Raw genomic sequence first — 57,671 nt, forward strand, 5'->3', positions numbered from 1 at the left:
TAACAATCCTGCTAGGAATCGCTTCAGTCAAAAAAAATTACGGCATTGCCTTATATTCGGCAGTCTTTTCCGGAATCGGATTTTGCCTTTCCTTTTATCATTATTTAATCCAGAAAGTACCTTTTTTCACCTCCGGAGCGCCGGCGTGCGGCCGTGTTCCATGCACAGGACAATACATAAACTGGTTTGGCTTTGTCACCATACCTTTTTTGGCCCTTATTGCTTTTATTCTGATTCTTGCTATTAGTTTGTTGTTATTGAGAATGACCAAGGGAGTGGATCGTAGATGAAGAAATTAATTATTTTTTTAGTAGTCATTATTGCTTTATTCGCCGGTATAGCAGGTCTGACCAAATGGCAGCAGACAAAGCAATCGGAAGGAAATGTATATCAGAAAGAGGAGCTCAAACCTTCAACTATAGCGTTGCTGGATGATCCTTTATATCAGAACATTATTCTACCTGATGAATTGAAGAAAAAACTGGATAAAAAAGAAGACGTGACTGTTTATTTCTTCAGTCCTGAGTGCTCACACTGTATGAATACAACACCTGAATTAATTCCTGCTGCCAAAAAGGTCGGTGTCGACGTATATCAATTTAATCTGCTTGAATTTGATGTTGAAGGTGCACCTTACAAAATCAAATCCACCCCTACACTAATGCACTTCAAAGCCGGTGAAGAGTATGCACGACTTGTTGGTGCGCATACACAGGATGATATTGAAGCTTGGTTAAAAGAAAACGTAAAATAGGACCGGCATTTTTTGCCGGTCCTTTTTATATCAAATATTCATTTGCAGCTCTAGAAAACATGGAAAACGCCATTTCAGGTCTATGTAGTACAGAAAACTGGTAATAGGTAAATGGAAAAGAAATATCAAAACGCTCCAAAATACGTTTATTTCGAGTGAAAATTCTCTTATACTCTGAGTGATCAATGGGGAGCGAGTTCAATTCAAGTAAAGAAATAATCACCTGAAGTGCGGCAATAATTTGAAATGCATCGTTTGCAGTCTCCAGCCATTCCTCCCGCTCACCAGGAGTTTTCAATACCTCCCCACGGACGAATTCGTTTATCGCCGCTTCTTCAAAATATAAAGGAAATATGGAATGATAAAGATGGTCAATCAGATTGCTGATCATCTCTTTCTGTTCTAAGCTTGCCGCAAAAACCACTCTCATTACCTGACCCTGCCTTTAAAATTAATAATAGGTTCTTTAAGGATAACACACGTTAAATCCTTGTTTTCATGGTAATGGCAGGAAATAAAATGGAGTTTTTTTCAAATCAAATGCGCCTTGGCGTATTTGCGCCCAGATTTTATCGAGCTCCGCTCGATAAATTTCCTCTAAAAATCTGTGGCATCCGCCGGAGGCTTTGACTTTATTCAGCCGGGGTTTGAACCCACACTGAATGGAATACCAATAGGCATTCATCTCACCACCTACGGAAGTGGGAGACTTCTGCTGAATGAATTTAAAAAGGAGGCCTTTTCGCCCCCTTTTATTAGTGCGTGTTCAAAAAGTTACCAGACTAGAAGCAAAAAGGTCGAAGCGGCTTGTTTTACGCAGCGGAATGTATGCTTTTAGATACATGAGCAGCACAGAAACAAGCCGATGAAGAGATTTTCCGCTTATTATTTGATGACTTTTTGAACCTCCTCTAGAAATTAAAGTTGTCAGGATCTGGTCCAAACCTCTCATCCATATTTAACGCGTTGATTTCATTCATGTCACTCATCGATAGTTCAAAATCGAACAAGTCGGTATTTTCACGAATCCGCTCTTCATGTACTGATTTTGGAATAATAATGTGGCCGTTTTGTAAATGCCAGCGCAAAATGATTTGTGCTGTAGTTTTTCCGTGCTTATCAGCAAGGTGCTTCAATGATGGTTCTTCCAAGAGACGGCCGCGCGCAATTGGAGACCATGCCTCAATCGCAATCTCATGCTGCTGGCAATACTCCCTCAATGGCTCCTGTGTTAGCCGCGGATGTAGCTCCACTTGATTCACAACCGGCTTTTCATTACTGTTAGCTGCAAGGTCTTCCAAGTGATGAATTTGGAAATTACACACCCCAATGGCTTTCACCACTTTTTCATCATACAGCCTTTCTAGAGCGCGCCATGTTTCCTTGTATTTATCTTTTACAGACCAATGAACAAGATACAGGTCTAGATATTCCATATCCAGCTTTTTCATGCTCTGCTCAAATGCTTTCATCGTGGAATCATACCCCTGGTCGGTATTCCAGACCTTTGTGGTGATAAAAAGTTCTTCCCTGGGAACTCCTGATTCTTTGACTGCTCTTCCGACTGTTTGCTCATTCCCATAAATATGGGCAGTATCAATGGATCTGTAACCGTGCTCAATGGCAAACTTTACGGCTTCTGCCGTTTCTTCCTCCTCAGTCATCTGATAAACACCGAGTCCTATGTATGGCATTTTTACACCATTATGCAGGTTTTTTACATCTTGCAAAGTCTTGATCATTCGCAGTCCCTCCTCCATTTTCTATCATTGTATCCGTTTTCCATACTTAAAACGAATAATTTGTTCACAATATTTATTCGACAGAAACTTTTAACTTTCTTCAAAATGAGCTAAAATAAAATCGTTTGGTATAATAACCTTGGAAAAGGGTGGGAATTTAAAAATGGTCTTTAACAGGAAAAAAGACAAATTTGCTACATTATTGGAGAAAATTGCGGCAAACTTGAAAGTGAGTGCTGATTATTTCGCCGACTATAAACTTGGCAATGCTGATGATACAAAAATCTTCGCAGAAAAAATGAAGGAATACGAAAACATCGGGGATTCACTTGTTCACGAAATGATCACAGAATTGAACAACTCCTTCATTACCCCGATAGAGCGCGAAGATCTTTGGGACCTGTCCATGATCATGGATGATGTGCTTGATGGCATGGAGCATACAGCCGGACTGTTTGAAATGTACCACATTGTTAAAGCTGATGAATATATGGTCAAATTTGTGGAAACTATCCGCAATTGTGCAATTGAAATTGAGATTTCCATCGGTTTGCTATTTAGTAAAAAGCTTCCGGAAGTCCGTCCGCACGCAATCAAGATCAAAGAATATGAATCAATATGCGACGATGTGCTCCGCGAGTCCATGACACACTTATTTGCTACAGAGACCAATCCTATTCAGTTAATTAAATATAAAGAAGTGTATGAGCATATGGAACAGATTGCGGACGACTGCCAAAGCGTCGCAAACACACTTGAGAGCATTGTGATGAAAAACGCTTAAGGGAGTCTTAACTTATGGATTCATTATTACTGATTACTATATTGATCGTTATTCTCGCTCTTTCTTTTGACTTTATTAACGGTTTTCATGATACAGCAAATGCTATTGCAACGGCTGTTTCTACCAAGGCCTTAAGACCGCGTGTAGCCATTGTCCTTGCTGCTGTAATGAACTTTTTGGGAGCGATGACTTTTACAGGGGTTGCTCAGACTATCACTAAAGATATAGTAGATCCTTTCACTTTACAAAATGGTTCGATCGTTATCATGGCTGCTTTGATCTCGGCAATCGCCTGGAATTTGATTACCTGGTATTTTGGTATTCCGAGCAGTTCTTCACATGCGTTGATAGGATCGATTGCCGGAGCAGCAATTGCATCAGCGGGATTGGCTTCGATTAACTTCAAAGGATTTACCAAAATTCTTGAGGCATTAATTTTTTCACCTATTATCGCGTTTGTCGTAGGCTTTATCATTTATTCGATTTTCAAAACCAGCTTCAAAAATTTGAATCTGGCGAAAACCAATAAACGATTCCGCTACTTTCAAATAATGACCGCTTCTTTGCAGGCCTATACCCACGGCATGAACGATGCCCAAAAAGCGATGGGGATTATCACAATGGCCCTTATTGCCAACAACCTTCATACGACGACAGACATTCCATTGTGGGTTCAGATTTCCTGTGCAACCGCAATGGGTCTGGGTACCTCCGTCGGCGGGTGGAAGATCATCAAAACTGTTGGCGGTAAAATTATGAAGATTCGTCCAGTAAATGGGGTTGCAGCAGATTTGAGTTCAGCCTTGATCATATTTGGTGCGACATACATTCACTTACCAGTAAGTACCACCCATGTCATTTCGTCGTCCATCCTAGGGGTTGGTTCGTCTCACCGTGTAAGAGGCGTCAAATGGGACACAGCCAAAACGATGATCGTTACATGGTTCATCACACTGCCGATTACCATTTTGCTGTCGGCACTTACGTATTACCTTTTAAATATTTTTATATAAATGCCGGGCAATCCTTTTTCCAGGATTGCCTTTTGACTGTTAATCCCTAATCGGAGGTTTCATATGTTCAAATTAAAAGAGAACCAAACAGATGTTAAAACAGAAATTTTGGCAGGGTTCACAACTTTTTTGACAATGGTTTACATAGTGGTTGTCAACCCGATCATTTTAAAAGAAGCTGGCGTTCCTTTCGAGCAGGTTTTTACAGCTACCATCATTGCCACTGTTATTGGAACACTATGGATGGCACTCGCCGCCAATTATCCGATTGCCATAGCGCCGGGCATGGGATTGAATGCTTACTTTGCCTACTCTGTTGTAGGAGCACATAATATATCTTATACGATTGCATTCGCCGCTGTATTTGTCGCAGGTGTAATCTTTATCATTTTATCTTTGACACCTTTCCGCAAAATCTTGATTGAAGCGATACCGGCCAATTTGAAGCACGGAATTACAGCGGGCATAGGGTTGTTCATAGCATTTATCGGTATGAGACTAACCGGAATCATTGTCGCGCACCCAACAAATCTTGTGGCTTTGGGCGATCTTCACTCTCCTGGAGTATTGCTCGCTTTGCTAGGTCTCGCGGTTACCCTTATTTTGATGGCACTTAATGTACATGGAGCATTATTTATTGGTATGATCATTACGGCAGTCGTTGCTTATTTCACTGGCCAATTGTCATTTGAGCATGGTTTTATCGAAAAACCGTCCTTGCCGGAAGGCCTGCTTGTTACAAATCCAATAGCTGCATTTGGTGATGTCTTCGAACACTTTCTTTTCGCCGTCGTCTTCTCGTTCTTACTGGTTACCATTTTTGACACAACAGGTACGATGATCGGGGTTGCTCAACAAGCGGGATTGATGAAAGGGAACTCTTTTCCACGTGCACGTCAGGCCCTGCTTGCAGATTCAGTTGCTACAACAGTGGGAGCCATGTTCGGGACAAGTCCGACAAGCGCTTATATCGAATCGTCTTCAGGGGTCGCCGCCGGCGGCCGGACAGGTTTAACAACTTTGACGGTCTCTGCCCTGTTTATCATCGCCGCTTTCTTCGGACCGCTTGTCAGTGCGGTTTCAGGACTATCTGCCATTACGGCCCCTGCTCTAATCATAGTCGGAAGCCTCATGATGGGAGCGATCTCCGAAATTAATTGGAAAAAAATCGACGAAGGATTCCCTGCGTTTTTAATTATTTTAAGCATGCCGCTGACGTCAAGTATTGCTACAGGCATTGCCCTTGGATTTATTTCCTACCCTTTGTTGAAAATCGCCAAAGGGAAATGGCGTGAGGTGCATCCGCTTGTCTATATTTTTGCGGTATTGTTTTTCTATCAATTGGCGTTTATCCCACATTAGAAAAAAGTGCTAAGATACATGAAGAAAGAAGTGGAGCATGCCAAAAAGATCATCATTAGGTTGATGATCTTTTTTTTGTGTGCTCATCTTTTTTGGGAGATTGGTGGTGATGGTTAGAGACCTGGTCTTTGAGTTACATCAATTTCATATCTGCTTATAGACTTTCCTTTTCCCGATACACCTTTTGGGGGATCAAATGCGCCTTGGCGTATTTGCGTCCAGATTTTATCGAGCTCCGCTCGATAAATTTCCTCTGAAAATCTGTGGCATCCGCCGGAGGCTTTGACTTTATTCAGCCGGGGTTTGAACCCCCACTGAATGGAATACCAATATGCTTTCATCTCACCACTTACAGATGTGTGAGACTTCTGCTGAATGAAGTTAAAAAAATCTGAATACAAAAAGTCTAATCTTCGGCGATTAGACTTTTTCATTATGATTATTAATTTAAAAGTGGAGTGTTTTCTCAATTGCTTTCACTACACGATTAACTGTCGGCAAATAGTGCTGTTCTAATGAATAGAGCGGAACCGGTACATCAAAACCAGTAACCCTTTCGACCGGAGATTTTAAATAGAGAAAGGAAGTATCATTGATTAATGCGATAATTTCCGCGCCCAATCCACTTGTTGCATGGGCTTCATGTACGATGACCGCCCTTCCGGTTTTTTGTACCGACTCTGCAATCACATCACGGTCAAGCGGATACAGTGTCCGTAAATCCAATACATCACAGGAAATCCCCTTTTCTTTCACTTGTTCCGCAGCCTGAACTGCAACCGGAACCATTGCTCCCCATGCGATTACGGTTACATCATCTCCAGACGATAGTTTCTTTGCTTTACCGATTTCCACAGTATATTTCTCTTTCGGTACATCTTCCCTGAATGCTCTGTAGACCCTCATTGACTCGAGGAAAAGAACTGGGTCGGGATCTTCAATACTGGCAATAAGCAATCCTTTTGCATCATAGGGGTTTGCCGGACAAACCACTTTGATTCCCGGCATGTGAGTAAACAATGCTTCGACACTATCGGAATGGATTTCTGGGGCACGGATGCCTGCTCCATAGGGTGCACGGATAACAAGTGGAACATGAAAATAACCGTTCGTTCTCATTCTGAGTCTCGTTGCGTGAGTCATAATCTGTTCAAAAGCGGGATAAATGAATCCGAGAAACTGCATTTCTATCACTGGAATTAGGCCATTGACCGCCATACCGATAGCGGTTCCCGCAATTCCAGATTCACTGATGGGGGTATCTATGACCCTTCGCTCTCCAAATTCTTCAATCAATCCGTCGGTTGCCCGGAACACACCACCGTTGACCCCGATGTCTTCCCCCATCAAAATGATTTCTTCCCGTTCCTTCATCATTGTCCTTAACCCATCGGTCACCGCTTGGACCAATGTTAGCTTTTGAGAAGCAGGTGCTGAAATGGTCATGATTGGACACCTCGCAAATAGTCAAGATATTGTTCTTTCTGCTCCTGGATCGTCCACGTGTGCTCCTCGAATACATGATCAAATAAATCATTCACATCAGCTTCCGGATACGCCTCCATTGTTTTGACAGCCTCTTCAATCGTCTCATTCGCCTCTTCTTGGATCGATTCACTCCATTTCTCATCCCAAATACCCTCAATTTTCATAAACCTCTCCAGCCTTAAAATGGGATCTCCCTCTTCCCTTTTTTGCTCGCTCAATGACTGATCCCGGTATTTTGTCGGATCATCTGCTGTTGTATGGGCGCCGTATCTCCAAGTAACTGCTTCGATCAGAGTCGGCCCTTCCCCCGCTCGTGCCCTTTCTAAAGCCTTCTTCGTCTCAAAATAGGCGGCAAACACATCATTTCCGTCAATCCGAACACCCGGTATACCATAGGCTACACTTTTTTGGGCAATTGTCCGGGAGTTCATCTGGCGCTCGATTGGGACTGAGATTGCATATTTATTATTTTGGTTAAAAAAGATGACCGGAGCCTTGAAAATGCTTGCGAAATTCATCCCTTCATGGAAATCCCCTTCAGAAGTAGAGCCCTCTCCAAAATAAACAATAGCTGCATTGTCGGTTCCTTTGTATTGCTCTGCCATAGCGGCTCCTGCTGCATGCGGTAGTTGGGTGGCGAGAGGTACAGCCGGTGGAAAAATCTTTTTTCCTTCTGGAGGAATGCATCCCTCCGCTCTACCGTTCCAATAAAGCAGCACCTTATCAAGCGGCATTCCGAATGTTATCGTAGCTGCATGATCCCTGTATGTCGGAAATATCCAATCATCAGGGCTCAAAGCATACGCACTGCCGACCTGGGCTGCTTCCTGCCCCTCAAACGGAGGATAAGTTCCGAGTCGTCCTTGCCTTTGCATATTGATCGCTTTCCTGTCAAACGTCCTCATTATAACCATTTGGCGATAGAATTTTTTTGTAAGCTCCTCAGTCAAATCGCTTTTCAATTCATTATTTACAAGAGTCCCATCTCCGTTTATACAAACGACCTTAGCAAATTTTTCCTCCATGCTACTCCTCCTTTAGGTAGAATGATCACACGGATTTAATGCTTGATCTGCCTTTTCAGTGGGATGATTTTGCAAAGAAACTGTTTTTTCTCGGTTGGATTTTTTGCTCACAGAAGCAGTTGGCCACTTTACAGTAAAAAAGGAATCATAAATGGAATTATCTTTCGTCACACACCGTTCATTAACTCCGTGCAATCCCATCCCCGTACTGAATTGGACAAAGCGAATACGTCTTCTTACTAATATTTAAATCAAATGCGCCTTGGCGTATTTGCGCTCAGATTTTATCGAGCTCCGCTCGATAAATTTCCTCTGAAAATCTGTGGCATCCGCCGGAGGATTTAACTTTATTCAGCCGGGGTTTGAACCCCCACTGAATGGAATATCAATATACATTCATCTCACCACTTACAGAAGTGGGAGACTTCTGCTGAATGAAGTTAATCGCTTTCCTTTCTCACTCTTGAAAAAGGGTTTCGTCATCTCAAACAGAAGTGAAGCGCTTTCATTTCGTCAACCCGGCGTATTCGGGGCAATATAATCCAACTAATCACACAGCCCCGCCGGCTTTCCGGTACAGCATATCAAGAATAATCCGATATTAGAACCGCAATTATTCATTTCAACATCAACTTGTTAACAAAGCTTTATCACTTGCAAATTGCTCTCCGCGGATTCTCTGGAATTCAGCAAGCAATTTCTCAATCGTCAATTCCTTCTTCTCTTTTTCATCCACTTCGAGGATGACTTGGCCTTTGTCCATCATAATGAGCCTGTTCCCAAGATCAAGTGCCTGCTGCATGTTATGCGTAACCATTAGGGTTGTCAGGTTATCCTTTTCAACAAGCTCTTTCGTCAGGTTCGTGATCAATTCGGCTCTTGCAGGGTCAAGTGCAGCTGTATGCTCATCAAGCAGTAAAATGGAAGGCTGGGTGAAAGTCGCCATCAACAGGGACAATGCCTGCCTTTCCCCTCCAGACAGAAGCCCCACTTTGGCATTTAAACGGTTTTCCAGATTTAAATGAAGAGTTTCCAAGGAAGTGCGGAAAAAGTCCTTTCTTTTCCTATCCACTCCTTTTTTCAAGGTTCGCTTCTTATTTCTGGAATAGGCCATTGCCAAATTTTCTTCAATTGTCATCGTAGGCGCAGTACCTGCCATGGGATCCTGAAACACTCTACCAATAAAGTGAGAACGTTTATACTCAGGGAGTCTTGTCACATTCTTAGAATCAATTTTCACTGCACCGACATCCGGAGTAAGAACACCTGAAATCATATTCATCAAAGTGGACTTGCCGGCACCGTTACTTCCGATCACTGTGACAAAATCGCCTTCTTTCAAAGAATAGGTTACTTGATCCAAGGCGATTTTTTCATCCGGTGTGCCTTCATTGAAGATTTTGCTAATCTGTTCGAGCTTCAGCAACGGTTTCTACCTCCTTGTTTTTGGCTGCTTCCAAAGCTGCCAATCTTTCGGCATGCCACTTGACCTTTCTTTTGCTTTCTCTTCTCTTCTCAATCAATTGAGGCATTACAAGGGCGGCAATGACGATTATGGCTGTAATCAGTTTCATATCACCTGTATCAAGCAACTTGATTCTCAAAGCCAATCCAAGAACAATACGGTAAATAATTGCTCCGGCTACAACGGCCAGTGTAGTCCTTACAATGGTCTTTGTACCAAAAATGGCTTCACCGATAATAACCGATGCAAGTCCGATGATAATCATCCCGATCCCCATACCGATATCTGAGAATTTTGCATATTGGGCAATCAATGCTCCGGAAAAGGCAACCAAGGCGTTGGAAATTCCAAGCCCTATTATGACCAAATTATCAGTATTTGCTGAAAAACTTCTAATCATCCGCTTGTTATCCCCGGTCGCTCTAATAGCAAGACCCACTTCCGTTTGCAGGAACCAATCTGCTGCAAACTTGATAATCAGAGTCAGAATTGCCATGAGAATCAGCGTACCCCAAGTGGACGGAAGATGCTGGATGCCAATAGCTCCCAACATATTGTTCAATGCAGCGTCAATCCCGAGGTCCCCCCAAAACGCCTGAAACTTCGAAAAGATTGTCTCTGAATTTAACAGTGGGATGTTCGGTCTGCCAACAGAATTATCAGAGGTCAATCCCATAATCCGTAAATTTATGGAATATAGGGCAATCATCATTAATATCCCGGATAAAAGGGGATTAATCTTTCCTTTTGTATGCAATAATCCTGTAGTACAGCCAGCAAGGAATCCAACGACGAGTGCAACAGCCGTAGCTGCCGCCGGATGATATCCGAAGAATATCATCGTAGCGGCAACTGCAGCACCTGTTACAAAACTTCCATCGACGGTAAGATCCGGAAAATCAAGAACCCGGAAAGAAAGGTACACCCCAAGGGCCATAATCGCATAGATGATTCCTTGCTCAACGGAGCCAAACAAAGCTGCAAACATGTAGAATCATCTCCTTATTTTTCTGAATCGTTAACGTCTTCCGCTTTCCACTCATCCTTGACTTTCACTCCAATGGCTTCAGCAGTTTCTTTATTAATGACAAATTTCAGATTTTGCGGATATTGGACAGGCATTTCTGCAGGTTCGCCTTCACCTTTTAAAATTTTTACAGCCATTTCACCAGCTTCATATCCAATATCATAATATTCAAATCCGTAAGCAGCCAATCCGCCTCTTTTGACAGAATCGAATTCACCGACCATCATCGGCAGCTTATTTTCATTTGCAACAGATACAACTGACTCGAGGGCAGAAACGACAGTGTTGTCAGTAATGGTATACATGGAGTCCACTTTTCCGACCAGCGATTCAGCCGCCTGCTTTACATCTGCGGATGTTGCTACAGAAGCTTCTTCAATTTCAAGACCAAGTCCTTCGTCTTTAATCAGCTTTTTAATAGAGTCTACTTGCGCACGTGAGTTTTGCTCGCCAGAATTGAATACCATACCAACTTTCTTGGCTTTCAGTTCCTCTTTCAAAAACTTCAATGTATTCGGAATCGCATCCGGATGTGTATCGACTGTACCCGTCACATTACCGCCGGGCTTTTCATTGGATTCCACCAATTCGGCACCTTCGGCATCCGTAACGGAGGTAAACACGATCGGAATATCACTTGTAGCACTGGCCGCTGCTTGCGCACTCGGTGTGGAGTTGGCAAAAATAAGGTCCACGCCCTCGCTGACAAGGTTGTTGGCAATCGAAGTGTTAGCACTGTTATCACCTTGTGCAATCTGCGAGTCATATTCAACATCGATCCCCGCATCCTTAAGCGCCGCTTTGAAGCCGTCAGAGGCTGCATTCAAGGAATCATGCTCAACAATCTGGGTAATTCCGATTTTGTATTTTTTTGATTCTTCCTGCTTCGCCGCATCATCCGGCTTCTCCTCTTTTTTTTCAGGAGCTGAAGTATTATTTCCGCAGGCTGCAAGCATCAGGACTGTTCCGCTGAATAAAGCCATTGCACTTCTTTTCCACTTTCTTTTCATTCATTTTCCCCCTCTTTGTTTTTTATCGCCTTTTGGTAAAGGACAATAATTACCGTAATGGTACAATGGTTGGACTTGTTAGTCAATAAGTTTCAAAGGTTAGTAGATTGGGGGCCTATCAGTCCCCTGTAAACAGAGGCTGCCTTTTTTCCAAAAAGGCTTGCACTCCTTCTTGATGGTCAGTGGAAAGTCCCGCAAGGCTTTGCGCATGAGCCTCACCTTCCAATACATTCTCCAAAGTCGAATTCCAAGACCGTATTACTCCTTCTTTCATTAGACCGATTGCCTTTGTTGGCATAGAAGCCAATCTTCCCGCAAACGCTGAAACATCACTTTCCCAGTCCTCTACTGTTATGACTTTGGTCGCAAGTCCAAGCCTCTCAGCTTCCGCGGCACTCACCTTTTCTCCAAGCACCATCAGTTCCAATGCTTTTGCATGACCGACTATCCGCGGCAAATAATATGTATTGCCGGAGTCAGGAACAAGACCAATATGAACGAACGCATTTAAAAAACTCGCTTTTTCAGATACCAGCCTGAAATCTGCAGCCAGCGCAAGGCTAAATCCCGCTCCGGCAGCGGTTCCGTTTACTGCGGCAATGATTGGCTTGCCAATTTCGGACATTTTTTGGATAATCGGATTATATCGACTTCTCAACAATCCCCCGTAGTCCGTGGAATTGTCCACTTCGGATAAATCCTGCCCGGCGGAAAAAGCTCTTCCTGCCCCAGTCAATACAATTGCCCTGATATTTTTGTCATTCTCTGCTGACTGAAGTGCCTCCTGCAACTCGGTGTGCATAGCTTCATTAAATGAATTCAGCTTCTCAGGACGGTTTAACGTAATCCATGCTACAGAGTCTTTTATTTCATATAAAATAGTATTAAACATCCAATCCCCCTCTTTAACGCCCTTTAAAATCAGGCTTTCTTTTTTCAACGAATGCTTTCATGCCTTCTTTTTGATCTTCCGAGGAAAACAGCAGGTAAAAGTTCTTTCTCTCAAAGAACATCCCTTCTTGCAACGGGTAATCAACTGCTTTGTTAACAGCCTCTTTAATCAGACGAACTGAAAGTGGAGGCTTTTCAGCCAGTTCTTTTGCAAATTTGAGTGTTTCTTCTACCAAATCGTCATTCGGATACAGCCGGTTGACAATTCCCAATTCATGAGCTTCCTTCGCAGTTCTCATATCACCGCTCCATATCCATTCAAGTGCTTTCGTCTTTCCGATCAGCTTGGTCAACCTCTGGGTTCCACCAGCTCCTGGCATTACTGCAAGATTGATTTCCGGAAAAGCGAATTTGGCATCGTTTGCTGCAAACAAAAGGTCGCAGACCAAAGCAAGCTCAAAGCCTCCGCCAAGACAAAAACCTTGGACCGCCCCAATTACAGGCTTTTTTACAAGGCTCAGCCGATCCCAGTCAGCAAATTGGTTCATCAGTTCCATTGAAACCGAGTCATCTTCTGCCATTTCATCGATATCTGCTCCAGCTGCAAAGGCTCTTCCTCTTCCCGCCAAAAATATCACACGTATTTCATCATCGCGGTCATATTCCTCGAAAGCCGAGAGAATTTCATTCACCATTGTTCGGTTTAATGCATTCAAAACTTCCGGCCTGTTCAGCCAGACGATTCCGACTTGACCATCGGACTCCGTCTGAATAAATTGATAATCACTCATCTACTTGCTCACCCAACATGAAAGTAACAATGTCACCGGCAAATTTCATGACATCTTTTCCTGATGCTTTGGATTCCTCCGTCTTTGAAGCTTCTTTAAAAGCATCAAAGCTGTCATAATACATTTCGCACATCAAATAATACGGGCTATCTCCCATTGGAGATCCTGTGATTTTTGTAATCTCTACCTTCCTCAATCCTGGAATTTTTTTCGTTAACGGGATGTGCGTCTCGAAATAATATTGGTCAAATTCCTCCGTATTTTCAGGTTTCTTGAATAACGCGATCATTTTAAACATTCATCATTCCCCTTTTCTCTACATGACTGTTTATGATACATATTGCAAAAAAATTATTGTGTCTTCTTTGATGCCTTGTCGTCATCTCCCCAAGACATAATCTCTTTTTCATCCAGCATTTGCTGTTCATATTGGCGCCACTTCTTACGCAAATAACCGTAGCCTTTCGTCGTACGATAATCTTTGTTATCAAGCCTGTTCACGATTTGTCGTTCTTCAGGCTGCATCATGCGGATGTCATCCCGCTTCACTATCCAAATATCAATAACGGGCTCCCGTCGCATGAAATTTTCCTGAGCCATGATAAAGGCCATTTCCTTGTTGGGAGCCAGCAAACTGAATTGGTGCTGAAAATCTCCTTTATGACTTCTCTTGCTAAATACTTCATATATTTGATAAAATCCATCATCTTTTTCTTTCCCCATCGCAGTCCTCCTCCCTTCCGTCAATACTTTAGCCTAGCGCCCTTCTCACCCATTCGTGTTCCTTGAAGGCTGTTCTTCTTAAATGGAGCCTGCTTTCAGATTTTGGTCCTTTATTGGAAATAATTTTTTTGAATTCACTCCAGTCAGGCTGTTGATAGGTCCACTCCTGTTTGTCCTCATCAAACCTCAGGGTATCATCCGGGAGTGTAAGACCAAGTGAGCGTACTCTTGGAATATATTTCGAGAGAAAATCTTGCCGAAGCTGCTCATTCGTTTTTGTCCTGATTTTATATTTGATAGTGATATCCTGCTTGGATGATCCAGTTGTTGCAGCTGAAGCGGGTCCGAAAAACATGAGCAGCGATGGCCACCACCTGTTAATGGCATCCTGAATCATAGCTCTTTGTTCCTCTGATCCTTCCGCAAGAGCCAAAATGATGGACTCCCCATGTTGAGCATGAAACACCTCTTCTGCGCAAATTCTCTGAAGAGCCCTCGCATAAGGACCGTAGGAGGCACCCAGCATATTGGTCTGAGTAATAATAGCCGCTCCATCAACAAGCCAGCCGACCAATCCGGCATCTGCCCATGTGGGAGCTTCCATATGGAAGACATTATGAAACTTCAAATCTCCATTTAGAAGATCATTCATCATATCTTCCCTGCCTTTTCCAAACGGAGCCATCAAATCTTCAGCTACACGCAATAGAAGCTGACCGTGTCCCATTTCATCCTGGACTTTCGCCATGATTCCGAGCTTCCTGCGAAGTGAAGGCGCCTTAGGCACCCACTCCTTTTCCGGGAGCGCCCCCATGATCTCACTCATTCCATGCATAGAGATCAACTTGATTAGAGCCATTCGATAATCATCCGGCATCCAGTCATTGGCCTCGATTTTTTCTCCGGCATTGATCCTCTCCATAAAACGGTTAAGCCTTTCTTCGTTAGAGAGCTCTGTTGCCACATCCATCAAACGCACTCCTTTCAAAAGTAACGTTTTGTAGGCGCTTTCAATCTGTCTTTTATCAAATGCGCCTTGGCGTATTTGTGCCCAGAATTTATCGAGCTCCGCTCGATAAATTTCTTCTGAAAATCTGTGGCATCCGCCAGAGGCTTTAACTTTATTCAGCCGGGATTTGAAAGCCCACGGAATGGAATACCAATATGCATTCATCTCACCACTTATAAAAGTGGGGGACTTCTGCTGAATGAAGTTAAAACTATAACGAAAAATTGCCCGCATGATAAATTTCCGTTATATTTAACTAAAGAATACTTTTAATTTGATAGACTGTCAACCATAAAATCAGAAAATTTTCTTAAAAGGAAATACGACAAACACGGGATCACTGGAAGTAAGATTATTCTTCAGCCAAATTGATGACCACACCTCTTATCTGAGGCCATTCACAGGTGAACACAAAAATAATTGCAGAAGGCGTCACTCTTATGTTGAGCTCTCCTCCTGCAATCATTTCCGTGAAATCATACCGTCATTGTTTCAGCTTCCTTTTTAAAAAAGCTTTTCATAGCATGATACACATCAGCTTTCTGCTTTAAAATATAGTAATGGAATTTTTCATCTTTGATATTTTTATAAGCCGACATCAAAGTGGAATTTCTTTGATACTGATTAACCTCTCCATAGCCGAACATATTTGATTTCTCCATCAACTCGCCAACAAGCTTAATACATCTGGCATTATCTGATGTAAGGTTATCTCCATCAGAAAAGTGGAACGGATAAATATTGTAGCGGGCGGGATCATATTTGTCTCCAATGATTTCCAAAGCTTTTCTGTACACCGATGAACAGATCGTTCCACCGCTTTCTCCTTTTGAAAAAAAGTCCTCTTCTGATACAACTCTGGCCTCCGTATGATGAGCAATGAATTCAATAACTACTTTTTCATATTTTGTCCGTAAAAATCGGGTCATCCAGAAGAAGAAGCTTCGCGCCATATACTTTTCCCATACCCCCATCGACCCACTTGTGTCCATCATCGCAATGACAACAGCGTTGGATTCAGGCTTCTGAACCTCGTTCCACGTGCGAAACTTCAAATCTTCAGGAAAAATGGGATAGAAATTAGGATCACCATTCATTGCATTCCTTTTAAATGCGCTCATCATCGTCCTTTTCTTATCAATATTGCCCATTAAACCAGTTTTCCGTACATCATTATACTCAATATGCGTTATTTGGTTGGCATCCTGCTCTTTTCTTTTTAAATTTGGCAGCTCCAATTCCTTGAACAATGCTTCTTCCAAATCAAGCATGGAAACTTCTGCTTCATAAAAGTCTTCGCCCGGCTGATCGCCTGCACCCTGCCCTTTACCTGGACCCGCCTGCTGGGAACCGTCCCTGGCTACTACATCTCCCACTTGACTGTCCCCATCGCCTTGGCCGACATGTTTATTTTTATCATAATTATATCTGATTTTATATTCATCTAAAGATCTGATCGGAATTTTAACAACATCACGGCCATCTGACATAATGATGCTTTCTTCAGTGATCAAGTCCGGCAGATTGTTTCGAATGGCCTCCTGTACCTTCTCCTGATGTCGTTGTTGATCGTCATAACCTTTTCGATGGAGGGACCAATCTTCTTGAGAGACAGCAAACTGATGTGACTGCGAGTTTGACATATTTACGACGCCCCCCTTGCATTTTTTAAAACTATGGTGAGAGCAAAAGCACAAGAACTGTTTATCTACGCTCCGTTCAATTCGACATGTGGAAAAACAGCCGAATAAAGAGTGACAAACTGGTCTGATTAACATTGTGGCATCGGCGGCTTAGAAGCGATATCCTGTCGCTGCGTTTACACTCGTATTACCTATACGCCGGTGCCACCTTAGCTAAGCCCTATAAGCCTTACCTTTCTCTGATTGTATAGTAGTAATTCTCACCATTTGTTACTCTATCTTATGCAGGATAACAGATTTATTTACAGAAGTTTGCGAGAATGGGACAAATATAAACCAGCATCCTTACTTGTTCTTAATATAGTTTTTTAGAATTTCTTATCGGTTAAAACTGCCTCTTTACTGATTTGCTACTTGAATGAAACAGTGATCCCGATCCTTTTACCAATTTCTTTTCTTATTAAAAATAAAAACCCCTTCCTCCGCCGAGAACATGTTGTTCACTCTTTTGGAAGGGGGTCTCACATTATCTATTCAACAGGCTTCCGACGTAGCGAAGAAGTTCATTCGCAGATGTCGAGTTATAACCGTGCTCATCAATCAGGCGCGCCACTACTTCGTTAATCTTTTTCAATTGCTGCTCATCAGGCGTTTTTGCCGATGTCGTGATTTTCACAACATCCTTTAAGTCAGCAAACAATTTCTTCTGGATGGCTTCCCTCAGGCGTGCATGGGATCTGTAGTCAAACCGTTTCCCCTTGCGTGCGAGAGCCGAGATGCGAATTAAAATTTCTTCCCTGAATGCTTTTTTGGCATTTTCAGAAATGCCGATTTGTTCCTCGATGGAGCGCATCAATTTTTCGTCCGGATTAATTTCCTCTCCTGTCAAAGGATCACGAAGTTTCGATTTGTTGCAGAACGCTTCAACATTATCAAGATAATTGTCCATCAACGTTTTTGCAGATTCTTCATATGAATACACAAATGCCTTCTGAACTTCCTTTTTCGCCATTTCATCGTACTCTTTCCGTGCAACTGAAATGAAATTCAAGTATTTTTCACGGAGATCCTGAGTAATGGACGGATGCTGGTCGAGGCCTTCTTTCAAGGATCTCAGCACATCCAATGCGTTGATGGATGGCACTTTTTTACGGATGATTGTAGATGAAATCCGGTTGATCACGTATCTAGGATCAATACCGCTCATTCCTTCATCCTGATATTCTTTTTTCAGTTCGTTCAGATCCGATGAATTATAGCCCTCCACATTTTCACCGTCATAAAGCCGCATCTTTTTCAAGAGGTCAATATCTCCGCGTTTTGGTTCTCTTAATCTTGTTAAGACAGTAAACATCGCTGCAACCTTCAATGTATGCGGAGCAATATGGACATCTGCTACATCACTATCGCGGATCATTTTTTCATATATCCGTTCTTCCTGGGAAACCTTCAAATTATACGGGACAGGCATAACAATGATCCGAGAATGAAGTGCTTCATTCTTTTTGTTGGAAATGAAGGACCGATACTCGGTTTCGTTCGTGTGCGCCACAATCAATTCATCTGCGGAAATAAGTGCAAATCTGCCAGCTTTAAAATTCCCTTCCTGTGTCAACGAGAGCAAATGCCAGAGGAATTTTTCATCACACTTCAACATTTCCTGAAACTCCATCAAACCGCGGTTGGCTTTGTTTAGCTCACCGTCAAACCGGTAAGCTCTAGGGTCCGACTCCGACCCATATTCTGCAATCGTTGAGAAATCAATACTTCCGGTCAAGTCCGCAATATCCTGGGATTTCGGATCGGAGGGACTGAATGTTCCAATTCCCACCCGTTTATCTTCGGAAAGAAATATGCGCTCTATCAATACGTCTTCGATCCTGCCTCCGTACTCCTCTTCCAGCCTCATTGTATTTAATGGTGAAAGGTTCCCTTCCACCCTAATTCCATATTCTTTATAGAAGTCATCTCGTAAATGCTGGGGAATTAAATGAAGCGGATCTTCATGCATTGGACAGCCTTTGATGGCGTATACTGCACCCCTATCACCTCTAGAATAGGCTTCAAGACCTCTTTTTAACATCGTGACAAGGGTTGATTTCCCGCCGCTGACAGGCCCCATTAGCAACAGTATTCTCTTTCTTACATCAAGTCGTTTTGCCGCCGGATGGAAGTATTCTTCAACAAGCTTTTCCAGTGCTTCCTCCAAACCAAACATCTCATGGCTGAAAAAGCTATAGACTTTATTGCCATTTTCTTCTTCAACACCCGCATCCCTGATCATATTGTATATACGGGAGTGTGCCGACTGTGCTACCCACGGCTTTTCTTTGACTAATTTCAAATAATCGGCGAAAGTTCCTTCCCACCTCAACTTCTCCTCTTGAGACCTGTATTGTTCAATCTTTTTTAGAATATCCATATAGACCTCCCTATGTGCTTGATGAGGAATGTTTAATTAACCATATGCATTCGCTCGCTTGAACATGTCTCAATTAAGCATAAGCCCCTTTTTGCGCCGGAGTATTTTTTCAAAGGTTCGCCATATTTATAATATGAGTGCTCCATTCACATAATACAAAAAATGGGCTATAATAAGCTTCAGTGACAACTATGTTTGAAAAAGGAGGCTTACATAAGGATGAGAACGATCTTAATGTTGGGTGTAGCTATTGCATTCTTGACTGCAATTTTCACATCCGGCCGCGAAGATAAGCCAGGAGTATTCAAGAAGTAATCACGTATTTTACGAATGAAAAAAAGCCGTCCAGAAAGTCAATCAAAATTGACTTCTTGTGGCGGCCTTTTTCTTTTGGCTAGGAATAAGCAATGAATGCCAGAAATTGGGTACTTTAACAAACTAAAGGGGGTCTGATCCCACCAATCCGGGATAGCCCTGCTGACGCAGCGCCTCATACACAAGAATGGCTGCTGTGTTGGATAAATTCAGAGACCTTACATTTTCGGTCATCGGAATTCTCAAGCATCTGTCAAGATTATCCTTCAGCAGCTCCTTTGGCAGCCCTGTCGTTTCCCTGCCGAATATGAAATAATAATCTGTTTCAGGATCATCATATGCGAATGATGTATGCGGCTTCTTACCGTATTTCGTCAAAAAGAAATATTTACCTCCTTGGCTAGAGGCAAAAAAATCATTCAAAGAATCATGATAAACAATGTTAACATATTGCCAATAATCAAGCCCTGCTCTTTTCAGCATTTTATCATCCGTAGAAAAGCCGAGGGGACGGATAAGGTGAAGCCATGTATCCGTGGCTGCACAGGTCCTTGCAATATTCCCCGTATTGGCAGGGATTTCAGGTTGATATAATACTACATGTATGGCCAATTAGAGTCACCTCATTCATCAAAATACCGTGATATTATAACACCTTGATGAATGAAAAGGAACCGGTTTAACCCTATCTACGAACTATCGTCAACAATATGGAACATTTTATATTGGATGTTTGACGTGTAAGCAGAAGAATCTTCATATGCCCAGTACCTCATTCGGCTATTATACGTATGAGCGTTTACAAGCGGCATGCCGTAGGCATCTTTCCCAGTCACTACTGTATTATGGTCGAACCGCCCGTCCCCTTGGAAATCATAGCAAATAACATCTCCTAGTTGAAGCTCCTGAGGATCCTGAACTTCCCTTGCCTGCAGCCCAGCGGTTGAATGTTGCAGATATGTTTTCAGCGCATTTGCAACTGCCCAACTGAAGCTCCAATTTTTATTCCGGTACCACCATCCCTTGCTTCGATTGGGATAGCCTCTCATGGGAGCCCCTCCAGCATGAAGGCATTGTGAGACATAGTTTGTACAGTCCACGTCAAATTTCTGGTAAGCAGGATTGTATTCGTCCCACCATCTCTCAGCGTATTGAACGACCTTCAGGCGGTCATATGTGTATCTCTCCATCACCGGATTCTGATCTTCTTCGACTGTAACATCTTCTGTTGTTTTGATTGTAAAATCTACTGGAAGTTCCACATCTTCATGTAATCCCTTTTTTCCGAAAGATGCTTTTCTTCTTTCCAGCTCCTCTTCTACATATAAAAAATCCTCTTGCTTTATCAGATATTTTAGATGTACATGATAATAAAGTTGATGATACCCATCCTTCATTTCAGCCTTAGAGATTTTTCCAACTGCAAGAGTCTTCACGATATCCGCATTCCTTTTGGACATAACTTCCCTTTTGCGGATGACTTTTTCATCCTTTGCTTTTTTCTCCCCCACAAATTCACTTGCTTTTTTTTCCAGCATCTTCTGAAGCTGTTCTTTCACTTCATCCCTCCTCGCCGATATATATACATTCAGAGAGGCAATTATATGCGTAAAAACAAAAAGCAGAAGACGTCTTCTGCTTTTCCACATAGGAGGTTTATTTGTAAAAAACGTGCGGCTCCACCTTTTTCAGTGATAAATCTTGATAAAACATTGGTCACGAATTTCGGCTGCGGCTTTACTGCCTTTCGATCAGTCACTCTCATGGGTACCGCTATCAAAAAGCTTTTATTAAATGCGCCTTGGCGTATTTACGCCCAGATTTTATCGAGCTTAAGCTCGATAAATTTCCTCTGAAAATCTGTGGCATCCGCCGGAGGCTTTAACTTTATTCAACCGGGGTTTGAACCCCACTGAATGGAATACCAATATGCTTTCATCTCACCACTTACAGGAGTGGGAGACTTCTGCTGAATGAAGTTAAAAAAAGACGGACAACCTCATGTTGTCCGCATAAAACTCTATTCTAAAAGCTGAAGACCTTTATCAATTTCCTCTAAAACAAGAGAATCGCTTTCTCTGGCTTGTGCACGTATCAACGCTTCTTTAGCCTGCTCTCCTCCAATTTTTCCGAGTGACCAGGCGGCTGTTCCCCTGATTTCGGGCCTTACATCTTCATTTAGAACTTTGATCAAATCGCTAACGGCAGATCGCTCCTTAAAATGCCCCAAAGCTAAGATCGCATTGCGCTGAATCGGCTTTTTGCCCCTCCACGATCCCGAGACCTCTCCATATTTTTCCTTGAATTCACGATTTGATATGTCAAGGAGAGGCTGAAGCAGAGGTTTTGCAATCTGAGAATCAGGTTCCATGTCAGGATTCAGATGGAAATCAACCCCTTTATTCTTGGGACAGATAGTTTGGCATGTGTCGCATCCATATAGACGGTTTCCAATTTTATCACGGAATTCATCCGGAAGGACGCCTTTCGTCTGAGTAAGGAAAGCTATGCATCTTTGAGCATCAAGCTGTCCCGGCTGAACTAGCGCCCCCGTCGGACATGCATCAAGACATTTCGTACATTCGCCACATTGATCCTGCATCGGCTCATCCGGAGCAAAAGGAAGGTTTGTTATCATTTCACCAAGATATACATACGACCCAAATTCAGGAGTGATGATAGAGCAGTTTTTTCCACTCCAACCAATTCCTGCCCGTTCTGCCACAGCCCTGTCAACCAGCTCACCAGTGTCTACCATCAGCTTGAACCTGGCATGATCAGCTTTACTATCAATGAAAGAAGCCAATTGCTCAAGTTTTTCACGAACTAATACATGATAGTCCACTCCCCACGATGCTTTGCAGAAAATGCCTCTTCTTGCTCCACGTTCACCGCGTGGAGCATCTTTCATTTTTGAAGGATAGGCAAGGGCAATAGCGATAATGGAACGGGGCTCGTCAAAAATTAGCTCGGGATGTGTCCGCTCTTCAATGTTTTTATGTTCAAAACCTGATTGATACCCCAGTTCTTCCTGCCTAATTAGCCGATTCTTCATTTCAATGAAAGGATCACCACTTGTAAAACCGATTTTGTCAATTCCGATTTTCTTGCTGTACGCAATAACCTCATCCTTCAGAGCTTCATAATTCATAACAAAATCTGCCTCCTTTCCTTTAAAAATGAATGTTTCGTTTTTGATGACCGTTTTTTCGGGGTACCCGCTATTTCGGGTATCTTCCGGACGCTTTGATTACCACTTTCCTCGGTTTCTCACTTTTTTCGGGCATCATGGGCCGGATTTTCATCAAGATGAAGCTTGGCTCTTTCTTATTTGGAGGGCTGGTGGAATTTGTGACAATTCCATCTATACTATAGTGTAAAAACGATTTGGCTTAACTGTCATAACCACAACTATATGATAAACTAATTGAAACAGAAATTGGAGGTGAAAACGTTGGAAGTAACCATAGATCCACCACTATACGAAATCATCCCAGACCTGAAGATCGGCGTTATTCAATATGAGAATATTACAATTGCAGATTCGCCGCAAATGTTAAAAGGCAGGCTGCGACTTTTTCAGGAAAATGCCTATTTCGAGCTTGAAGATAAGAACGTAACCGACTATGAAGAGATCAGGGAGTGGAGGGCTATCTTCAAAAAGCTTGGCAAAGATCCCAACCGCTACAGACATTCAGCAGAAGCGCTTTATAGAAGAGTGAAAAAGCAAACCTTTCTTCCATCCTTGAACTCAGCAACAGACCTTAATAATTTCTTTTCGCTTGAATACAGAATTCCTTTGGGCATTTATGACAAAGATCAAATTCAAGGTGATGTCGAACTTCGAAAAGGTAGACCAGAAGAACAGTATGAGGGTTTGAACGGGAGAATAAACAATGCGGAGAACTTGCTTGTCTCAGCCGATGATGCCGGGCCATTCGGCAGCCCATTTGTGGATTCAACCAGGACAGCCGTGACAACAAACACAACAAATGCTCTTCAAATCGTCTATCTTTCACCGAAGATTAATTTACATAATGCGAGGAAACTTGTAGAATCACTTGCCTCCATGTTCACCCATATCAACGGCGGCGAAGCTCAAAACTATATCCTGACATCTAAATAATAGAAAAACGCAGTGCTTCGTCCTTCATTGGAACGAAACACTGCGTTAGTAAAAGGTTATGTATGGAGCAACATCTAGCTGCTCAAGCATACATTTCGTTGCATGCAAAATTTATTATACAAAACTCGACACATTCCGGCAACCATTGTCACAAACTGTTCATATTTTCCGGTATAAGACTGTGAATCACTTAATCAGCATTTCATAAGGGTTTTCCAACAGCCCTTTGATGGTTGTCAAAAATTCGCTTGCTGGAACTCCATCGGTTGCGCGATGATCGAAGGTCAAGCTCAACGGAAGCATCGACTGCCGTTTCAATTCCTCTCCTACAAATACAGGCGTATCCACTATTAAACCGACACCCAGTATCCCGACCTCCGGCGGATTTAAAATGGGGGTAAAAAACTCAACCCCTGACGCTCCAAGACTTGTGATCGTAAAAGTGGAGCCCTTCATCTCGGCACTCTCAAGCAACCCTTCCTTCGCCTTCTGGCTTACCTGTTTAATCTGATTGGAAATTTCCTCCATAGAATACTGTTCCGCTTGGTGAATGACAGGAACCACTAATCCACTTTCCAATGCCACTGCCATACCTAAATGAATAGAATCATAGAAATGAATCATATTATCTTCGAAGGTGCTGTTCATATTTTTATGTTTTTGAAGGGCAAGCACAACAGCCCGGGCAATAAAATCAGTCACTGTCAATTGAGTGCTTTCCCGTCCATTATTAATCTTTTTACGCAATGCGAGCATTTCCGTCACATCCGCACGCATATGGATTGTCAACTGGGCACTTTGTTGAATACTGGATATCATTCTTTCAGCGATTACTTTCCTCATTCCTGTAACCTGCTTGGTCGTCACAGCCTCACTTTGTTTCACTTCAGCGGATTTTGTTTCGATAGATACTTTCTCTTGTTTTCGAGTTGCTTTTTCGATATCCTCTTTAGTCACTCTTCCTTGCGGTCCCGTTCCCTTGACAGTGTTCACATCAATCCCCGCTGCTTTTGCCAGTTTTTTAGCTGCTGGTGAAACCCTTACTTTAAGCTGCATGTTAATTGGCGGACGCTCAGCAGTCATTTCCGCAGCAATAGCCGTCTCCTTGACAGTGGTAATTGGTTGTTTTTCACTTATTGAAGTTGAGTTGATCTGTTCGTCCGACTCACCAATATAAGCAATCGCTTCCCCCACCGAGATCGTTTCATCTTCTTCTGCTGCAACTTTTAAAAGTACCCCGCTATCCGGGGCTTCTATGTCTTTTTCAATTTTATCCGAACTGATGACAACGATGCTTTCCCCTTTTTCCACCTTGTCACCTTTCTTTTTAAGCCATTCAACAACAGTTCCTTCATTCATACCCATTCCAAGCTTTGGCATGATGATTTTTACAGCCATATTCCGCCCTCCTCTTATTTATATAGAAAGAGGCGCGCTGTTTTCCCAATAACACAGCACGCACTGCTTTAAGATTCATTTGCAAGCTTCTACGGACTGATTTTTCAACTATTGGACTGCAACTGTTTCGTCACCGATCATCTCAGCTACAACTTGCAAAACCTTTTCTGCAGATGGTAAGTATAGGTCTTCCAACACTGGTGAAAACGGTACAGGGCTATGAGGAGCCGTAATCATTTTGATCGGGGCATCCAAATAATCGAACCCTTTATCCGCCACAAGCGCGGAAATATCTGTTGCAGCGTTACACCTTGGATTTGCTTCGTCAATAATGATCAAACGGTTTGTTTTGGCTACCGAGTTTAAAATCGTTTCTTCATCAAGTGGTGACAAGCTTCGCGGATCAACCACTTCAGTTTCAATTCCTCTTTCCGCAAGCTTCTCCGCCGCTTCCAATGCCGTATGAACCTGTTTTCCAATGGCGACAATTGTGAGGTCTTCCCCTTCACGTTTAATATCAGCTTTTCCAAGCGGGATGGTGAAGAAGTCCTCTTCCACTTCCCCCTTCATATTGTAGAGTGTTTTGTCTTCAAAGAAGATGACAGGATCATCATCGAAAACGGAGGCCAGCAACAGTCCCTTGGCATCTCTTGGAGTTGATGGGACGACCACCTTTAATCCTGGTATATGAGTGAAAAGAGCATAAAGGCTTTGTGAATGTTGGGCCGCCGCTCTAAACCCGGCTCCATGCATCGTCCGGATCGTCAGAGGGACCTTTGCTTTTCCTCCAAACATATAGCGCAGCTTAGCTCCCTGGTTCATCACTTCATCCAAGCAGCTTCCAATAAAATCATTGAACATCAATTCTGCGATTGGACGAAGCCCTGTGGCTGCAGCCGTTACAGAGGCACCGACATATCCTGCCTCAGCAATAGGTGTATCCAATACCCTGTTTCTTCCAAATTCGGTCACAAGGTCCTTCGTGACACCCATGACCCCACCCCATGCATCTTCATCCTGTAAATGGTCAACATCCGCGCCGCCTGCTACATCTTCTCCCATCAAAATAACTGTTTCATCCCGTCTCATTGCCAGCTTCATCGCTTCATTAATCGCTTCAGAGTATGAAATCATTCTTGTCATCTTTATCGGCCTCCATCATTTTTAATAAGAAACATAAACATCTTTTAGTAGATCTTCTTTTGACGGAAAAGGGCTCTCTTCAGAAAATTTAACTGCTGTTTCCATAGCTTCTTTCACTTGAATGTCAATATTGTCCAATTCATTTTTGCTGATCAGCTGGTTTGCTTGAACATACTCACGGAACATGGCAATGGCATCCAACTCATTTAAATGCTTCTCCTTGTCCTCAGCAGCTTTATATGTCTGGGCATCCCCTTCAAAGTGACCATAGTTCCGATAAGTGACACACTCAATTAATGTAGGTCCTTCTCCATTCCTGGCACGTTTAACTGCACGCTCCGCAGCTGCAAAAACAGCCATTATATCCTTTCCATCCACTTTTTCTCCCGGAATATTATAAGCAGCAGCTCTATCTACAATGTTTGTACAACTGGAGGCATAATGAAAAGGTGTCGCTTCTGCATAGCCGTTATTTTCCGCAACAAAAATAACAGGCAGTTTCCAAATGGCAGCCATGTTGATCCCTTCATGAAAAGTCCCGTGGTTATTGGCCCCATCTCCAAAAAAGCAGACAGCCACTGCATCAGTGTTTAGCGTCTTTGCCGTTAAGGCAGCACCGACAGCCAATGGAAAACCGCCACCGACAATCCCATTTGCTCCAAGCATTCCTTTTTCCACATCCGCAATATGCATGGACCCGCCTTTTCCTTTACATAAGCCGGTTACTTTTCCATAAATTTCAGCCATCATCCCATCCAGGTCACATCCCTTAGCGATGCAGTGTCCATGTCCCCTATGGGTGCTCGTGATGCTGTCCTTATCATTCAGGTGGGCACATACTCCGACTGCCACAGCTTCCTGCCCCGCATATAAATGGACAAATCCCGGAAGTACACCCGTTTGAAAAATATCGTGGACTTTGTCTTCAAACTGGCGAATCTCACACATTTTTTCATACATCCACTTAGCTTTTTGCTCTGTTAAACTGACTGTTGCTGAAAGCGTCATTTCCTCTCCTCCTATCATTTTATATATTTCAATTATTGCAAATTTTATACCAACTGTTGTTGTTTTAAAAAAAGGCGATAACGCTAAGCTGAATGGAAAAAATCAGATACCTGATGGTATCCGATTTTCATAGAAAATGAGACGATATGACACATCGTTTCATTTTGTCTCACTTATTCTCATGATTACAAATTGAATTTCTTTATCTTTCGATAAAGAGTGCTTCTCGAAATGCTCAGCCTTTCTGCAGCTTTTGTAACATTTCCTTCAGTAGCGAGTAAAGCATTCATCATTTTCTCTTTTTCAATGTGCTCCCTATATGTCAACGGCTCCGAATGACTGATAGGCTTGATGGCAGGGTGAAGGAGCTTTTTTATATCCGTTACTGTTGGAAGACCAGGTTCACATTCAAGCCGCAGACGGTCAAGAAAATTTTGCAGCTCTCGTATGTTCCCTGGCCATTCGTAGGTTTGCAGACACTCCAGCAAATCATGTGGAAAAGTCACCGCCCAATTATTTGTGCGACAATAGTGCTCAATGAAATACTGGATGTCTTCAACCCTGGCACGCAGAGGAGGCAAGTAAATGGGATAGACAAATATCCTATAAAAGAAATCCTCTCTCACGTCTCCCTTTCTAGCCAATTCAGCCAAATCGCAGTGAGTAGCTGTAATAATTCTTACATCAACAGGTATCGCTTTCGTACCACCAACAGGCACAACCTTTTTCTCCTCCAGGACTCTTAGCAGCGCTACCTGCATCTCCTGGGTTATTTCGGCGACCTCATCCAAAAATAATGTTCCGCCATTTGCCTGCTGAAACTTTCCCTTATGCCCCTCACGTTTTGCTCCAGTGAAAGCCCCGCCGACATATCCAAACAATTCGCTGGCAATCAATTCTTTTGGAAGAGTACCGCAATTTACTGCTATAAAAGGAGCGTGTTTTCTTGTACTGTTCAGGTGGATGGAACGGGCCATGATCTCTTTCCCTGTTCCTGTCTCTCCATTTATGTGGACGGTGATATTGGAGTTGGCAGCTCTTCTGGCCTGGAGCAGGACCGACCGGAATTTTTCACTTTCACCGCAAACGCCGCCAAATGTAAATTCCGGCTTCACGAGAAGCTTTTTTCCTTCCTCCATTGGCGCTTTTTTCAATGTTATTTTATATCCAATCAGATCATATTGGATCTGTGAGTAGACAGGCTGTTTTTGACACACGATATAGCCCTTATTTAAGAATTCAGATAAATATGCCGTAGCTTGATTAGTAGAACGTTCTTTTTTTATCTGAGAGCTTGACCAAATGATTTTTTCTTTCTCATTGCAAATAAGTGAAAGGGCATCTTGAGATTCTGTGAAGAAGACATTTTGCATCAATTCGAGTTCTTTATCTTTTGCCATGTTCATTAGCTTCTGCTCAATGGCATAAGCTGCGGATACGACAGCTGGCAGCATTCGTTCATGGACACCATATTCCAGTGGGTATGAAATGTTTAATACCCCTTCAACACATCTATCTACACCAAGGATTGGCGAAGATGCGCACCCCCATGAATGGGAAGCGACTGCATAATGCTCTGCTCCGATGACGGTGATCGGCTCCCTTGTCCGGAGTGCGGTTCCTACAGCATTCGTTCCCACCTCTTTTTCCGTCCACTTCGCCCCCTCAATAAAATTGATGGCACCTGCCTTCTCCAATGCCAATTGGTCACCATCCATATAAAGCACATATCCTTCGGAATCAACAAGCAAGAACAAGGACTTTGTCTGAGCAAAAATTTTTTGCAGATTCTTAATTAATGGAAGAGCAGCGTACAACAAATCATTTCGATCATTCTTGCGCTGGACAAATTGTTTTTGTTGGAGTATCTTTTCACCTTTGCCATTGTACGGATTAACCCCGTCCTTACGGCAAATATACCAAGACTCAGAAATTCTTTTATTAATCCTGCTTTCATCCAAAACACCTTCCCGTACAAACCGGCTCCAAACAGAATTTTTCAAAGGATCCTGCACCTCCAGCACTCTCGCACCCCGCCTTTCTAGATTTATCTATTAAAAATGATTTCGCTATAAATAGCGAAATTCCTGTCACCCTAAAAAAAACGGTTGAAAGGTCTTCATCATATAAGTCTCTCAACAAAACAATCCTATCACGTCCATACAATTCACCGTTGACATTTTCACGAGTGATATGGATGATAGAGTATGGTATAAAAAAATAGAAATGAGGTTAAGTCATGGTGACTAATGCTGTTATAATCAGTGTCATAGTTATGGTTGCATTAAGTCTTCTTCGTGTGAACGTCTTATTTGCAATCCTCATCGCCTCCCTGACTGCCGGTCTTGTATCAGGATTGAATTTCTCTGACTCTGTGAATCTGATGATTTCAGGGATGGGTGGCCAGGCCAATACAGCGCTCAGCTATATTTTGCTGGGGATTTTTGCTGTTATGATCGGTCTTTCAGGCATTACGACACTGTTGGTCAATCAAATGCTTAAAGTCTTTAGCGGTAAAAAAACGATACTTGTGCTGACCATTGCAGGGATTGCCTGTTTGTCCCAAAATGCGGTTCCTGTCCATATCGCATTTATTCCTATTTTAATCCCACCGCTTCTTGGTTTATTTGATCGGCTCAAACTAGATAGAAGAGCCGTCGCTGCCGCATTAACCTTCGGTTTAAAGGCTCCATACATCATGATTCCTGCCGGGTTTGGATTGATTTTCCATGGAATCATCCGCGATGAAATGATTTCCAACGGTATGAAGATTTCAATGAATGATGTAAGCTTATCCATGCTGATTCCGGGATTAGGCATGATTGTTGGCCTATTGATTGCCATTTTTATTTCTTACAGAAAAGATCGTGTCTCCAAACCAGCCATGCAGACGTCTCCCGCGGAACTCGACAAGGCTGAAGGCATTACGGACAAACCAACTTCAGCTTCTTGGAGCATGGGGCATACCTTTACCATACTTGCTATCATTGCTGCGTTAGTTGTTCAAGTAGTTTCTAAATCTCTCGTCCTCGGTGCATTGACAGGTATCATTATTCTATTCATCACGAGAGTCGTTAAATTCCATGATGGAGATAAAGTTGTCCAGGAAGGGATCGGCATGATGGGAATGATCGCGTTCGTTATGCTCGTAGCTTCAGGCTATGCGAAAGTATTGAAAGAAACAGGTTCTGTTACTGAACTTGTGGAGAAAACGACCGGCATCGTAGGAGATTCTCCAATGTTGCTTGCCTTTTTCATGCTGCTCGTAGGGTTAGTCATTACAATGGGAATTGGTTCATCCTTCGGCACAATTCCAATTTTAGCTGCCCTTTATGTTCCCCTCTGTGCAGCAGCTGGTCTTTCCCCGCTTGCAACAGCTGCCTTGATCGGAACCGCCGGAGCACTCGGTGATGCTGGTTCCCCTGCCTCTGACAGTACACTCGGGCCAACTGCAGGCTTGAATGCCGACGGGCGCCACCATCACATTTGGGAGACTTGCGTACCTACATTCCTTCATTATAATATTCCGCTTTTCATATTCGGAATGATTGCAGCTTTCGTTTTATAAGTTACTGGCCGCCAGACAAACTGGTGGCTATTTTCTTTTTTAAAAACCGAAAAAAACTTATTGACTTTTCCCTCCGTGTATTGTTATATTAAGGAGCTGTGTTTTTATTAGAACAAGAAAAGAGGGGATTATGGTGCAGCCTGATCAAAAAAGAAAATTGTTTATTTTGATGATCAACATGTTTATTGCTATTGGGAGTTTCGGGATCATCATTCCGATTCTGCCTGCCTATTTAGTGTCCATCGGCCAGGGCGGAACGGCTGCCGGTTTGATGATTGCGATTTTTGCAGGCGCGCAATTTATCATGTCCCCGATTGCCGGTAAATGGACGGACCAATACGGAAGGAGAAAGATGATCATTTATGGATTGAGCGGATTGGCACTTTCCATGTTCATCTTTTATTTTTCCAATTCAGTTGGCATTTTGTACCTTTCGCGCGTTATCGGAGGAATTGGTGCTGCCCTGTTGATTCCGGCTATATTTGCTTATGTAGCTGATATCACCACTATCGAGCAGCGTGCAAAAGGAAATAGTTATATTTCTGCTGCGATGTCACTCGGGATTGTGGTTGGTCCTGGTGTCGGAGGCTTTTTAGCAGACTACGGGCTGAAAATGCCACTTCTTGTATCAGCGATTGTGGGAGTGGTAGCTACTGTTTTTTCTATTATTGTCCTCAAAGAGAGTAAAGAGGTAAGTGTTCAGGGCGAAAGTAACGTGGCGGATCCCATGGTAAAAAAACTTGTGCAGTCAGTTCACAAGCCCTATTTTATTCCGCTCATCATCGTACTGGTTATGAGCTTCGGTCTGATGGCTTACGAATCGATTATCGGTCTTTATCTCGATAATGCCTTTAAAGCCACGCCACAGAAAATAGCGTTCATGGTAACTGTCTCGGGTATTATCAGTGTCATCGTCCAGCTTTTTGTGGTCAATCGCCTTGTTTCCCTTTTGGGCGAGGGTAAAGTGATGAATATCTTCTTGGCGGTTTCAGCTGTCGGATTTTTATTTTCAATCTTTGCATCAAGCTATGTTTTCTTTTTCGTTGTTACACTGATCATTTTCATGGCAACGTCCATTTTAAGGCCTGTCCTGAATACGCTGATTTCGAAATTAGCTGGGAATGAGCAAGGCTTCGCGATGGGAATGAACAATGCCTATATGAGTATCGGGAATGTCCTCGGACCGCTCATTGCAGGGATGATTTTTGATATCCATATGATCTATCCGTTTTTACTCGGTTTAATTGTCCTTGGTGTGACATTGCTTGTCTCGGCGATATGGCAAAGAAGATTAAAATTGTCGAAAAAAGCAGCTCCAGCATTAAAATAGACTTTCAAGCTGAATCGGCAGAGATTAAGATTCTCTAGTCGATTCAGCTTTTTTTATAAGTTGTCTCCTTTTTGACTCAAAGCTTAAAAAAGAGCATTTGTGCGATACAGTCTTTTAGCTTTATTGTTTGACTCCCCTTCTTCACTAATATCCCCTGCTCTTTTTCTGCCTTTTTCATCCCAGATAACAAGTGATGTTTTTTACCATTCGTTCCTTATGGCTACCTATTATTAAAAATCCCCTGAAATATATGATTTTTTTATAATAAGTTATTGAAAAAATAGGTAGGGAAGTGAGAAATAACAATGCAGTATCTTGTCGATGATTATTCTAGGCCATTCAGATCTCTCACTAAGAACTTGAACTTGTCTATACATACAAATTATAATAAGCATATTATAATTTTCCAAGAAAAGGTAGGGGGACTAAAATGAATTACTATGACTTACACAGCATAGAAAGCGCCATTCCCGGGTACTGGTATCGAACTCCTGAAAAAGGATGGTTTGTTAATACCGTTACAATTTCAGAAGGACAAGTAAATGTAGAGAAGAATAAAAATATATTGTTCATTGCTATAGATTCTGAAACTTGGCACAAAGGGTCTAAAAACACCTCTATTTATGCAGGTTGGGAAGATACTCATCTTACTGTTAAACGTTTTGCAAAAAATATACAAGGCATTATTGTTCAACGCCACATACCTGAATTAGATGAAAGCATTCCTCAATATATTACTCCAAATTCTTATGATGCAATAAAGTTACTAGCAAACTATTCCTTTCAAAGATTTAAAGGACAAATGATTGCGGTTACAGGAACTGCTGGCAAATCTACATCGAAGAACCTCTTGGAGTTTCTACTTTCTAAAAATGCAGAAGTGATAGCGACGAGAGGAAATCATAATACAAGAACAGGTGTACCATTGACGATTTCATGTGCCATCACTCAACCAGATTATTTAGTTGTGGAAAGCGCAATTTCGGGGCTTTGGACAATTCCGAACGGTATTATGAAAGATTATCCCCCATCAATTGCTATGATTACATCTATTGACGGCGGGCAAAATAAGAATGCTTTTGAAACAGCAGTGATTAAATCAAAAATTGCAGAAGGCATGAATCATCAGGGAACAGTCATCTTAAACCGTGATATGAATGAATATGAAACAGTATACGAACAAGTAGAAAAATATAATTCTAATATTATTACATATGGATTTCATGCAGATGCAGACAGTTCAATCATTGACTACCAAGAATTAAAAGTTGGTTCCTTTGTTACGGCATCCATTTTAGGGGAAATAGTCACATTTAAAACAAATTTAAATGGTGAAGGCATGATCCAAAACATTGTTGGAGTTTTAACTGTCACCAAAACCATGAATATCCCCTTATCTTTAGTTATAGATTTTATCGTTGAATATAGTCCTGGTAAAGGTGTACATAGTTTTGAGCAACATCAAAAGTATGATAAAGCAAATTTCACAATTTTGGATGATGGCTGGAATGCTACTGGTATTGCCATGATTGAAGCTATTAAACTCTTTAGTAGAAAAGCAAAGTATTATAAAGGGAAGAAAATTGCGATACTTGGGAGAATAGAAAATCTTGGTTCAGAAGAAGCTGTGCGCCAACACGAAGCTTTAGTCCAGCCTTTAATAGACTCCAATATTGATCTTGTTTTTGCACATGGTCCAGAAATGAAACATGCATTGAGACTATTGCCTGAACCACTGATAGGTGGATATTTTGAAAAAAGTAAGGAACTAGCACAACATGTTTCAAATATCATTGAAGATGACGATTTTATCCTGATAAAAGGTTCACCTCGCTCAAGTGATTTTAAATTTGTAAAAAAACATTTATTGAATTTTTCCGGCGTAGATAGAACAAGTAAATGGTATTCCCACCACCACCCGTTTGCAACAGGAGGCGGAGCAGCTACGTTTGATCTTTCCACTCATTGCAAAGTAGGCTCTGCTGGAAATCAGCAGGTCATACAGAATCAGGGATTGGGAGGTGTACTGTTACTTAACTATGTATTGGATAATATTTTTTCAGCAAAATTGAAGCTATCTGACCGGTACTTGCCAGGTAAGCAGGAAATCAAAGAAAATCAAGCACTAAACGCAATAAAGCTTGTGAAGGATCAAGAGGTCAGCCTGGACAACCTGCTTTCTGCCGCTGTCGTTAATCACTCCCCAAATGCGTTATTAATGATAGCAAATCAAGTGGTAGGCTCCAATAGGAAGACGATGTTAATGCTGGAAGAAATCGCAAAAGAGATTGGACTAAACGACAAAGCGATTTTAAATATTACAGGTCGAAGAATTAGCAATAAACAACAGAAAATAACACTAGATGATTTACATACTGTAGGGAAATTACTATTTAATAAATATCCTTTTATCCTTGACTTGATTTCACAAAAGGTATTTACCTTCAAGGAAGACACATACAAAGTAAATTCAAATCTATATCATTATGGTTTGATTACTCATGGGTTGTTTTTTGGTTATTTAGACTCTTTAGCTATAGTGCTCTCTCAATTTGATGGTCATAAATATATCACCGTAGTGGCAGGGGCAAACGATACTTTCCATCGAGATCAACTCATCATCGATTCTCTTCATTCAATAAATCAAGCAAAACTTAACGATCAATTGATGATTCATGAAGAAAATGTAACGGATACATATACCATAAATATCTTGGGAGATACTTATTTTGGAGAATTTTATTCCGATAAAAGGAAGAGAAACAATCGTACAGACGCTCTAACTACGAAAGGAAGATCATATTCTTTTGATAAATTAAGACCGTTTATTTCCACCGGTGATTTTAATATATTTAATTTTGAAGCAGCGTTATCTCATCATAAAGATCATTACTTGAAGAAAAGAAAACCATTTGTTTTATACAGTGACCCGCAGAACACAGTTGAGCCATTGAAAGAGGAAGGGTTTCATTTAGCTACATTAGCAAATAATCATCTAATGGACTGTGGAGTCGAAGGTTTAGAGCAGACTATTCGCACATTTGAGCAAGCAAAAATAGATGTTATTGGAGCAGGATTTAATCAAACGGATGCTGAAAAACCAATTATTAAAGTTATAAATAAAACTCGTATTGCTATTTTCAATGCTTATTGGTACAGAAATCCAATGTATCGTGAGTTTGATTTTTATGCAATTGGAGATCAGCCTGGTGTAGCCTGCTTAAGTGGGCATATATTAGAGCAAGTTAAAAAAGAAAAATCAGCCTATCCAAATGGAAAGGTTTTGGTGATTGCACATTGGGGCGTCGATTTTAAAACTGTACATCCCAAGCAAAGAGAGTATGCACATTCCTTAGTAAATGCTGGAGCAGATATCATTATCGGACATGGTGCACATATGATTCAAGAAATCGAACAAATAGATTCAAGTATCATTGCGTATAGTATTGGAAATGGTGTTTTTAATAGTGATGGAGAATATGGCCGTAGATTTGTTGCGCCTTATAGTATGATTGCACAAATACAGTTAGATCAAAGTGAAATGGAATTACGCCTTTACCCCATTTACTCCAATAATTTAGAAACATTTTGGCAGCCGCGATTTGTCACAGAAAGTGAATTTCAACATTGTACATATATGTTAAAATCTTTCGGCACAACCGATTTGATTCCAGCAAAAGATCTGGATCATTATTATTACTCTTTTACTATTCTTTAAAAAGAGTTCTTGATGCAGCGTCGGACTTGGTCATATTCTGCGCTGATCACGATAGCAACCGTACACTGTTTCTTAATCTTTCAACACAAGCTCAGGCACAGGAAATACATAACGTTTTCCTGTGCCTGAGCTGTTTTAGAATTAATCTTAACTTGCCTCTAATAGTATAAGGCATTCACTTTGCCGCACTTTTTGCAGGTTTCGTAATACTCATTCCCATCATATTGATGATGACAGGATTGCTGGATCTTTTTTACCCGGATATTCAGATTTTTGATGCGCAGTTCCAACTGTTGGATTTCTTCTTTCATTTTTTGTACGCTCATCATGCACCTCCGAGAGAACTAAAGATAAATATTACTTCCGGCTGCCTTGAATTCGGCCGCTTTGTTCTTCATCCCCTTTTCAATGGCTTCCTGTGTATCGAGGTCATTTTCTGCTGCATATTTACGAATATCATGCGAGATTCTCATACTGCAAAATTTCGGGCCGCACATAGAACAAAAATGGGCTGTTTTTGCCGCATCTGCAGGCAATGTTTCATCGTGATACTCCACGGCTCGCTCCGGATCCAGGGATAAATTGAACTGGTCCTCCCAGCGGAATTCAAAACGAGCTTTTGAAATTGCGTCATCCCTAATCTGAGCGCCCGGGTGCCCCTTCGCCAAATCTGCAGCATGGGCAGCTATCTTATAAGTAATGACCCCTTCACGTACATCATCCTTATTGGGCAGTCCCAAATGTTCTTTTGGAGTTACATAACACAACATCGCTGTTCCGTACCATCCAATCATTGCCGCGCCAATCGCGGAAGTGATATGGTCATAGCCAGGGGCAATATCAGTTGTAAGCGGTCCAAGCGTATAGAACGGCGCTTCATGACATGCTTCAAGCTGTCTGTCCATATTCTCCTTGATCAGGTGCATTGGAACATGTCCGGGACCTTCAACCATCACTTGGACATCATGCTCCCATGCGATCTTTGTGAGCTCTCCGAGTGTTTCCAGCTCCGCAAACTGCGCTTCATCATTCGCATCCGCAATGGATCCAGGGCGCAATCCATCACCCAAAGAAAATGCAATATCGTATGCTTTCATAATTTCACAGATGTCCTCAAAATGAGTATATAAAAAGTTTTCTTTATGATGATATAGGCACCATTGCGCCATAATTGAGCCGCCCCGCGAAACAATGCCTGTTACACGGCTTGCCGTTAATGGAACATATCTTAAGAGTACTCCAGCATGAATCGTAAAATAATCGACACCCTGTTCTGCCTGTTCAATTAGTGTATCACGGTAAACCTCCCAAGTGAGGTCCTCAGCAACCCCCTTCACCTTTTCCAAGGCCTGATAAATAGGAACGGTGCCGATCGGAACCGGAGAATTTCGGATGATCCACTCCCGGGTCGTATGTATGTTTTTCCCTGTCGATAAATCCATGATTGTATCGGCGCCCCATCGAGTGGCCCAAGTCATTTTTTCCACCTCTTCCCCAATGGAGGAGCTCACTGCAGAATTCCCAATATTTGCATTTATCTTAACGTGGAAATTCCTTCCAATGATCATCGGTTCCGCCTCTGGGTGATTGATATTCGTTGGAATGATGGCACGGCCTTTTGCTACTTCATCACGGACAAACTCAGGCGTTAGATTTTCTCTTATTGCAATGAATTCCATTTCGGGCGTAATGACCCCATTTTTTGCATAATGAAGTTGGGTAACAATTTTTCCCTTCTGTGCCCGGATAGGTCTTCGTTTTAATCCCGGAAACACATTCCGCTCCGCTTTTGGATCATCGTTTGATTTAAAACCATTGTCTTCGGGCTTAATCTTACGTCCCTCATATTCCTCTACATCACCGCGCTCCCAAATCCATTGGCTTTTAAGCGGAGGCAGCCCCTTTGTAATATCAACTGCATATTCCGGATCTGTATAAGGCCCGCTTGTATCATATACCCGAACGGGAGCATTAGCCTTCTCTATTGCTTCCGTCTTTGTAGGATTCAATTCAATCTCCCTCATGGGTACTTTGATATCTGGCCTGGCTCCTTCCATATACACCTTTTTGCTCTTTGGAAAATTGGACATGATGGCGATACTTTTCTCATCTGATAGCGACATAGACATTAGATACTCTCCCCTTCATTTTTTGGTTAAAGGACGAGATCTGATTGGCAGGATTCCGTGCAGACAATACAAAAAAGCCGGGACCATAAAAAAATGGCTGGACCCGGCCTAAAATGTATAGACTTCAATTAAGATGCACTACTCATTAACTTCCCTACGCTGGCATTAACCAGATCAGGTCCAAAGGGTCAGGAAACTTCATCGCGTTTCTTCTCTCAGCCCAGCTCTTTGGGCACCCCCAGTTATTGCTATTCGATTTGTCTCCACTATATTAGACTCTTCATGAAAATTCAAGGGCGAATTTCAAAAATAAGCCTTTATTCACAGAAAGAAACATCAGCCTTCCTAATCAAATGCGCCTTGGCGTATTTGCGCCCAGATTTTATCGAGCTTCGCTCGATAAATTTCCTTTGAAAATATGAGGCATCCGCCAGAGGCTTTAACTTTATTCAGCGGGGGTTTGACCCCCCACTGAATGGAATACCAATAGGCATTCATCTCACCACTTATAGAAGTGGGAGACTTCTGCTGAATGAAGTTAAATGATATCTACCCAAATTTTAACAGCCGTTGCCAATATCAATACAGCCAATATGACTTGTAAAATTTTGGTGTTCATTTTTTTACCTGTCATTGCACCAAGGGGAGAAGCAATCAGGCTGGCAATAATCATGATCAATGCCGGAACATAGTCCACTTGCCCTGTAGTAATCTTCCCTACCGTTGTTCCAATGGATGAAATGAAAGTAATGGCCAAAGATGAGGCGATTGTCATGCGGGTTGGAATTTTTAATACGACAAGCATGATAGGCACTAATAAAAATGCACCGGCCGCCCCGACTATCCCGGCACCCAAACCGACAACGAAAGCAAGGAGGGCTGCAAGCCATTTATTAAATTTCACCTGCTCAAACGGGATATGATCAATTCCCTTTTTCGGAACAAACATCATCACCGCAGCTATCAATGCCAGAATCCCATAAATTAGGTTAATGCCTCCCTCTGACATAAGTTTGGAGCCAAATCCCCCTATAAAACTTCCGATTAAAATGCTGCTTCCCATATATCCAATCAATGTTTTATTCAAATAGCCGCCTTTTCTGTAGGCCCAAACTCCACCAATCGTCGCAAAGAATACCTGGACGGCGCTGATTCCGGATACTTCATGTGCGCTAAATGCTGCTAAACCGAACAGCGGTGGGATATATAAAAGCATCGGGTATTTAATAATGGAGCCGCCAATCCCAAGCATGCCCGAAATATAAGAGCCGATAAAACCTATTAAAAAAATGACGAGGATAAATGTAAAATCCATCGCTTAACCTCCTTAAACAATGTGGAAGCGTCGGATATAAGAAAAGCGCAAGCGCCTTGGTCAGCGCGGGCAAACAAGACGATTCCCGAGGAGGCGGTTGTTCAGCCTCCACAGGGAAGCGGCTTGATGGGCTAGGCGCTGGCCGCCGCCACATCCTGTGGCTTCGGTGGTACTAGTATTTCCTGTACGTCGCACTAGACAGATAAAATCTTAATTCGAACAAAATATTTCATCTAATTTTTTACTTTCTTACTCTTGGAAAAAGGGGAACCCTTACGTCCCCCTTTATGATCAGGCTTTTTTAATCCAAAATTTGAAAACACCGTTTTCTTCGTCTATTTTCAACAGTTCATGTCCGCCTGATTTAGTCCATGCTGTCAAATCGCTTTTAGACCCTTTATCAGTTGCATGTACTTCCAATATTTGTCCAGACTCCATTTCATTGATCACTTTTTTCACTCTTACGATCGGCATTGGACATGCCAATCCTTTCGCATCTAAAAACTTTACAGCTTCCATTTCATATTCCTCCTATTTTTTATCTTACCGCGCAGCGGTTCGGACCAATTTCCATTTCACGTTGCTTTTCCAAATCAGGATTTATTTTTCCCATGTTTGTTTCTCGTATTTCCTGATAAGCGTTTGGCTGGGGAGGCAGATTTTCAGTTACTAATCTTCTAAACTCTTCATCACTATCAATATTCAAGCCATGATTGTTTTCAAAAAGAGTTCCCAACTTTTCAGAAACGCTCCCGTCTTCATTTAATTCATCTATAATCATGAAATGGGCCGGCAGAACAAGAAGTTCTTCGGATAGCTCTTTATAACGGGAATATAATGTCTCCCGCAAGTCACCCACCCAATCTTGTGCCAATCCAGCAAGATCCGGTCTTCCAATCGAATCAACAAACAAGATATCTCCTGTCAATAAATATTTTCCATCTACAATAAATGATGTAGATCCAATTGTATGCCCCGGTGAGTAGAGCGCATGAATATCAATCGCTGTATTGCCGATTGTAATCACATCTCCGTCTTCAAGAGGTTCATAAACATAAGTGACCTCCGCTGCATCCTTTGGAGGAAGCCAATAGGTTGCATTTGTCTGCGCGGCGATCTCTCTGCCTCCCGAAATATGGTCGGCATGAAGGTGAGTATCAAGCACATGGGTAATATTCGCATTTTTGCTTTTGGCAAACTCTGTAAAAACATCGATCATACGAGTCGCATCAATCACTGCAGCTTCTTTCCCCGAAATGATCATGTAAGATAAACAGCCTTTTCCCATTCGGACAAACTGGTACATTTCTCCGCCGTCTTTCAAATCTCCGATTTTTACAGGCTCCAAATGTTCACTCCAGGCCTTCATGCCACCTTCCAAATATGCTACATCCAATTCTTGCTCGGCCAGCATTTCAGCCACCATTACTGACGATCCTTCCTTTGCACAAACAACGAGAACCTCTTTGCCGATAGGAATTTTTCCTAAAATGTCTTCCACACCATCAAGCAGCTCGAAATATGGAATATTTAAGTACTCCACATTTCTCCCTTCAATTTTCCAGTCCTGAAAGTCACTTTCATTCCGAACATCCAAGATAAACAGCTCTTCATTGTTCACGATTTTTCTTGCAACATCTTTAGATGTCCAAACTGATACTGTCATCACTTTACCCCCATAGGTATATTTTTAATTAAAAAAATTTACTTTTGTATAGCCTCCATAATACTGTTTGGATCAAAACCGATAATCCACTGGCCGTTGATTTCAGTTTGCGGCACACCCATTTGTCCAGTTGTCCTTATCAATTGCTGCATTTTTTCAGGGTGGCTTTCTACATTTACTTCTTGAAAAGCTATTTCATTTTCCTTCAAAAAGTTCTTCAACATGACGCAGTACGGACATCTCGTTGTTGTATAAACAGTCACTGGCATCTATTGCTGACCTCCTTTATGATTGACACCCTCTAATTGCCCGGTCCATTCACTCATGCCCGGGATAACATTGAACACTTTGTCAAACCCTTTTTCTTTCAGCTTTTGCGCTGCCATATCGCTCCGGTTCCCTGTACGGCACACGACGAAAATTTCCTTTTCTTTCTGCAGTTCATCTGCCCTTTCATCGAGCTCTCCTAAAGGAATGGAGATGGCTTCTGGAATATGGTTAAAGGCATATTCAGCAGCTTCTCTTACATCCAGCACAATGATACTCTCATTTGATTCGATTTTCTTTTGCAACTCATCGTTTTGAACAACATAGGGGTACTCTTTCACTTCTGTTTCCTCACTGGCGGACTTTCTGAGGAAATGCTTCAATATTTCACCGTCCTCCAAAGTGCCCAAGTATTGATGACCAACGCTTTCCGCCCAAGCCCTGATATCGGCCTTTGATCCTTTATCAGTCGCTTGAACTTCCAGGACTTTACCTGGGGCTAGCTCATTCATTTCCTTCTTTGTCTTGACGATCGGCATTGGACACGCCAACCCTTTTGCATCCAAAATGACATCGGCATTTATCTTACTCATCCTATAGCCTCCAGTTGATTATTTTATTTTTCCTTCCCAATCAAGCATACCGCCAACCATGTTCATAGCTTTGTATCCATGGCTCTCCAAAAGTTGCGTTGCCCGGCCACTTCTTCCGCCAGAACGGCAGACCATAATATATTCTTTAGATTTGTCGAGCTCACTTATTTTTAATTCAACCAATCCTAATGGAATGTGAATAGCTTCAGGAATTTTTCCCGCTGCTACTTCGTCGGCTTCGCGGACATCTATGATATTTAATTTTTCTCCTTGATCCAGTTTCTGTTCCACTTCTTTTGCACTTATTTCCTTCATTTTTACTTCCTCCTTATCAAATGCGCCTTGGCGTATTTGCGCCCAGATTTTATCGAGCTCCGCTCGATCAATTTCCTCTGAAAATCTGTGGCATCCGCCGGAGGCTTTAACTTTATTCAGTCGGGGTTTGAACTCCCGCTGAATGAAATACCAATTTGCATTCATCTCACCACTTACAGAAGTGGGAGACTTCTGCTGAATGAAGTTAAAACCAGGCATTCATCCCGCCACGGACATTTGCCAATTTCATGTATCCTTTTTTCTTCAGGATCCGGCACGCTTGTAGGCTCCTCATTCCACTTTGGCAAATTAAGATGATTTCTTTTTCCTTTAAAATCCTTTGATTTGCTTGGCTTTCCAACATATGAAGAGGGATGTTTTGAAAGCCTGGAATATGGTTTCTTTGATACTCGGCTGGTGTCCTTACATCAACAAATTGCTTGTTTTTATCCTGCAACATTGTCTTTAATTCATCCACTTTAATCTGCCGTATTCCTCTGGGCGGCAGCATCCGCCATATAATGAACACGACAAACAACGTAAAAGCGATTGCTCCCATAGCTCTTCAATCAACCCTCCTGCCTATATAAACAGATTCACATGACCAATTTCTGCATCTGCAAGATAGGCTGCCACACCTGCATAGTCAATTCCATCCAAGAGCTCCTCCTGCTGTAATCCAAGCAGATCCATCGTCATTGTACAGGCAACTAATTTGATATCCTGTTCCTTTGCCATATCAATCAATTGAGGCAACGGGATAGCATTATGCTTTTTCATGATATCTTTAATCATTTTCGGCCCCAACCCGGCAAAATTCATTTTGGAAAGTCCCATTCGGTCTGCGCCTCTTGGCATCATTTTGCCAAACATCTTTTCCATGAACCCTTTTTTGACCGGGATGTTCTCCTCCTTGCGTAGCGCGTTCAAGCCCCAAAATGTGTGAAAAATGGTCACTTCATGGTCATAGGCTGCGGCACCATTTGCGATGATGTATGCTGCCATCGCTTTATCGTAATCGCCGCTGAACAGCACGATTGTCGTTCTTTTCTTTTCTTCCATCGTTGCTCCCTCCACCATATACCCATTAGGGTATTATTAAACTTAAAAAATATATTACCTTTACCCCTATGGGTATTATACTATTAAAAATAAAAGAGAATGTCAACCCTCTTTTTTCAGCGGCTCTTCACCAATAAGTTTACCGCTTCTTTGACAAGCTCTTCCGTACTTGCTTCCCCTGATTCATTTGCCTTTTGAACACACTCCACTAGGTTGGAGCTCACAACCACACCAATGGTCCGATCGATAGCAGTCCGTGCAGCTGACAGTTGAATGATCACATCTTTGCAATCCTTATTTTCTTCCATCATTCTTAATATTCCTCTGAGTTGCCCTTCAATGCGTTTAACTCTGTTTTTCATTTGATCATCATAATTCATTGAACTGCCCCCTCAATTGTTATTTCCTAGGCTCATGGACTTTTTTTCGTTTAATAAAACCCTGGTACTATCCGCGATTGAATAGCCACGAATGTGATAGCCCTTTTTTTGCAAATAGCGAATCCCCATATTACTTTCCAATTTGCTCGAAGCAACCAAATAAAGGTCCATGCTCGGAATGTCCTGATAATTTCTTTTTAAATAAGCAACCGGGATCGTTAATGCACCGGGTACCGGACTTTTATAGGACTCGTTAAAATCTCTTATATCAACAATCGTTATAGTATTACTTATATCTTCCTGTTCCACACTTTTGATACCGAAAACAGGAATATACCTGTTATAAAAAATCATGCCTACAACTATCATACTAAAAATCAGGATGATCATCTAGGGTATCGTCCTCCTTAAAAATTTCATACGATGTTCATTTTATACACATGGGGGTATATTGTCAAATCTCACTCATTATAAAAAAGAAAAAAGGCGAAAGAAACGATCGCCTGATAAAAATTTTGTATTATGAAGCCACATTCTTCGGAATAGAAGATCCTTGTCTTTCGGAAAAATAGGCGGCAATAAAATAAATAATAGCCAGCCCTGCCACAATCAACGCAATCGTGTTGCTCAGGTTATCCCATAGCTCCGCCAAGCCTAAAAAGGCCGGAATCGTACAAGTAATCCAAGCCATTACAAAAGTTACTTTTCCGACATAGCGTCCAATGTCCATGTTTTTTGCCAAGACTAAATAGAATAAAAACCATAAATATGACCAAAACAACCATATAATTCCAAATTTTATATCTGCAGTGTTAAAGCTAATACAAGAAAAGCCAAGTGCCAAAATCGAAACCCATAGACAATACCAGCCCAGCCCGGATGTTTCAAGGCCAAACCAGTTTGTCAGCCCGACATATAAATAGGTGAAGCCAAATAAAAAAATACTAGCCGCTCCCATTATTTCCGACATATTTCCGTCCGCTTTTATGATCAAATAAATAGGGGTGAAAACTTGCAGTATCCCGATGAAAATATTAAAGACCGAAGCACTTTTTCCGTCAATCCTGCCAAGTAACATTAAGGAATTGATAAACAAAACTCCACCGACATAAAGCAGTCCCACATTAGACAAAGGGTTCCCCTCCTTTTTCGAGAATCTTTCACTCCCTGTCGTCCTTGAAACAGCCCGATTTAATTGTCGCCCCCTCCTGTTTCCGGCTAATTATTTTGAATATTATATTAATTCGAGGTGGTTGTCAATGATATGTAAGCCTTGCAAAAAAATTTATGCGGCCAATCCATCAAGATTGATTTATCCCCCATTTTTGTAGGGAAACATCCGGACAGTAAGTCTGAAGAGGGTATATAAGTTTAGTCTATGAGGAGGAATGGAGCGATATAAAATCGTACAATATTTTCAAAACATTGCTGAAGGCGTATCAAATGCTCCTTGGCGTATTTGCGCCCAGATTTTATCGAGCTTAAGTTCGATAAATTTCCTCTGAAAATCTGTGGCATCCGCCGGAGGCTTTAACTTTATTCAGCCGGGGTTTGAACCCCCACTGAATGGAATACCAATAGGCATTCATCTCTCCACTTACAGAAGTGGGAGACTTCTGCTGAATGAAGTTAAACATCCTTTATCAAGTTACCCCCTCCTGTATTTTTTTCTAATACCGGAAGTAGGCGTAAAAAAATGTACCAATAGAAGCGGGACATTCCGCCTTCACGGTACATTTTTCTATCTTAATTGTTTTGTTCAAAATAACGCTGAATATATTCTTGCTCTTTAATTCTGCTTTTTTCGGTGACTTTCTCACCGTCATATATTCCATATGGCTTAGAAACAAGGCTTAAAAGAAATTCGGTTTCATCTGTGATGTTATCAAAGTTGCCCTCAAGCCATCTGTCCAATATACTTTCGTATGAATAGGCACTATTCTTCGTATTCCTTGAAATCTCAATAGAATCCACCTGTTGTTCAAGATAAAATATATTACCTTTTGTCATTTGGATCCGTCGAACCGAATCAGCAACAATCTCTGGAGGGGTATCATTCTCCCCTCCAATATTCACTTTTTGAAGGGACATCTCGACCATTCTCGTGATCAAGGTCAATTCATCAGATATTTCACCAACATCTCTTTCTGCTGTCACTCTTTCCTCATTAGTAGCTATATATTTGATCGGCGCTGCTATTTCCAGGCTGGATGCGTCCTTGTTACTCTTATCGGCACCCATTTCGCTATCACTGAACGTGAAAGCAAAATAAACGCCTGCAGGAACCGCTGCCAGTCCGGCAATGCCGAGCGCGATATTTTTTTTCATTCATGTTTCCTCCAAAAACTCTCAACCGTTGATATACCTAGGCTCCACTTCTTCAATGTATCGTACGGAAATTTTTATTTGCTGGTGGAGGTCTTTGGGTCTTATAGATTTCCGAATGATAAGCAGCATGTTCATTTTCCGAATCTGCTTTTTCTCGAAATAGAATCCCTTTTACCATGTAATCACCATTCGTTATAATAAGAACCGTTCTCATTATGCAAATACTTGAAACCATACTTTTGGGACAACTTCTTACTTTTTGCCTCATCTTTAAAACCTATTGCCAGTACCTGTATACCATATTGCTTTCTTAGCTTTTGTAATCGTTCCATTTTTTCTAACGCCCATTCATCATGCGCAACTTCCCTGTAAGAAAAATCTTCCCACATAATAAAATCAACGTAAGGGGTTGTATAATCCATGAGTGTATCAAATCCCCAATTTTGTCCTATAGACAAATCGTCATACTCCGCCTTTATTTTTTTCATAAATTCTCGCATAGCTTCATTTTGTGATCGCTGTTCATCCGGTTGCAAAAAGGAATTAATATTTCCTACCGTATCAAGAAACACACCATCCAAACCTTTTTGAACAACCTGCTTCTCTATCTCTTCTAGTAAAACTTTTTGATAATGAACCGAAGTCATATCCATCATGTAAGAATCCCACTGTTCAAAGTACATTTTAGTCCCATTTTCATCTTTATAAAAATCATCTTCTTTGAACTGATGATAAAGTTCTTTGTTCCATTTGTCTCCTTCCATTGCATTAATATATCCATATACTAATGTCCCCTGTTGCTGTGCAGCTGAGATATAATCTTGTTGCATTTCAATCGGCTCAACGATGACCAAATCCATTTCTTTCATTTGATCGCCGATTTTGACACTCCCTTTATCCAAGTAATATTTAAATCGTTCGATATCTTTTATTGTTGTTCGCTCAGCACATGACCCAAGTATGAATAAGGGAAGGACACATGAACATAAGATTATTTTTTTCATCATTTTCTCGTTTCTCCCAGTGGTCTTTTTTCCTGAACGAGCTGTTAAATCGTTTCATGTCTTTTTCATCGAGAAAATAAGAAGAAGCTGAACAATAAGAAATCCATTTCATGGCTTCTTTCTTAATGACTAGTAAACCCTCAAATTAATACATTTGCGAAATCAGCAACAGTTACAGAATCATTTTAGCAGAATCTTTGATGGTGAACTCTTTCCAATCAACATGGAGAGGAAAAATAACTATCAAATGCGCCTTGGCGTATTTGCGCCCAGATTTTATCGAGCTTCGCTCGATAAGTTTCTTCTGAAAATCTATGGTATCCGCTGGAGGCTTTGACTTTATTCAGCCGGGGTTTGAACCCCCACTGAATGGAATACCAATAGGCATTCATCTCACCACTTACAGAAGTGGGAGATTTCTGCTGAATGAAGTTAAAATTCATTTGTTCTGCATTTACATATAATAGCATAAAAAAGACTTTGGTGATGATAATGTTTTCTTTTTCCTTCAAAAGGGGAGTAATTTGATTAAGAAACAAATAAAAAAAACCATAGGTGAGTCAACACCTTCGGTCCATTCAAAAAATAGCATAATTCCCTTCAAGAGGGGATATATCGGAGTGATTCCTTTAATTTTTTGAAGATGAACACATGGAATACCGTTAATTTTGATGAGCCGGTAGGAATGAAGGAGATTGTTTGTGAGTATGAAAATGTAATTATAGATAATCCGGAACAATTTTGGAGAGAATTGTAATATGGTTTCATCCAAGAACAGGCATGCGATCGTCTTTATAAGCTCATTGGGTTTTATAGTGATAACAGTGCAAGTGTGGGTTATGGGGAGTCTTACTTTTTATTATCACACCGGTTCCAATCATAAAAAGAGTCAGCGATTATCAAGCAGCGTTACTTTTTGTAAGCATTTCGGTAACGATGCTTTTCGGAGAAGGTTTCGGCGAGGGCATTGATCATAATGTAATCGGTATTGTAGTTATATAAAGATTGATAAAAAACTCTCTTCTCTCCATTTGCAACAACAATTAAAAAACCGTTATTTTGAAAAGAGATTGATCAAAATGACGTTTTCCTGTTTGATTAAATATCAATTTTTTATAATAATGTTTGAGCATTTCTTATTGAACTAACCCCCCGTTTGTTTAAGTACATACTTTAACAAACGGGTTTTTAAAGATTAAAAATTTCAACTTCGAAATACCTTATATATGAGAGCAAGAGATGAATCTTCCCGAAGCTTTCGTTTATTCTCTTGCTCCGGCTTAGTAGTAGGCGTCACCTATATCCGCTTCAAGGTAAAAGGATCAATCCATACCCTCTCTTAATTTGACCATGTTATACCAGCGTTCTCCTCCATGTTGTGATTCAGCAATGCCATGGTTAACAAATCCAAATTTTTCATAAAAAGTAACTAATTCCCGTTTGCATGTTAACGTGATTCCTTCTCTTTCATTTTCCTCTACAAGCTCTTCCATTTTCTCAATCAAAATTTTTGCAATTCCTTGATTTCTAGCCTGTTTGGACACAGCTAACCCTAAAACACTCTGATATCCCCCTATTTTCGGGTTCTCTTTGATTTTCTCAAAAAGGTCATCGGTTATATATGTTTGATTAATGATAGGGCCATTAATATAACCAAGGATCTCCCCCTCCTTTTCTGCCACAATAAAGGTATCAGGTATCAACTGAATCCTCTCCACAAATGCTTCTTTCGTGGCAGCTTCTTCAATTAAAAACCCTTCATTTTCAATATTTAACAGTTGTTTTAAATCTGTAGTTTGAACATTTCTTAAAGAAATCATTTCGTCTATAACCCCTCTCGTGAACTACATCGCCATTGAAATGAAATAGCTATTTAATGTTTACTTCAGAAATCTTTTAACTGTTTAATTTGGTTACCTTTACTATCGAAATTTTTTTCATCCAACCATTGCTGCAGTGCCCTTTTTCGATTCGGCCACTCTTCTATTAACATGGAAAACCAACTAGTATCTCTCAGTCGATTTTTATAAATCATATCCCTTCTAAAAGTTCCTTCATATTTGAAACCAAGTCTATTGGCAGCATTTTTAGAGGGAACATTCAGATCATCACATTTCCATTCATATCTTCTATATTGCAGTTCCTCAAAAACATACTTTGCTAGTAAATAATGAGCCTCTGTTGCAATTCTCGTTCTTTTCATTTTATCTGAAAAATTTACATCTCCAACTTCAATTACACCGTCCTTTTGATTAATTCTCATTAAAGAAAACAATCCGAGGGGATTTCCTGATTCCTTCTCTAGAACCGCATAATAAAATCTATTACTATGATTCATGCAATCATCGACAAATTTATCAAATGTTGCCATATCATTAATAGGTTCATATATTAAGTAAGTCCAGTTACTATGATCGACATTCTGTTGATAGGCTTCAAAAAGTTTTTTAGTATGTTTTTTCGAAAGTTTTTCTAAGATGGTATACTTGCCAACATGTTCAATTTTGGAAGGAAATTCTCTTTTTTCCCATGCTAAAATCTCTTCACCAATCTGTTGGTTAAATTCATTTACTTTTGTTTTCATATAGTTCCCTCCTTCTAATATATACATACTTTAATTTATAAGTTGTCCCTAGTGAAGGTACAAAATTGGGAATGATAAGAGGGACAGTTTATGATTATTTTAATACCTACTACAAAGTGCATACTTATATTTTATCAGTGCTTCTCCCACGAATTATCATAAATACTATTTAATTTTGTTTCCCCCTTTCTTGTTTCGTACTCATAGGCAAAATGCTCTCGAGAGATGACACAAGACAAATATTCCTTTCAGGTGACAAGTACTACCTCGGGACTGACGCAAAAATAAATTGAACTTGTTATCAGTATCTGATATATTACATTTAATATATTTAAGTTGGTGAAAAACAATGAATACATTCGAAAGTACTGGGCAAAAAATAAGACGTAAATTTATGCGTGATGAAGTGTACGATATATTATTAGATTGGATTGTTACTGGAAAATTAATAGCTGATCAACAAATTCGGGATAAAGAGATTTCTGAACAACTTGGTGTTAGCAGAACGCCAATTAGAGAAGCACTTCTTCGTCTTGAAAATGAAGGTTTTGTGCAAACAAAAGCTAACAGTTCTACATTTGTGACTCCGATCAAGTATCAAGAAATTAAACATTATTATTCGATTACTTATACTCTTGAAAAACTAGTCATAGAGGAAATATATACAAAAATCACCGATCAGCATCTTGAAAAAATGATGAATGTAAATCAAGAAATGTATCTTTCTATCAAGGAAGGAAATTATCTTACTGCTTTAAAGAAAGACACCGAGTTTCATGCGATTCCTATTTCTCTTTCACTTAATGCAGAGTTAAAAAAAATACTAACAAATCTAAAACATAAGCTAAAAAGGATTGAACTTTATTATTACGACAAAATAGAGGATGCTCATATATCGTTTGTGGAACACGAACAAATTATCGATGCATTGAAACAAAACAATTTAAATTTAACGCTTGAATATATTGAACAAAATTGGAAAAAAGGATTGGAAAGAATTCAAAATCATTTAATTAAAAACGAAAATGTTAACCGCTAAGAGGAATAATTTTTTAGATGTGGCAAGAAAGCACTTGTAGAGCTCGGTATTAATGACTCGTTCAATAATTTAATTTTTAAAATTAAAAAGGAGCTGTGTGTAATGAAAAAGACAATTGGCATTATCGGTGGGATTAGTCCAGCTTCAACCATTAAATATTATGAGAAAATTATTGATCTCTATTATAAGAGAAATAAAGATTATTATTATCCGGAAATAAAAATTCATAGTCTAGATTTTCAATATTTTACGGACTTAGAGAATGAAAATCGAAAAAAAGAATACATAGAATATATCTCCGAAAGTATTAATTCCCTGGAAAAATCCGGTGTAGATGTAATGATCATGGCAGCAAATTCACCACATTCCGTTTTCGATATTGTATCATCTAAAGCAAGTGTACCAATGATTAGCATTGCAGAAGAAACTGTAAGAAATGCTGTCAAACATAATATGAAAAAGGTATTATTAACTGGGATTAAATATACAATGAAATCGACGTTCTATGCTGAGTTATTTGAAAAGAACGGTATTCAACTTCTTGTTCCGAGTGCTCAAGAACAAGACGAGATTAACTCAATTATTTTTGATGAACTAGTTTTAAATATAATTACGGATAAATCAAGAAATAGAATGCTGGAGATCATAAATAACTATACTATCGATGGAGTCATACTTGGCTGTACCGAATTGCCCTTATTAATCGAGCAGGAATTTTGTCCTGTTTATGTCTTAGATACAATGACTTTACATGTTGAGGCGGTACTAAACCATATCCAAAACAATGATTCTTGTAGTGGTTCATGAGTAAAATTGACATAAAGAGGAGCCCCCAAATGCCTTTTAGGCTATTTGGGAGCTCTTATATCTATGTTGTTTTTCAAACCAGACAACTACCGTTCGATTAAATATTCCTCTCTTCAAATTTTAAAAGGTTAAGTAACTCGTTGCAAAAAACAGTACAGAAAATAAGAAATACAAAAAAATCATTGTGTCATCAAATATTCCGCACTGTTTTTACATCTAATATCGATAAAACAAAAGGTTCTATTTCTCTCCCCTTAGGGAAACTATTAACATCCTCTCTCCATATCCCCCTATATGCAAATTGGAATCCGGTCAATGTTAGTTTTACCAATATTTCATTGATCATCGCAAGCATATGAACTTTAGTTTCAAAACAATTAGCCTAATCAGTGAAAATCGGATCTTTTTGGGAAAAACCCCAAAAAATTTTTTTAAAATAAAGGAACGAGTTTATGTCGGAATTTCCCTGTTTTTAATTTTTTCTTTTTCCTCTTGTTTGCAAATTTTTACAATATCTCTTTTTTCCCTTGTCCCGTATACATGGTCTTTTTGGATACAAGTACCTTTTCCAAAAAACCCTATATCCTTCCAAAACTAATAACTGCCTACCACTAGTGCCTCCATAAAATGACTTTCAATCAAAAGAACAATTATTTAAAGATTAATTATTGAACCTCATCATTTTAATACAATAAGTTTGAAACTATACACTAGTGTCGGTATAATTAAAACATTAAAACGACACTAGTGTATAGTTTCATGAAGGAGGTGATTCTATGGCTCCAAAAGTTAGCGAAGAATATAAAAATGAGAAAAGAAAAGAATTGATAAAAGCAGCCAAGAAGGTGTTTATCGAAAAAGGATATGTACACACATCAATGCAAGATATTATGGATGAAGCCGGAATCTCCAGAGGAGCATTTTACAGTTATTTCGATAATATTGATCATGTTTTTATCGAAGTCTTAAAAGATGATGACAAAAAAGATGTTCAGTATTTTGTACCATCTGATGAAGGTCCTTTGTGGCCACAATTAAAACGGTGGGTTGAAGAACAGCAGTCTCATATTGAAGCGATTGATCAAACATTGCTCTTTGCAAAGGCAGAATTTTTTTTATCATCTAAGTATGTGAAGAATAAAAATAATTTCCCTTACATTTCTGAACGCTACAATCAAACTGCTGAAGCTATTGAAAAGGTGTTAAATGAAGGGATTCGTAAAGGAGAGTTTAGGCCACAACAGTCTACTCATTCTATTGCCAGGTATATCATTTCATTTATAGATGGTTTAATGCTGGACACGTTTCAATTGGGACACAAGCAAACAAAAGTTAAAGATCAATTATTCGTCTTACTTTTTTCTTTAGAAAAGATAATTAATCCAGTACATTTAACTTCATCCAGCAGAAGTCTCCCACTTCAGTAAGTAGTGAGATGAAGGCATATTGGTATTCCATTCAGCGGGGGTTCAAACCCCAGCTGAATAAAGTCAAAGCCTCCGGCGGATGCCACAGATTTTCAGAGGAAATTTATCGAGCTTAAGCTCGATAAAATCTGGGCGCAAATACGCCAAGGCGCATTTGATAATAAGGAGGGCAACGTTATGTTGTTTGAATCATCAAGAGTTAGATTAAGAAAAATGACAAAGGAAGATACAGACCTTTATCATACATGGAGAAATGATATGGAGGTTATGCACTCCACCAATCCATCATTAGATGTCTATCCGATGGAAGCAACTAGAGAATTTGTAGATCAAGTTATCTTGGGGTCACTTTCCGCCAAGAGTTATATCATGATTGAAAAAAGAAATGAAACACCAATTGGCATTATATCATTAATCAACATTGATTATAAAAACCGAAATGCTGAATGTATTATTGACATTGGCGAAAAGGAATATTGGGGCAAAGGTTATGGATCCGAGGGATTTAAATTACTTCTGGACTATGTATTTTACGAAATGAATCTACACCGAGTTTCCCTTAAAGTATTTTCATTTAATGACAGAGCCATTCATTTATATAAAAAAATGGGTTTTCAAAAAGAGGGAAATAGTAGAGAAAGTCTATTTAGAGAAGGTAAGTGGTATGACATCATTCATATGGGGCTTCTTCAAGACAAATACTTTGAGCTGCAAAAAAGAAATGCATAGTTCACCCTATTTTTATTCTTTAACATAAGGCTGTTTCTGAAAGTGCCACGCAGATAAGCCCCTCATCCCGAATACGGCAGTAGTCATAACGCCCTTGGTGTTCATCATAAATGGATTGTAGCAACTCTGTTCTATTGTAAATTTGGCCACAAAAAACTGCACCTCCAATTGTGAAACTGTACAATTGGAGGTGCAGTTTAGTTGGAAACGTCTGTTTTTTATTCTCTGGTGTAGAAATTCTATTTTTCATCTTTTCTTTCATCTTTATAGAACTCCGAATAATAATCGGCGTGTTCTTCCTACATTATGTAAAAACTAAATAATATTCAATCTCATTCTTTTTTGGAGACTTACTCATACTGATACTGCTATTTTGAATGAACGAGTTCCTCGACTTTATATTCTTCCCTTGACCGCCTGCTTTTCCATGTTTGATACCAATTTTGAACCATTTCATTTGGCTCGGAACAATACTCTTTATGTAACATATCCTTTAATAAGCTGTACTGGGCTTCAACTGAATACCGGTCTCCAAAAGAATCATATAGCTGCATTAATACAAAATAACTTTCTTCCTTGAAGGGCAGCGCCTCTTGTATTTGTAAATACAGGATAATAGCCTCAGAGTAGTTCTCTGTTGAAAGATAATATTTCGCAACCTTTTTCAAATAATGTGACCATTGAATCCTCATTCGACTCTTTTTATTTTCTGCCCACAAATAATTTTCTTCTTCCAGATAGTCCCCATTATACAAATTGCATATTTCTTTATGTTTTGATATGGTATCTTCATTTACAGAAGGAAATTCTTCTATCCCTTGTTCCCACTCTTCAATATCCAGCAGCACATCATTTAGTTCCAGCCTGTAACTACTTTTAGAATTGGTGATTGTAATATTGAAACCGACGGATTTTAACGTTTTTCTAATTTGATAAATCGTGGAATAAAGCTTTGAATATCCATCTTTTACCTCTTCACCCGCCCAAAAATGCTCTAACAATGCATCTTTCCGTATAAAATGACCGTGGTGATGAATAAGAAACGCGAACAGTGCTCTTGAGCTTGGCGTTCTCCATTTTACATCTATCACCTCTGAATTCCTTCCATAGTATTTAAATTGTAATTTTTTAAAACAGCATACCATCTGACGGGCCAACGTTGTTTTCATACTTCCCCTTCTTGACCGCAGGCTGATTATGGTTTCATTGAGTGCTTCTCCACGATAAGGTTTTACAAGATAATCAGTTATTTGAAGCTTAGATGCCCAAACAGCATATTGCTTATAAGTGGAAACAAAAACAATATTCATGTCTGGGAATGTTTCTTTTATTTCTTTGGCTAAATCCAGCCCGCTTATCTCAGACATTTCGATATCAAGAAAGACAATATCTGGTTGCACCCTAATGATTTCTATCAATCCTTGGTGAGGATTAGTGAACTTCCCAATAACTTGTACCCCTTCGATTTCTTGCAACATGTCTTCTAGTATTTCAAGCATTAATAAATCCTGATCGATTAATATTGTCCGCAATTTAATCCCCCCTCTTTACAACGCACCAATAGTTAACCAAGGTATGGTCTAGACGAAGGCAGTGCATGCTATTGAAAATAAATAAACATGTAAAAAAACCTGCATATAGCGTATTTGAGATATTGTTGTTTTCTATTGTATTTGTCTAACACCTTATATATAGAAATGATGATTCCCCATCCATTTTAAGACGAGTAATCCTTGAAACTACTAACAGGGATATTTCACATACCTATGATTTTTCTGGATTTTTTGTTCGTTTTATCCCTTCACATGTAATCCTTTAAGTCATCCATTTCGGAGGATCGTCTTTGGACCAATAAATCTCCCCTATTTCATGGTGTTCTTCAAAATGATCGTTGCTTAAATGGTAATGAAAATTAAACCAGTACCCCTCTAATGGTCGCTTTTCGCGCCTAACATGAAATCTGGCTACATCCTTTTGATTTCGTGAATCATATAAATGAAATATTTTTTCTCCATACCCGCCGGCAGGCTGCTCGGTAATCGTATAATACGCCACTTGATCTTGTCCTGCTTCAACAAGCATTAATGTTAGAATCTCTTCCATTGCCGGTAAAATCATACTCGTGAAATCATCTTCCACCTGCTGTAAAATTCTCGGGCCCATTTTCACTATCGCTTGTTCCTTCGCTTTACTAGTGAAAATATCAATGGCGTTGTCAGGAAAAACCGAATCTTCCTTAACTTCTGTATCTGAGCCAAGAAGTTTATCATTTTCTGCTTCTCTTATGTTTCTTTTCGGAGAATAGATTTCCTTATCTTCATTGATCGTTATATTCGAATCAACTGACGGGATATACAATCCTAAAGTGATAATGGCAACTAGAAAAACAGATATCTTTCTCAACCAAAGTTTCATAACCAATCCCCCTATTTCAAACTCCAGCTAATTTTTCATCAGGGATCATGAATCTTTTAATGATCACTTATTCCGATAGCCAAAAATAAGACGAAGGCAATGCCAAGTACCCAACTACATCAAATGCGCCTTGGCGTATTTGCGACCGGATTTTATCGAGCTCCGCTCGATAAATTTCCTCTGAAAATCTGTGGCATCCGCCGGAGGCTTTAACTTTATTCAGCCGGAGTTTGAACCCCCACTGAATGGAATACCAATAGGCATTCATCTCACCACTTACAAATGTGGGAGACATCTGCTGAATAGAGGTAAAATAAATCCTATAGCCATAAACCCTCTCCTCCATTTATCTAGTTATATTTCTACGGAGGCTTTATGAAAGTGCCTATCCCCTTCGAATTAGGAAGTGTCTAATCTAACTTCTAAAAAAGAGAAGACTTCCTCCAGTACGAATCGTACTGGAGGTAGTTTTCTCTTTCAATTAATCTCGACTCGATTTTCGTCTTCTTAGTGCTAATAATCCAACTAGAACTACGACAATACCTAACAATCCATAGTTAAATATGTTAGTAGCGGTATTCGGTAATTTTTTACCCTCTTCTTTTTCGGTTTTAGGAGGAGGGGTTTTACCGCCAGAGTTATCTACCCCTGGATCTGGATTCGGTTTCGGCTCTGGTTTCGGTGCTGGATCCTTTGGATCAACATCGATTTTCGCTTCTGGATAATTTGGATCTGGAACATTATCACTGCTTACAGTAGCGATATTTTTAATGGTCTCTCCAGATTGATCGGATTGGATAGTTGCTTTAAATGTAACTGTACGCCATTCCGTATCCTTCACGTCACCGAAGTTCGCTGTAATTGTACCATCTTTGAACTCGCCCGTACCTTCATGACTTACTTCCAAGCTGTCTGCTACATATTCGAGACCTGCTGGAAGTTTATCAGTGATCGTTAAGTTCTCAACTAAACTATCAGATACAGTGTTGCGGGCCTTGATGGTATATACAACCGTGTCACCGACTTTGAATGTATCCTTGCCTTTCTCCAGGTTCATGGCTAACTTCTCAGATTCTAGAACGGAGTGGCGCGGATATACTTGTACTACTTCTTCCGGTTTGTCCGGCTTGTCAATATTGTCTCCGTCAACTACGGCAATGTTTTTAATGTCTTTGCCTGCTTGGCCGGACTTGACTTTTACAAGGAATTCTACTGTATGCCAGTTTGTATCCTTGATGTTGCCGAATTGACCCACGATCTTGCCGTCTACCGCATAGCCTTTGTCATCGTCTTTCGCATCGGTGACAGATTGACCATCGACTTTCAGGCTGTCTGCTACATACTCAAGTCCTTCCGGAATTTCATCGGAAATCACCAAGTTTTTCACAAGACTGTCTTCGATCGTATTTTGGGTCTTAATCGTATAACGAAGGGTATCGCCGACTTCCGAATGCTCCTTATCTTTGTTGCCTTCCGCTTTTGCTTCCAGCTTCGCTGATTTCTCTGATTGGAGAGTAGGATTCTTCGGATCGACTGTCACTTTCTCGCTTGGCTCATCTGGCTCATCGATATTATCTCCATCAACGATGGCAATATTTTCAATGGTATTACCAGATTGACCAGACTTGATTTTTGCTTGGAAAGTAACTGTACGCCACTCCGTATCCTTCACATCACCGAAGTTCGCCGTGATGGTACCATCTTTGAAATCCCCGGTACCTTCATGACTGACTTTTAAGCTGTCTGCTACATATTCCAGACCGGCTGGAAGTTTATCAGTGATCGTTAAGTTTTTAACTAAACTATCGGATACTTTGTTGCGCGTTTTGATTGTGTAGACAATCGTATCGCCGACT

At 40.7% G+C, this 57,671-nt stretch carries 61 protein-coding genes and 1 riboswitch (2 of these 62 cut by a window edge); of the genes, 13 read left to right on the forward strand and 48 right to left on the reverse strand.

Annotated elements, in window-relative coordinates; genetic code table 11:
* Both D5F11_RS13580 and D5F11_RS13585 read left to right on the forward strand, forming a co-directional pair.
* A protein-coding gene (locus tag D5F11_RS13580) for a disulfide oxidoreductase (RefSeq protein WP_126646590.1) crosses the window boundary here: on the forward strand, positions 1 to 290 show its 3' portion. It extends 154 nt beyond the left edge of the window; the window shows 290 of its 444 coding nt (coding positions 155-444); the start codon falls outside the window, past its left edge; its stop codon occupies positions 288 to 290.
* Positions 287 to 754 (forward strand): thioredoxin family protein, encoded by a 468-nt coding sequence (locus tag D5F11_RS13585; RefSeq protein WP_120116809.1) that lies wholly within the window; start codon positions 287 to 289, stop codon positions 752 to 754. The genes D5F11_RS13580 and D5F11_RS13585 overlap by 4 nt, the downstream gene beginning before the upstream one ends.
* Positions 755 to 779: 25 nt before the next feature.
* Here D5F11_RS13585 and D5F11_RS13590 read toward each other — a convergent pair whose 3' ends face one another.
* The 3 genes from D5F11_RS13590 to D5F11_RS13600 form a co-directional block, all read right to left on the reverse strand.
* Positions 780 to 1,184 carry a DUF5365 family protein gene (locus D5F11_RS13590; protein WP_120116808.1) on the reverse strand — a complete coding sequence of 135 codons (405 nt, stop codon included), beginning with the start codon at positions 1,182 to 1,184 and terminating at the stop codon, positions 780 to 782.
* A gap of 66 nt (positions 1,185 to 1,250) precedes the next feature.
* Entirely contained in the window at positions 1,251 to 1,439 is a 189-nt protein-coding gene (locus D5F11_RS13595; RefSeq protein ID WP_126646591.1) for a hypothetical protein, read from the reverse strand.
* Positions 1,440 to 1,665: 226 nt separating this feature from the next.
* The gene (locus D5F11_RS13600; RefSeq protein ID WP_120116806.1) at positions 1,666 to 2,496 is read right to left on the reverse strand and encodes an aldo/keto reductase; all 831 of its coding nucleotides are present in this window, start codon (positions 2,494 to 2,496) and stop codon (positions 1,666 to 1,668) included.
* Between the two features lie 163 nt (positions 2,497 to 2,659).
* Between D5F11_RS13600 and D5F11_RS13605 the strand changes: the two genes are divergently transcribed.
* From D5F11_RS13605 to D5F11_RS13615, 3 genes are all read left to right on the forward strand, one after another.
* A complete protein-coding gene (locus D5F11_RS13605; protein ID WP_120116805.1) occupies positions 2,660 to 3,280 on the forward strand; it encodes a DUF47 domain-containing protein in 621 nt (206 codons plus the stop codon).
* Between the two features lie 14 nt (positions 3,281 to 3,294).
* A complete protein-coding gene (locus tag D5F11_RS13610) occupies positions 3,295 to 4,293 on the forward strand; it encodes an inorganic phosphate transporter (protein ID WP_120116804.1) in 999 nt (332 codons plus the stop codon).
* Positions 4,294 to 4,356: 63 nt separating this feature from the next.
* Positions 4,357 to 5,655: an NCS2 family permease gene (locus D5F11_RS13615; RefSeq protein ID WP_120116803.1), complete on the forward strand. Its 1,299-nt coding sequence runs from the start codon at positions 4,357 to 4,359 to the stop codon at positions 5,653 to 5,655.
* Between the two features lie 113 nt (positions 5,656 to 5,768).
* Here D5F11_RS13615 and D5F11_RS13620 read toward each other — a convergent pair whose 3' ends face one another.
* From D5F11_RS13620 to queG, 16 genes are all read right to left on the reverse strand, one after another.
* Positions 5,769 to 5,996 carry a hypothetical protein gene (locus D5F11_RS13620; RefSeq protein ID WP_120116802.1) on the reverse strand — a complete coding sequence of 76 codons (228 nt, stop codon included), beginning with the start codon at positions 5,994 to 5,996 and terminating at the stop codon, positions 5,769 to 5,771.
* Positions 5,997 to 6,102: 106 nt separating this feature from the next.
* Positions 6,103 to 7,101 (reverse strand): alpha-ketoacid dehydrogenase subunit beta, encoded by a 999-nt coding sequence (locus D5F11_RS13625; protein ID WP_120116801.1) that lies wholly within the window; start codon positions 7,099 to 7,101, stop codon positions 6,103 to 6,105.
* On the reverse strand, positions 7,098 to 8,168 hold the full coding sequence (gene pdhA / locus D5F11_RS13630) for a pyruvate dehydrogenase (acetyl-transferring) E1 component subunit alpha (protein ID WP_120116800.1): 1,071 nt from the start codon (positions 8,166 to 8,168) through the stop codon (positions 7,098 to 7,100). Before pdhA ends, D5F11_RS13625 begins: the two co-directional genes overlap by 4 nt.
* A 628-nt stretch (positions 8,169 to 8,796) precedes the next feature.
* Complete coding sequence (locus D5F11_RS13635; protein ID WP_120116798.1) at positions 8,797 to 9,594, reverse strand: ABC transporter ATP-binding protein; 798 nt, start codon at positions 9,592 to 9,594, stop codon at positions 8,797 to 8,799.
* Positions 9,572 to 10,621, reverse strand: coding sequence for an ABC transporter permease (locus tag D5F11_RS13640; RefSeq protein WP_120116797.1), 1,050 nt, complete (start codon positions 10,619 to 10,621; stop codon positions 9,572 to 9,574). The genes D5F11_RS13635 and D5F11_RS13640 overlap by 23 nt, the downstream gene beginning before the upstream one ends.
* Positions 10,622 to 10,635: 14 nt before the next feature.
* Positions 10,636 to 11,670, reverse strand: a complete 1,035-nt coding sequence (locus D5F11_RS13645) for an ABC transporter substrate-binding protein (protein WP_120116796.1) — start codon at positions 11,668 to 11,670, stop codon at positions 10,636 to 10,638.
* A gap of 118 nt (positions 11,671 to 11,788) precedes the next feature.
* Positions 11,789 to 12,562, reverse strand: coding sequence for an enoyl-CoA hydratase-related protein (locus D5F11_RS13650; protein ID WP_120116795.1), 774 nt, complete (start codon positions 12,560 to 12,562; stop codon positions 11,789 to 11,791).
* Between the two features lie 13 nt (positions 12,563 to 12,575).
* Positions 12,576 to 13,352 carry an enoyl-CoA hydratase-related protein gene (locus D5F11_RS13655; RefSeq protein ID WP_120116794.1) on the reverse strand — a complete coding sequence of 259 codons (777 nt, stop codon included), beginning with the start codon at positions 13,350 to 13,352 and terminating at the stop codon, positions 12,576 to 12,578.
* Entirely contained in the window at positions 13,345 to 13,650 is a 306-nt protein-coding gene (locus D5F11_RS13660; protein ID WP_120116793.1) for an EthD family reductase, read from the reverse strand. The genes D5F11_RS13655 and D5F11_RS13660 overlap by 8 nt, the downstream gene beginning before the upstream one ends.
* A 53-nt stretch (positions 13,651 to 13,703) precedes the next feature.
* Positions 13,704 to 14,075, reverse strand: coding sequence for a 1,2-phenylacetyl-CoA epoxidase subunit PaaB (gene paaB, locus D5F11_RS13665; RefSeq protein WP_120116792.1), 372 nt, complete (start codon positions 14,073 to 14,075; stop codon positions 13,704 to 13,706).
* Between the two features lie 28 nt (positions 14,076 to 14,103).
* Positions 14,104 to 15,045: a 1,2-phenylacetyl-CoA epoxidase subunit PaaA gene (gene paaA, locus D5F11_RS13670; RefSeq protein ID WP_120116856.1), complete on the reverse strand. Its 942-nt coding sequence runs from the start codon at positions 15,043 to 15,045 to the stop codon at positions 14,104 to 14,106.
* Between the two features lie 515 nt (positions 15,046 to 15,560).
* A complete protein-coding gene (yhbH, locus tag D5F11_RS13675) occupies positions 15,561 to 16,727 on the reverse strand; it encodes a sporulation protein YhbH (protein ID WP_120116791.1) in 1,167 nt (388 codons plus the stop codon).
* Positions 16,728 to 17,253: 526 nt separating this feature from the next.
* On the reverse strand, positions 17,254 to 19,149 hold the full coding sequence (locus D5F11_RS13680; RefSeq protein WP_120116790.1) for a PrkA family serine protein kinase: 1,896 nt from the start codon (positions 19,147 to 19,149) through the stop codon (positions 17,254 to 17,256).
* Positions 19,150 to 19,587: 438 nt separating this feature from the next.
* Positions 19,588 to 20,076, reverse strand: coding sequence for a tRNA (uridine(34)/cytosine(34)/5-carboxymethylaminomethyluridine(34)-2'-O)-methyltransferase TrmL (gene trmL, locus D5F11_RS13685; RefSeq protein WP_120116789.1), 489 nt, complete (start codon positions 20,074 to 20,076; stop codon positions 19,588 to 19,590).
* Between the two features lie 77 nt (positions 20,077 to 20,153).
* Positions 20,154 to 21,023: an amidase domain-containing protein gene (locus D5F11_RS13690; protein WP_120116788.1), complete on the reverse strand. Its 870-nt coding sequence runs from the start codon at positions 21,021 to 21,023 to the stop codon at positions 20,154 to 20,156.
* Between the two features lie 461 nt (positions 21,024 to 21,484).
* Positions 21,485 to 22,615 (reverse strand): tRNA epoxyqueuosine(34) reductase QueG, encoded by a 1,131-nt coding sequence (gene queG / locus D5F11_RS13695; RefSeq protein ID WP_120116786.1) that lies wholly within the window; start codon positions 22,613 to 22,615, stop codon positions 21,485 to 21,487.
* Between the two features lie 303 nt (positions 22,616 to 22,918).
* Between queG and D5F11_RS13700 the strand changes: the two genes are divergently transcribed.
* The gene (locus D5F11_RS13700; RefSeq protein WP_120116785.1) at positions 22,919 to 23,590 is read left to right on the forward strand and encodes a B3/B4 domain-containing protein; all 672 of its coding nucleotides are present in this window, start codon (positions 22,919 to 22,921) and stop codon (positions 23,588 to 23,590) included.
* A gap of 186 nt (positions 23,591 to 23,776) precedes the next feature.
* Here the strand turns inward: D5F11_RS13700 and D5F11_RS13705 are convergent, their stop codons facing one another.
* The 4 genes from D5F11_RS13705 to D5F11_RS13720 form a co-directional block, all read right to left on the reverse strand.
* Positions 23,777 to 24,988, reverse strand: a complete 1,212-nt coding sequence (locus D5F11_RS13705; protein ID WP_120116784.1) for a dihydrolipoamide acetyltransferase family protein — start codon at positions 24,986 to 24,988, stop codon at positions 23,777 to 23,779.
* 108 nt (positions 24,989 to 25,096) lie between these two features.
* Positions 25,097 to 26,131, reverse strand: a complete 1,035-nt coding sequence (locus D5F11_RS13710) for an alpha-ketoacid dehydrogenase subunit beta (RefSeq protein ID WP_120116783.1) — start codon at positions 26,129 to 26,131, stop codon at positions 25,097 to 25,099.
* Positions 26,132 to 26,152: 21 nt separating this feature from the next.
* Positions 26,153 to 27,139: a thiamine pyrophosphate-dependent dehydrogenase E1 component subunit alpha gene (locus D5F11_RS13715; RefSeq protein ID WP_120116782.1), complete on the reverse strand. Its 987-nt coding sequence runs from the start codon at positions 27,137 to 27,139 to the stop codon at positions 26,153 to 26,155.
* 185 nt (positions 27,140 to 27,324) lie between these two features.
* The gene (locus D5F11_RS13720; RefSeq protein WP_245998213.1) at positions 27,325 to 29,142 is read right to left on the reverse strand and encodes a sigma-54-dependent Fis family transcriptional regulator; all 1,818 of its coding nucleotides are present in this window, start codon (positions 29,140 to 29,142) and stop codon (positions 27,325 to 27,327) included.
* Between the two features lie 236 nt (positions 29,143 to 29,378).
* Between D5F11_RS13720 and D5F11_RS13725 the strand changes: the two genes are divergently transcribed.
* From D5F11_RS13725 to D5F11_RS13735, 3 genes are all read left to right on the forward strand, one after another.
* Positions 29,379 to 30,707: a Na+/H+ antiporter family protein gene (locus tag D5F11_RS13725; RefSeq protein ID WP_120116781.1), complete on the forward strand. Its 1,329-nt coding sequence runs from the start codon at positions 29,379 to 29,381 to the stop codon at positions 30,705 to 30,707.
* Between the two features lie 133 nt (positions 30,708 to 30,840).
* A complete protein-coding gene (locus D5F11_RS13730; RefSeq protein WP_120116854.1) occupies positions 30,841 to 32,037 on the forward strand; it encodes an MFS transporter in 1,197 nt (398 codons plus the stop codon).
* A gap of 430 nt (positions 32,038 to 32,467) precedes the next feature.
* Positions 32,468 to 35,755, forward strand: coding sequence for a CapA family protein (locus D5F11_RS13735; RefSeq protein WP_120116780.1), 3,288 nt, complete (start codon positions 32,468 to 32,470; stop codon positions 35,753 to 35,755).
* Between the two features lie 158 nt (positions 35,756 to 35,913).
* Here D5F11_RS13735 and D5F11_RS13740 read toward each other — a convergent pair whose 3' ends face one another.
* The 20 genes from D5F11_RS13740 to D5F11_RS13825 form a co-directional block, all read right to left on the reverse strand.
* Positions 35,914 to 36,081 (reverse strand): serine protease, encoded by a 168-nt coding sequence (locus D5F11_RS13740; RefSeq protein WP_120116779.1) that lies wholly within the window; start codon positions 36,079 to 36,081, stop codon positions 35,914 to 35,916.
* Between the two features lie 18 nt (positions 36,082 to 36,099).
* Entirely contained in the window at positions 36,100 to 37,884 is a 1,785-nt protein-coding gene (gene thiC / locus D5F11_RS13745) for a phosphomethylpyrimidine synthase ThiC (RefSeq protein ID WP_120116778.1), read from the reverse strand.
* Between the two features lie 134 nt (positions 37,885 to 38,018).
* Positions 38,019 to 38,134, reverse strand: a riboswitch (TPP riboswitch).
* 95 nt (positions 38,135 to 38,229) lie between these two features.
* A complete protein-coding gene (locus D5F11_RS26505) occupies positions 38,230 to 38,382 on the reverse strand; it encodes a hypothetical protein (RefSeq protein WP_185830696.1) in 153 nt (50 codons plus the stop codon).
* Positions 38,383 to 38,422: 40 nt separating this feature from the next.
* On the reverse strand, positions 38,423 to 39,199 hold the full coding sequence (locus D5F11_RS13750; protein ID WP_120116777.1) for a sulfite exporter TauE/SafE family protein: 777 nt from the start codon (positions 39,197 to 39,199) through the stop codon (positions 38,423 to 38,425).
* 291 nt (positions 39,200 to 39,490) lie between these two features.
* Positions 39,491 to 39,718, reverse strand: coding sequence for a sulfurtransferase TusA family protein (locus D5F11_RS13755; RefSeq protein ID WP_120116776.1), 228 nt, complete (start codon positions 39,716 to 39,718; stop codon positions 39,491 to 39,493).
* 19 nt (positions 39,719 to 39,737) lie between these two features.
* A complete protein-coding gene (locus D5F11_RS13760) occupies positions 39,738 to 40,865 on the reverse strand; it encodes an MBL fold metallo-hydrolase (protein ID WP_120116775.1) in 1,128 nt (375 codons plus the stop codon).
* Positions 40,866 to 40,903: 38 nt separating this feature from the next.
* Positions 40,904 to 41,134: a glutaredoxin family protein gene (locus D5F11_RS13765; protein WP_120116774.1), complete on the reverse strand. Its 231-nt coding sequence runs from the start codon at positions 41,132 to 41,134 to the stop codon at positions 40,904 to 40,906.
* Complete coding sequence (locus tag D5F11_RS13770; protein ID WP_120116773.1) at positions 41,135 to 41,725, reverse strand: sulfurtransferase TusA family protein; 591 nt, start codon at positions 41,723 to 41,725, stop codon at positions 41,135 to 41,137.
* Positions 41,726 to 41,743: 18 nt separating this feature from the next.
* Complete coding sequence (locus D5F11_RS13775; RefSeq protein ID WP_120116853.1) at positions 41,744 to 42,040, reverse strand: rhodanese-like domain-containing protein; 297 nt, start codon at positions 42,038 to 42,040, stop codon at positions 41,744 to 41,746.
* Between the two features lie 205 nt (positions 42,041 to 42,245).
* Complete coding sequence (locus tag D5F11_RS13780; RefSeq protein WP_120116772.1) at positions 42,246 to 42,599, reverse strand: rhodanese-like domain-containing protein; 354 nt, start codon at positions 42,597 to 42,599, stop codon at positions 42,246 to 42,248.
* A gap of 23 nt (positions 42,600 to 42,622) precedes the next feature.
* Entirely contained in the window at positions 42,623 to 43,102 is a 480-nt protein-coding gene (locus D5F11_RS13785; protein ID WP_120116771.1) for a DsrE/DsrF/DrsH-like family protein, read from the reverse strand.
* 116 nt (positions 43,103 to 43,218) lie between these two features.
* A complete protein-coding gene (locus D5F11_RS13790) occupies positions 43,219 to 43,482 on the reverse strand; it encodes a metal-sensitive transcriptional regulator (protein WP_120116770.1) in 264 nt (87 codons plus the stop codon).
* A 12-nt stretch (positions 43,483 to 43,494) separates the two neighbouring features.
* The gene (locus tag D5F11_RS13795; RefSeq protein WP_120116769.1) at positions 43,495 to 43,872 is read right to left on the reverse strand and encodes a rhodanese-like domain-containing protein; all 378 of its coding nucleotides are present in this window, start codon (positions 43,870 to 43,872) and stop codon (positions 43,495 to 43,497) included.
* 130 nt (positions 43,873 to 44,002) lie between these two features.
* The gene (locus D5F11_RS13800) at positions 44,003 to 44,605 is read right to left on the reverse strand and encodes an AmiS/UreI family transporter (protein WP_244861967.1); all 603 of its coding nucleotides are present in this window, start codon (positions 44,603 to 44,605) and stop codon (positions 44,003 to 44,005) included.
* 358 nt (positions 44,606 to 44,963) lie between these two features.
* Positions 44,964 to 45,119 carry a hypothetical protein gene (locus tag D5F11_RS26510; protein ID WP_185830697.1) on the reverse strand — a complete coding sequence of 52 codons (156 nt, stop codon included), beginning with the start codon at positions 45,117 to 45,119 and terminating at the stop codon, positions 44,964 to 44,966.
* 109 nt (positions 45,120 to 45,228) lie between these two features.
* A complete protein-coding gene (locus D5F11_RS13805; protein ID WP_120116767.1) occupies positions 45,229 to 45,810 on the reverse strand; it encodes a DUF6241 domain-containing protein in 582 nt (193 codons plus the stop codon).
* A 182-nt stretch (positions 45,811 to 45,992) separates the two neighbouring features.
* On the reverse strand, positions 45,993 to 46,817 hold the full coding sequence (locus tag D5F11_RS13810; protein ID WP_120116766.1) for a glycoside hydrolase family 191 protein: 825 nt from the start codon (positions 46,815 to 46,817) through the stop codon (positions 45,993 to 45,995).
* 215 nt (positions 46,818 to 47,032) lie between these two features.
* Complete coding sequence (locus D5F11_RS13815; protein ID WP_120116765.1) at positions 47,033 to 47,353, reverse strand: hypothetical protein; 321 nt, start codon at positions 47,351 to 47,353, stop codon at positions 47,033 to 47,035.
* Positions 47,354 to 48,136: 783 nt separating this feature from the next.
* Positions 48,137 to 48,634 (reverse strand): GNAT family N-acetyltransferase, encoded by a 498-nt coding sequence (locus tag D5F11_RS13820; RefSeq protein ID WP_120116764.1) that lies wholly within the window; start codon positions 48,632 to 48,634, stop codon positions 48,137 to 48,139.
* Between the two features lie 65 nt (positions 48,635 to 48,699).
* A complete protein-coding gene (locus D5F11_RS13825) occupies positions 48,700 to 49,398 on the reverse strand; it encodes a GNAT family N-acetyltransferase (RefSeq protein ID WP_120116763.1) in 699 nt (232 codons plus the stop codon).
* A 349-nt stretch (positions 49,399 to 49,747) separates the two neighbouring features.
* Between D5F11_RS13825 and D5F11_RS13830 the strand changes: the two genes are divergently transcribed.
* The 4 genes from D5F11_RS13830 (at position 49,748) to D5F11_RS13845 (ending at position 53,400) form a co-directional block, all read left to right on the forward strand.
* Positions 49,748 to 50,437 carry a GntR family transcriptional regulator gene (locus D5F11_RS13830; protein ID WP_120116762.1) on the forward strand — a complete coding sequence of 230 codons (690 nt, stop codon included), beginning with the start codon at positions 49,748 to 49,750 and terminating at the stop codon, positions 50,435 to 50,437.
* Between the two features lie 102 nt (positions 50,438 to 50,539).
* Positions 50,540 to 51,244 carry an aspartate/glutamate racemase family protein gene (locus tag D5F11_RS13835; RefSeq protein WP_120116761.1) on the forward strand — a complete coding sequence of 235 codons (705 nt, stop codon included), beginning with the start codon at positions 50,540 to 50,542 and terminating at the stop codon, positions 51,242 to 51,244.
* A 776-nt stretch (positions 51,245 to 52,020) separates the two neighbouring features.
* The gene (locus D5F11_RS13840; protein WP_120116760.1) at positions 52,021 to 52,671 is read left to right on the forward strand and encodes a TetR/AcrR family transcriptional regulator; all 651 of its coding nucleotides are present in this window, start codon (positions 52,021 to 52,023) and stop codon (positions 52,669 to 52,671) included.
* 177 nt (positions 52,672 to 52,848) lie between these two features.
* Positions 52,849 to 53,400: a GNAT family N-acetyltransferase gene (locus D5F11_RS13845; RefSeq protein ID WP_120116759.1), complete on the forward strand. Its 552-nt coding sequence runs from the start codon at positions 52,849 to 52,851 to the stop codon at positions 53,398 to 53,400.
* A gap of 19 nt (positions 53,401 to 53,419) precedes the next feature.
* Here D5F11_RS13845 and D5F11_RS13850 read toward each other — a convergent pair whose 3' ends face one another.
* The 5 genes from D5F11_RS13850 to D5F11_RS13870 form a co-directional block, all read right to left on the reverse strand.
* On the reverse strand, positions 53,420 to 53,662 hold the full coding sequence (locus D5F11_RS13850) for a hypothetical protein (protein WP_120116758.1): 243 nt from the start codon (positions 53,660 to 53,662) through the stop codon (positions 53,420 to 53,422).
* 106 nt (positions 53,663 to 53,768) lie between these two features.
* Positions 53,769 to 54,932: a response regulator gene (locus D5F11_RS13855; RefSeq protein ID WP_120116757.1), complete on the reverse strand. Its 1,164-nt coding sequence runs from the start codon at positions 54,930 to 54,932 to the stop codon at positions 53,769 to 53,771.
* A 283-nt stretch (positions 54,933 to 55,215) separates the two neighbouring features.
* Complete coding sequence (locus D5F11_RS13860; RefSeq protein WP_120116756.1) at positions 55,216 to 55,815, reverse strand: YpjP family protein; 600 nt, start codon at positions 55,813 to 55,815, stop codon at positions 55,216 to 55,218.
* A 67-nt stretch (positions 55,816 to 55,882) separates the two neighbouring features.
* Positions 55,883 to 56,083 carry a hypothetical protein gene (locus D5F11_RS13865; RefSeq protein WP_120116755.1) on the reverse strand — a complete coding sequence of 67 codons (201 nt, stop codon included), beginning with the start codon at positions 56,081 to 56,083 and terminating at the stop codon, positions 55,883 to 55,885.
* A gap of 213 nt (positions 56,084 to 56,296) precedes the next feature.
* Positions 56,297 to 57,671, reverse strand: the 3' portion of a protein-coding gene (locus tag D5F11_RS13870) for an isopeptide-forming domain-containing fimbrial protein (RefSeq protein ID WP_126646592.1). The gene runs 8,696 nt beyond the window's last position; 1,375 of the gene's 10,071 nt are visible here — the last part of the coding sequence; the start codon falls outside the window, past its right edge; it ends in the stop codon at positions 56,297 to 56,299.

This window comes from Siminovitchia terrae (genome assembly GCF_003605405.2).
Classification (GTDB): Bacteria; Bacillota; Bacilli; order Bacillales; family Bacillaceae_C; genus Siminovitchia; species Siminovitchia terrae.

Coding starts and splice junctions, on each gene's coding strand:
- D5F11_RS13615 (WP_120116803.1), top strand. CDS start 4,357: ATGTTCAAATTAAAAGAGAACCAAACAGATGTTAAAACAGAAATTTTG.
- paaA (WP_120116856.1), bottom strand. CDS start 15,045: ATGGATGTGGCAACAGAGCTCTCTAACGAAGAAAGGCTTAACCGTTTT.
- D5F11_RS13740 (WP_120116779.1), bottom strand. CDS start 36,081: ATGAGCGTACAAAAAATGAAAGAAGAAATCCAACAGTTGGAACTGCGC.
- yhbH (WP_120116791.1), bottom strand. CDS start 16,727: ATGTCAAACTCGCAGTCACATCAGTTTGCTGTCTCTCAAGAAGATTGG.
- D5F11_RS13660 (WP_120116793.1), bottom strand. CDS start 13,650: ATGTTTAAAATGATCGCGTTATTCAAGAAACCTGAAAATACGGAGGAA.
- paaB (WP_120116792.1), bottom strand. CDS start 14,075: ATGGGGAAAGAAAAAGATGATGGATTTTATCAAATATATGAAGTATTT.
- D5F11_RS13725 (WP_120116781.1), top strand. CDS start 29,379: ATGGTGACTAATGCTGTTATAATCAGTGTCATAGTTATGGTTGCATTA.
- D5F11_RS13715 (WP_120116782.1), bottom strand. CDS start 27,139: ATGACGCTTTCAGCAACAGTCAGTTTAACAGAGCAAAAAGCTAAGTGG.
- D5F11_RS13780 (WP_120116772.1), bottom strand. CDS start 42,599: ATGGGAGCAATCGCTTTTACGTTGTTTGTCGTGTTCATTATATGGCGG.
- D5F11_RS13835 (WP_120116761.1), top strand. CDS start 50,540: ATGAAAAAGACAATTGGCATTATCGGTGGGATTAGTCCAGCTTCAACC.
- D5F11_RS13610 (WP_120116804.1), top strand. CDS start 3,295: ATGGATTCATTATTACTGATTACTATATTGATCGTTATTCTCGCTCTT.
- D5F11_RS13655 (WP_120116794.1), bottom strand. CDS start 13,352: ATGAGTGATTATCAATTTATTCAGACGGAGTCCGATGGTCAAGTCGGA.
- D5F11_RS26505 (WP_185830696.1), bottom strand. CDS start 38,382: ATGAATGCCTATTGGTATTCCATTCAGTGGGGGGTCAAACCCCCGCTG.
- D5F11_RS13735 (WP_120116780.1), top strand. CDS start 32,468: ATGAATTACTATGACTTACACAGCATAGAAAGCGCCATTCCCGGGTAC.
- D5F11_RS13810 (WP_120116766.1), bottom strand. CDS start 46,817: ATGATGAAAAAAATAATCTTATGTTCATGTGTCCTTCCCTTATTCATA.
- D5F11_RS13765 (WP_120116774.1), bottom strand. CDS start 41,134: ATGCCAGTGACTGTTTATACAACAACGAGATGTCCGTACTGCGTCATG.
- D5F11_RS13785 (WP_120116771.1), bottom strand. CDS start 43,102: ATGGAAGAAAAGAAAAGAACGACAATCGTGCTGTTCAGCGGCGATTAC.
- D5F11_RS13750 (WP_120116777.1), bottom strand. CDS start 39,199: ATGGATTTTACATTTATCCTCGTCATTTTTTTAATAGGTTTTATCGGC.
- D5F11_RS13605 (WP_120116805.1), top strand. CDS start 2,660: ATGGTCTTTAACAGGAAAAAAGACAAATTTGCTACATTATTGGAGAAA.
- D5F11_RS13585 (WP_120116809.1), top strand. CDS start 287: ATGAAGAAATTAATTATTTTTTTAGTAGTCATTATTGCTTTATTCGCC.
- D5F11_RS13795 (WP_120116769.1), bottom strand. CDS start 43,872: ATGATCATCCTGATTTTTAGTATGATAGTTGTAGGCATGATTTTTTAT.
- D5F11_RS13820 (WP_120116764.1), bottom strand. CDS start 48,634: ATGATTTCTTTAAGAAATGTTCAAACTACAGATTTAAAACAACTGTTA.
- D5F11_RS13760 (WP_120116775.1), bottom strand. CDS start 40,865: ATGACAGTATCAGTTTGGACATCTAAAGATGTTGCAAGAAAAATCGTG.
- D5F11_RS13770 (WP_120116773.1), bottom strand. CDS start 41,725: ATGAGTAAGATAAATGCCGATGTCATTTTGGATGCAAAAGGGTTGGCG.
- D5F11_RS13705 (WP_120116784.1), bottom strand. CDS start 24,988: ATGGCTGTAAAAATCATCATGCCAAAGCTTGGAATGGGTATGAATGAA.
- D5F11_RS13790 (WP_120116770.1), bottom strand. CDS start 43,482: ATGAATTATGATGATCAAATGAAAAACAGAGTTAAACGCATTGAAGGG.
- D5F11_RS26510 (WP_185830697.1), bottom strand. CDS start 45,119: ATGTTTAACTTCATTCAGCAGAAGTCTCCCACTTCTGTAAGTGGAGAG.
- pdhA (WP_120116800.1), bottom strand. CDS start 8,168: ATGGAGGAAAAATTTGCTAAGGTCGTTTGTATAAACGGAGATGGGACT.
- D5F11_RS13775 (WP_120116853.1), bottom strand. CDS start 42,040: ATGAAGGAAATAAGTGCAAAAGAAGTGGAACAGAAACTGGATCAAGGA.
- D5F11_RS13625 (WP_120116801.1), bottom strand. CDS start 7,101: ATGACCATTTCAGCACCTGCTTCTCAAAAGCTAACATTGGTCCAAGCG.
- D5F11_RS13650 (WP_120116795.1), bottom strand. CDS start 12,562: ATGTTTAATACTATTTTATATGAAATAAAAGACTCTGTAGCATGGATT.
- D5F11_RS13830 (WP_120116762.1), top strand. CDS start 49,748: ATGAATACATTCGAAAGTACTGGGCAAAAAATAAGACGTAAATTTATG.
- D5F11_RS13595 (WP_126646591.1), bottom strand. CDS start 1,439: ATGAATGCCTATTGGTATTCCATTCAGTGTGGGTTCAAACCCCGGCTG.
- D5F11_RS13755 (WP_120116776.1), bottom strand. CDS start 39,718: ATGGAAGCTGTAAAGTTTTTAGATGCGAAAGGATTGGCATGTCCAATG.
- D5F11_RS13825 (WP_120116763.1), bottom strand. CDS start 49,398: ATGAAAACAAAAGTAAATGAATTTAACCAACAGATTGGTGAAGAGATT.
- D5F11_RS13590 (WP_120116808.1), bottom strand. CDS start 1,184: ATGAGAGTGGTTTTTGCGGCAAGCTTAGAACAGAAAGAGATGATCAGC.
- D5F11_RS13865 (WP_120116755.1), bottom strand. CDS start 56,083: ATGAATGCCTATTGGTATTCCATTCAGTGGGGGTTCAAACTCCGGCTG.
- D5F11_RS13710 (WP_120116783.1), bottom strand. CDS start 26,131: ATGACAAGAATGATTTCATACTCTGAAGCGATTAATGAAGCGATGAAG.
- D5F11_RS13840 (WP_120116760.1), top strand. CDS start 52,021: ATGGCTCCAAAAGTTAGCGAAGAATATAAAAATGAGAAAAGAAAAGAA.
- D5F11_RS13845 (WP_120116759.1), top strand. CDS start 52,849: ATGTTGTTTGAATCATCAAGAGTTAGATTAAGAAAAATGACAAAGGAA.
- D5F11_RS13805 (WP_120116767.1), bottom strand. CDS start 45,810: ATGAAAAAAAATATCGCGCTCGGCATTGCCGGACTGGCAGCGGTTCCT.
- D5F11_RS13860 (WP_120116756.1), bottom strand. CDS start 55,815: ATGAAACTTTGGTTGAGAAAGATATCTGTTTTTCTAGTTGCCATTATC.
- D5F11_RS13645 (WP_120116796.1), bottom strand. CDS start 11,670: ATGAAAAGAAAGTGGAAAAGAAGTGCAATGGCTTTATTCAGCGGAACA.
- D5F11_RS13600 (WP_120116806.1), bottom strand. CDS start 2,496: ATGATCAAGACTTTGCAAGATGTAAAAAACCTGCATAATGGTGTAAAA.
- D5F11_RS13640 (WP_120116797.1), bottom strand. CDS start 10,621: ATGTTTGCAGCTTTGTTTGGCTCCGTTGAGCAAGGAATCATCTATGCG.
- D5F11_RS13850 (WP_120116758.1), bottom strand. CDS start 53,662: ATGAAAGAAAAGATGAAAAATAGAATTTCTACACCAGAGAATAAAAAA.
- queG (WP_120116786.1), bottom strand. CDS start 22,615: ATGAATTATGAAGCTCTGAAGGATGAGGTTATTGCGTACAGCAAGAAA.
- thiC (WP_120116778.1), bottom strand. CDS start 37,884: ATGTCTATGTCGCTATCAGATGAGAAAAGTATCGCCATCATGTCCAAT.
- D5F11_RS13680 (WP_120116790.1), bottom strand. CDS start 19,149: ATGGATATTCTAAAAAAGATTGAACAATACAGGTCTCAAGAGGAGAAG.
- D5F11_RS13620 (WP_120116802.1), bottom strand. CDS start 5,996: ATGAAAGCATATTGGTATTCCATTCAGTGGGGGTTCAAACCCCGGCTG.